Source organism: Chryseobacterium daeguense DSM 19388, assembly GCF_000430825.1.
Classification (GTDB): Bacteria; Bacteroidota; Bacteroidia; order Flavobacteriales; family Weeksellaceae; genus Chryseobacterium; species Chryseobacterium daeguense.
This window is the reverse complement of sequence record NZ_AUMT01000014.1, coordinates 57,672-110,981: the sequence shown is the minus strand read 5'-3', so window position 1 is coordinate 110,981 and position 53,310 is coordinate 57,672. Positions and strand designations below refer to the sequence as shown.

Below are 53,310 nucleotides of genomic sequence, written 5' to 3'. Positions count from 1 at the left end.
CAGACAGAGGGATACAGTATGCGTGCACAGAATTTACGTCAATAGTCGGGAAAAATATTACCCGAAGTATGAGTGGAAAGGGAAATTGCTATGATAATGCTGTAGCGGAGAGTTTTTTCAAAACTCTGAAAACCGAACTTGTCTATCAAAATAAATATGAAACTAGAGACCACGCCAAAAACTCTGTGTTTGAATATATAGAAACATTTTACAACACCCAGAGAAGGCATTCAGCTTTAGGAAATTTAACCATAAGAGAGTATCAAAATTTAATGTCTAATCAATCTAAAAATGTAGCATAAAGAGTATATAAATTTTGTCTCAAAAATAGTTGCAAGTTCAGACTGTTATGGTTACAGGAAATGGAACACCAATTAATTCAGGTACATTTAATTATACCTTTACATTAGGGAGCAGCACATGTTCAAGAGATGTTTATTATAATGCGCAGGATCCAGCAATTGACCCTTGTCAGACAGTTTGGTTAGGAAGATCAAACTTCCCAAATACATATTTAATTAATGGTCAGTCAGTTGCGGTAAATGTTACTACTACAGGATATGTAACAGCAGGATCACAAATGGATTCCTGTGGTGGACATTCAACATCAAATTCTTGGAAAATAGGAACTTATAATTCTCCAGGGTCTATAACATTTACATTCAGCAAGCCTGTATCTAATGTGAAAATCAATGCAAATGGTTGGTATTCAGGATCAAATAATGTTGCGACTGTTACTGCTAAAAATGGAGCGACCACCATATCCAATCCTACATTATTAACATCACAGTCATGTAACCAGGTACCAACAGTTACCGGAAACACAATAACACAGCCAGGAACATTTGCTGTGCAAAATACAGTGACATCTATAACAGTATCTTACAATGGGGTATCAAACGGATCTCCGTTCCCTGCTGGAGGTCTTTTACATATTTCTTTCTGTGATTCGGCACAATAAAAAATATTATTAATTTTAGGTAAATCAGGCTGTCTCTTTTAGAAGCAGCCTGTTTATTTTTCCATTTGTAAGAGTGTGTTGATTCCATTTGCATGACTCAGTAAGTCCGGAAAAAAATCATCATAGCATTGTTGGAGTATATCTTTATTTTTTAAAAAAGCCTCAAAAACAGGAATATTAATATCAAGGTATTTCGCTTTGTGTAAAACATTTCTCATACTGAATTGTATTCCCTGGTCATTGCGGTAATTGTAAAGCCAATCGTCATGTTCCATTTTCACGAGCATTCTTTTTAAGCTTTCAGGCAAAAATTCATGATATTTATTCAAAACACGATAGACATTTAATGAATGCTCTTTCCAGCCCTGAAGCGAATGCAGGCTCAAATCATTTGCCACAAAATAATCCATGGAAACATCCACAAATGCTCCGGAATACAATCTTACCAACGGTGCAAAAACCTTTTTCGCTTCATGAATAGCAGGATGCGAATCGGTGAAAGTGTCAATGGCGCGATGCATTGTAATCCCGTCCTGAATATCTTTCGGAAATGAAAATCGGTCCCTGTTTCGGATAAAATCTTCCAGAAACTGACCAACAATTTGGCCTTCGGTAAAGGTGAGGAAAGAATGAGCCAGGTAATTCATGTATTAAAGTTATGAATTATGAGCTATAAATTATAAGTTGATTGAAATAATTAATATAACTATCGTGAGCAAAATCAAAAATCAAAATTTATCATTCATAACTCTAAAAAAGCCTTTCGTGAAAATCTTCAATTTTACTCACTTCCTCAATTTTAATTCCGAATTTTTTCTTTGGAAGTTTATTTAAATTAGATATAAAAATTTTTTCGTAGCCTAATTTTTCTGCTTCGGTAATTCGCTGTTCGGCCTGTGCAATCGGGCGGATTTCTCCACTTAAGCCAATTTCTCCGGCAAAACAATAATGTTCCGAAATCGCAATATCTTCATTAGATGAAAGAATGGAAGCTACAACCGCCAGATCCAGAGCCGGATCATCCGTTTTTATTCCGCCTGTGATATTTAAAAAAACATCTTTTGCGCCCAGTTGAAAACCAGCACGCTTTTCTAAAACAGCAAGAAGCATATTCAATCTTTTGGCATCAAAGCCGGTGGAACTTCTCTGTGGTGTTCCATAAACGGCCGTACTCACCAATGCCTGGATTTCCAACAGCATCGGGCGGTTTCCTTCCAAAGTCACGGCAACGGAGTTTCCGGAAAGCTCTTCGAATTTTTTTGTAATTAAAATTTCAGAAGGGTTTTTTATTTCCTTTAAACCTTGGGAAACCATTTCATAAATTCCAATTTCGGAAGTAGATCCGAAACGGTTTTTGTTGGCTCTGAGCAGTCTGAAAAGGTGATTTCTGTCACCATCAAAATTGAGGACAACATCTACCATATGTTCCAGGACTTTCGGGCCTGCAATCTGTCCGTCTTTTGTGATGTGACCGACTAAAAAAACAGGAATATTGTTTTCTTTTGCATATTTAATTATCTCGTTGGAACATTCTCTGATCTGGGAAACGGTTCCCGGAGAACTTTCAATCAGCTGAGACTGCAAAGTCTGAATGGAATCAATAATAACGAAATCAGGTTCTAATTTTTTGGCTTCATGAAGGATTTTTTCCAGATTGGTTTCTGTAAAAAGAAAACAGTTCGGATTTTGGATATCTGTTAACCTATCCGCCCTCATTTTGATTTGGGAAGCACTTTCTTCACCCGAAACATAAAAGATTTTTTTCTTCATTTTCAGGGCAAGTTGGAGAAGAAGAGTAGATTTACCGATTCCGGGTTCCCCGCCGATCAATGTTACGGAGCCCAGGACAATTCCGCCACCCAAAACACGGTTGAGTTCTTCGGAAGGGGTTTTAATCCTCGGTTCTTCATTGGTTTCTACTTCAACGATATTAATAACATGCTGTTTCGATTTTGAAAAAGGTGGTGTTTTTGAAGAGGTTTTTTCCACAACTTCCTCCACCAAAGTATTCCACTGCCCACAGTTTTTGCATTGTCCCATCCATTGAGAATACTGGGTTCCGCAGTTTTGACAGAAATATGCTGTTTTTAATTTTGCCATACTGCGAAGTTCAAAATTTTTTTTGAATTTTTCTTCCGAATTTTAGTTAATTTTCGGGTATGAAAAATATTTTGCTGAAAAGTGTTGAGATTTTTGTGCTGATGTCAATTATAAACTTTGTATTGAGTGTATTAATTTTATATATCATGAAATTACCTGGAGGAAATTTTGGAATGCACCCTTTCTTAATACTTATAGAATGCGGATTTGTTTCTGTTGTGGCATTTATTACAGTTATAATATTTAAAAAGAATTACCACTCTATTTTAAGGATGGCACTTCTGTTTGAAATTATTTATGTTATTGGTTTAGTCTTATCCGGTTTCAATCCTTATGGAACAAAAGATCAGAATATACTCAGCTTATTAACTTATTTAAATTCATTAATTACATTTTTTATAATCTATCTTTTTAATTTTCTCTATTCAAAAATAATTATATCAAAATCAAAAAAAATAACATAGATCAATGTCTTGTCGTTATAGTTAACGTAGCTTCGCTTTAAGATTAATCTAAAAAAATAGATATATTATGAAAAAGGTATTTTTTACTTTCGTATTTACACTTCTAAGTATCCTGAGTTTCGCTCAGACAGACTGGATGTTGGACTCAATGCATTCTTCAGTTAATTTCAATATAAAGCATATGGGAATCAGCTTTGTACAGGGCAGATTCGATAAGTTTGACGGAAAAGCGGCAACTAAAGGCAATACTATTGATAAAGGGGATTTGAGCGTGACTGTTGATGTTAATACGATCAATACAGGAGTTGAAATGAGAGATAAGCATTTGAAAAGTGCAGACTTTTTCGACGCTGAAAAATATCCAACCATGAATTTTGTAACGACTTCTATTACAAAAGATAAAAATAATACATATATATTAAAAGGAAAACTGACAATTAAAGATATAACGAAAGAGATCAGTGTTCCGCTAACTTTCGGTGGTGTTACAAAAAACCAGCAGGGAAAGGAGATTATGGGATTGCAGACAACATTTAAAGTAAACCGTTTGGATTATAATATTAAATATGATCCTACGGGAGCAGGTGTGGCTAAAGACGTTGACGTTAACTTATATTTTGAGTTAATTAAGCAATAGTTTTCATATATATAATTTGGTTTAGGAAAGGTTTTCATTTTTTGGAAACCTTTTTTGCATTGGTGACTTAGAGCCTCAGCCACCAAGTGTACGGTAAGAGCCGTTAATTAATTTAAAATTATAATCTAAAATTGCTTTGTATTTCTTTTTCCCCTAACTTTGCACAAACCTAATCTAATGAGTAAAAAGAATACAAAGTACATCTTTGTGACAGGAGGTGTAACTTCATCTTTGGGAAAGGGAATCGTTTCTGCTTCTCTGGGACTTCTACTAAAATCACGCGGCTTTAATGTAACGATCCAAAAACTAGATCCTTACATCAATATAGACCCAGGAACACTGAATCCTTATGAACACGGAGAATGCTATGTAACCGAAGATGGCGCGGAGACGGATCTGGATTTAGGCCACTATGAGCGTTATCTTGATGCTCCTACTTCCCAAAATAACAACGTTACGACAGGAAAAATCTACCAGACTGTAATTGAAAAAGAAAGAAAAGGAGACTTCCTTGGAAAAACAGTTCAGGTAATTCCTCATATTACGAACGAAATCAAACGCAGAATTAAAATTTTATCTAAACAGAACTACGATATCATAATTACTGAGATCGGTGGAACTGTAGGAGATATCGAATCTTTACCTTACATAGAAACTGTTCGCCAGTTGAAGTGGGAATTGGGTGAGAAAAATTCTATGGTGATTCACCTTACTTTATTGCCTTATCTGGCTTCAAGTGGTGAATTAAAAACTAAACCTTCCCAGCACTCTGTTCGCCAGTTGATGGAAAGCGGAATTATGGCAGATGTTTTAGTTTGCAGAACGGAGCATAAAATTCCGAAGGATCAGAGAGCAAAGCTGGCTCAGTTTTGTAATGTTCCTTTAGATAACGTAATTGAATGTAAAGATCTGGAAACGATCTATGAAGTTCCGATGTACCTTCAAAAACAAAATTTTGATGATGTGGTTCTTAAAGAACTGGATCTTAAGAATGATAAAGAAGCAGATCTTAAAGACTGGAAAACATTCCTTAAAAAATTCCAGAACCCTAAAAAATCTGTAGAAATTGCATTGGTAGGTAAATACGTTTCTCTTCAGGATTCTTATATTTCCATAGCCGAAGCTTTCAAGCATGCAGGTGCAGGCCTTGAGACTGAAGTGAAGATCAGATGGGTATACAGTGGAGATATTACACCGGAAAATATTAAAGATACTTTAAAAGATGTAGACGGAATCCTTGTTGCTCCAGGTTTTGGCGACAGGGGAATAGAAGGGAAAGTTCTTACTGCACAATATGCAAGGGAAAATAAAGTTCCGATGCTGGGTATTTGTCTGGGAATGCAGATCATGACGATAGAATTTGCAAGAAATATTCTTGGACATGCAAAAGCAAACTCAATGGAATTTGATACTTCTACGGAACATCCAGTGATATCATTAATGGAAGAGCAGAAAAATGTAGTGGATAAAGGAGGAACAATGCGTCTTGGAGCTTGGAAGTGTGCATTGAAAAATGGTTCTAAATTAAATGACATCTACGGAACAAAACATATTTCTGAAAGACACCGTCATAGATATGAATTCAACAGTGATTATATAAGTGAATTTGAGAAAAACGGTTTCCTTGCAACAGGTACAAACCCGGAAACAGGATTGGTGGAAGCATTAGAAATGCCGGACCACCCGTTCTATGTAGGGGTACAATACCATCCGGAATATAAAAGTACGGTCGCTACACCGCATCCGTTATTCAGAGCTTTCATTAAGGCTTGTGAAACGAAATAATATAAATTATTAAGCCTTCAGGGTTTTTAAAACCTTGAAGGTTTGAATGAATAAAGTAATTCTTTAATTACAAACGTCATAAATAAACTCAGACTGATTATTCTCAGCCTGAGTTTATTATATAGTAATATATTATAGGATAGAGTTTTGATAAAAAAACAGTATTTTTGTCGACTCGAAAATATATAACATTTGTTATACATATAAAATTAAAAATTTAACCACAAAAGAAACAAAAGCAGCCTTTGGACTTTAAGTTTTATACTTTGAAATTAAAATAGCTTACAAAAGCTGAAAAATCAGATATTTCAAAAAGCCTAAGTGTTAAACAAAACTTTGTGCCTTTTGTGGTAAAAAATAAAATAAATAGGTAAAAATTTTAATTAAAATAAAATGCAACAGAACAACGGACTCGATAAAAGTCAAATGATTAGTTTTGCGGTTTTATGTTTGGTTCTTTTTGGTTTCATGTTTTATTTCCAAAACAAGCAGTCAAAAGAAGAAGAGGTAAAAGCTCAGCAACAAAAGACCGAACAGGTAAAAAATGCCATAAAACAAACTCAGGCAAGCAATATCAATCCAAATGTAACTCCCAACGCAATTCAGACAGCGAATCTTTCTAACAAAGAATTAAAAATAGAATTTGCAAGCTTAGGAGGCCAGGTTTCTAAAGTGGAACTTGCAGAATACAAAGCTTATGATCATAAAACGGATAAGGCAGACCTTCCGCTATACCTGATCACTAAAAATAATTCCAACTACGGTTTCCAATTCAAAGATAAAACTGGAAAAGTAATTAATACTAAAGATTTAGTTTTTGCACCTACTGTTAATGGAAATGCTGTAACCATGACGGCTAACTATAATGGTGCGGTTATTCAGTTTATTTATACTTTACTTCCTAAATATACACTAGACTTTAAAGTAAGAACTCAGGGCCTTTCAAAGATCACTGCAGATAATAAAGCAGATTTTATCTGGGATTATAGTGTGAGGAATCTGGAGAAGGGTAGAGCTCAGGAGCAGTCGCATTCAGAATTCTCGTATGCTTTCAATAATTATAAAGATTATGATTATGACGGAAGAACAACCATGGAGGAGGAAAAAGAAACCCTTAACTGGATTGGTGTAAAACAGCAGTTTTTCACTTCTGTGATTGAGTCTAAAATCGGATTTACACAAAGCAAAGGAAATCAGGAAATAGTAGAAGAAGGTGAGTATTTGAAAAAGCTAAACTATGAAGGTTTTGTTCAAATGACAGGCAGCGAATTGAATCAGGATTTCACATGGTACTTTATGCCTTTGGATTTACCATTATTAAAATCTTACGATAAAAACTTCGACGAAATTCTTCCTTTGGGATGGTCTTTCATCGGATGGATGAACAGGGGATTCTTTATCCCTATTTATAACTTTATTTCTTCCTGGGGGTTAACAGCAGGCTGGGCAATTTTTGTTCTGACCATACTTGTTAAGCTAATCTTATCCCCGATTATGTACAAACAGCATAAGCTGAGTGCAATGATGAGGGTAATCCGTCCGGAAATTGATGAAGTAAATGCTAAATTGAAGGATGCAGACCCAATGAAAAAGCAGCAGGCAACGATGGAAGTCTACCGAAAAGCCGGTGTCAACCAGATGGCGGGATGTTTACCGGCGCTGGTACAGATTCCGATCTTCTATGCCTTATTCCGCTTTTTCCCGAACTTTATTGACTTAAGAGGACAGGGATTCTGGTTTGCAAAAGATTTGACGGCTTATGATGATTTAATTAAATTACCATTTAAAATTCCTTTCCTTGGGGATCACTTAAGTATTTTTGCATTAGCGTGTACTGTTGTGATTTTAATCTATACTGTAATGACTTCCGGAAATATGCAGCAGCCGCAACAGGAGGGAATGCCAAACATGAAAGTATTAATGTACATTTTCCCAATTACATTCTTATTCTTCCTGAATACTTCGGCATCTGGTCTTTCATGGTACTACTTCGTATCGAATGCTATTAATATTTTGATTATCCTTGTCATTAAATACCTGATTTTGGATGAAAAGAAAATTCATGCGCAGATTCAGGCCAACAAAGAAAAACCAAAAGCAGAAGGTAAGTTCCAGAAGCGTATGAGAGAGATGATGGAAAAAGCTCAGGAACAGCAAAAATATCAGGAGCAAAAAAATAAAAAGAAATAATATTCACATAAAAAGAGAAGCAAAACGCTTCTCTTTTTTATATTCTTAATTTTCGTTAAAATTTCACAAATTATAGAAATGTTTTCCTAGTCATATTTTAATCTGAAGGAACGGCGATGATATTTCGTCGGTCCAAATTTTATTAATGCATCCTGATGTTTTTTAGTTGCATACCCGAAGTTGGTATCCCATCCATATTCAGGATGCTCGTCATGAAGGTTGATCATTAACTGATCTCTGTAATTTTTTGCTAAAATAGACGCTGCCGCTATTGACAATACTTTTGCATCTCCCTGAACAATACATTGATGCGGAATAAAATTATAAGGATGGAATCTGTTTCCATCTACCAAAATCAGTTCCGGGCGTATTTTTAATTTATCAAGGGCCTGATGCATTGCATGAATGCTTGCATTGAGGATATTGTGCTGATCTATAAACTCTGCAGGAAGCTCTGCAATAGCATAATCCTTAACATTGTCTTTTATATAGCTGTCAAGATCCATTCTGGTCTTGAAATTTAATTTTTTTGAATCATTAACTAAATTTTGGTTAAAATTTTCATCCAAAATAACCGCTGCCGCTACTACAGGACCACATAAACAGCCTCTTCCTACCTCATCACACCCTGCTTCAATGTAAAAAACCGACCATTTTTTTAGTAAATCCATAATTTTTTTGGCTTTAAAAATATAAAACGATCCAAATTTAAAGATTTTTAACAAAATACTTGGTCGCCTTTAGAAAGTTTTTCATATTTGCACCAATAAAAAAAATAATCAATTTAAATATGAAGAAATTAACTACAAGTGTCTTAGCTGTAGTCCTGACATCGTCATTTGTGATGTTAAGTGCACAGCAGACGTCTAATGATTCTGTGAAAACTACAGACATCCGTGAGGTTGTTGTTACAGGAGCCTTAGGTTTGAAAAAGAGACAGGATGCAATCACTTCTACCAATCAGGTAGTAAATAATGCCGAAATCACTCAAGCTAATAACCCGAACGCAGTTCAAGCCTTAACTGGAAAAGTTTCTGGCTTACAGATTAATACTACGAATAACTCTGTAAATTCATCAACGAGAGTTGTATTAAGAGGACCAAGATCTATTTCCGGAAATAATCAGGCTCTGGTTGTGATTGACGGAGTAATTTCAACATTAGATATTTTACAAAATATACCACCAGAAATTATTGATAATATGAACATTATCAAAGGTATGCAAGGTGCTGCCTTATATGGTGAAAGAGGAAGTAATGGTGTTATTGTAGTAACGACAAAAAGAGGAACGAAATCTGAAAAACTGCAATTCAACCTTACAAGCTCAATTGATTTTTCAAATGTTTTTAAACTGCCAATCAGACAAAAACTTTATGGTCAGGGTTATCCGGGTGATACCTTTGATACTACTGATTATGGTGGTGCAAACTGGACACCGTATGAAAACACTAACTGGGGACCTGCTTACTCCTCTGTTTTAGGTGGGCAATCATTGCTTGTAGGAATGCCTCAGGCCGACAACTCATGGTTCAGAGAAACTTTTGATTATAAAAAAGACGGAATATCTAACTTCTTTAAGACAGGAGTTTTAATTCAAAATGGATTATCCGTAACAGCTGGAGGATCTGATTCTTATGTTTTCTTATCAGTAAACAGGGCAGAAAATGACTTTGTAGTTGATAAAGATAATTTAAAGAGAAACAACTTTATATTAAAAGCAGGAAAGCAATTAGGTAAGTTTAGAATTGATGGAAACGTAAACTTTTTAGACAGAAGAACATCAACTACAAATTCTAATCTATATGGACAATTACTTCAAACGCCTACAAACGTTGATATAAGACAATTCAGATATTCTCTTCCGGATGCCAGTTATAGCATTTATACTGTTAACCCTTACTGGACTATTGATAATGATAGAACAGATGTTAAAGACAGAACGTTTACTGGATTACTTAATTTGGAATATAAGCTAAGTGATCATATTTCATTTACTTATGCAGGAACTGTAGTTTCTGGCTCTACTGTAGAAGAAAGTCATCTAAATGCCTTTGCTTTTGATAGAGAATATACAGGTACCGATACTCCCATTGATGATACGCACCCAACAGATTATGGTCTAGATCCAATTGTATCGAATTATTATAAAACTGTGGGTACTAGCTTTAGATATTATGGAGATTTAATGGCAAATTTTGATTATAATTTGACAGACGATATTGGTCTTAAGTTTAATGTAGGGCACAATATTCAGGATGCTTCCACTTCTGTTGCACAGGTGGGTGGTGAGAATCTGAAAATACCGGGATGGTATCACATCAATAATGTATTGCAGCCTGACCAGTTCTATAATCTTAATAATAATAATACAAGACAAAGATCTTTTGCTTGGTTTGCGAATTTAGATTTAAGTTATAAAGATTACTTATTCTTTAACTCCACCTTCAGATATGAGAAAAGTTCACTTACAAGTGTTAACCCAGTAACTATTCAAGGTGTACAGCTGCCATTTAGTAATAAAGGATATCCGTATTACTCCTTTGGAGCTTCATTCGTTCCTACAAAAGCATTCGCAAGTATTAAAGGAAACGTATTAAACTATGCAAAAGTAAGCTTGAACTATAGTAGAGTTGGAAATAGCTCTACAATTGATTTGTATGGATTAGACAGAGTGGGAGCATTTCCTGTAGGTTATCCTTTTGGTTCGCTTTCATCTTATTTGCCTACTACTACTGTGTTTGCACAAGATATTGAACCGGAATTCTATCAATCAAAAGAAGCTTCTCTACAATTAGGATTCTTTAAAGACAGAATTACTGTAGATGCATCAGTATTTAGAAATGATAACAAGAACTTTATTACCACTATATCTACTTCTTCTGCTTCGGGTATCACTAACTTCCAGGATAATATCGGAAATAGCCGAAACCAAGGGTACGAAATTGATTTAGGTCTTACACCTATCAAGACAAAAGACTTTGAATGGAAGGTAAGAGGTTCATATTCAACTTATGATACGGAAATCCTGTCACTTGCGGAAGGTGCCGACGAGGTAGCTTTGTATAACTCTACTACTACAAATATCGGAATATTTGCCGTTAAGGGTGAAAATTTCCCCGTTATTAAAGGGACTAAGTATCAAAGAGACCCAAATGGAAATATCATTGTAAACGCAAATGGTAATCCATTGTCTACAACAAATTTTGAAGTTCTTGGAAAAGTAAATCCTGATTATATCTTAGGATTTAGTACTTCATTCAAATTTAAAGGAATTACTTTGAGTGCAACTGCAGATTACAGAACTGGAAATAGTTTTGTGTCATTGGCAAAAGCAAGTTTAGGTTCTACAGGATCTACTGAAAAAACTGCTGATTTTGACAGATCTCAGGGATATGTAGTTCCTAATTCGGTTCAATTAATCAATGGCCAGTATGTAGCTAATAATACACCGGTAGGAAATGATCCAAGTTATTTTGGAGTTATGAATTACTTTACAACTGCTGCTTATTCATCTGTAGGAGAGGAGTTTGTTGTAGATGGTACAGCATTAAAAGTGAGGGAAATTGCTTTAAGCTATGATTTACCAAAATCAATCTTAAGAAACACATTTGTTAATTCATTAGCAATTGGTGTTTATGCAAGAAATCCATTCTTCATTTATGCTAAAGATAATAGAAACTATAATGACCCGGAAACAGCCAATACTACTGGAAATGCAGCAGGTGTTGCTGTTACAGGGCAATATCCTAGTATGAGAACTTTTGGTTTTAACCTTAATGTAACTTTTTAATTAACAAAATGAAAAACAATAAATTTTTAATAACAATTCTAGCTGCCGCTTTAAGTTTCAACGCAGTATCTTGTAGTAATGAATATTTGGATGTAAATGACAATCCAAATGCAATCCAGGCAGAAAATATTACCCCTGAACTTATGCTTCCAGGTGCTGTTACTACAGCTTACAGAACGCAGGCGGGAACTATGATGCAGTTTGGAAATCTTATGATGAACAGCTGGGCGGGAAATTCTTATACAATTGCGGGACCTTATTCCAGAGAATTCAGCTTATCAAGTGTAGATAATACTTTCTATAGAGGAATTTGGGAAGGACTGTATCCAAGAATTGCAAATTTCGACCAGATGGAGAAGTTTACCAATAACAACCATGAGCAAGATTACTATATTGCTATTGCTAAGATCATGAAAGCATATTATATGCAATATATTGTGGATCTTTATGGAGATTCTCCTTACAGCGAAGCGTTCATGGGGCAGCAAAATACTACCCCAAAATACGATAATGACACGGATATTTATAAAAATTTAATATCTAAATTAGAAGAAGCTAATGCTTTAATCGATGCACCAGCTTCATCACCGGATATACATCCTTTAGAACCAGTTTCTGATATTGTCTTTGCTGGAGATATGGATAAATGGAAGGCGCTTTCCAATACCATTAAACTTAGATTACTACTTAGAATGTCTAAAGTAACTGGTGACTTGGCAACCTATAGAGATTCTAAACTTCAGACTTTATCTGGTGCAACATTTATTGATGAAGAGGTAACAGTGAACCCTGGATATTCTTCATCTACTGATGCTAAGATGAATCCTTTTATCTTAAACTGGGCTAGAAATGCATCAGGCCAGCAAGTGTCAAACTATGCGGTAGTAGTAGTTTCTGAGCACATGGCAAATTCATTGGAGGGTAATGTTATATTGAATGATGCCAATTACAGTAAATTTACAGGTCTTAAAGATCCAAGAAGAACAAGATTATTTACCAATGTATCTTCTGTAGATTATACAGGAGCTCCATTTACAGGACTAAAAGGTGTAAGACAAGGAAATGTACCAGGTCAGCCTGGTGTACCTGTAAATAATGTTAATACTTCAAAATTGGCTACAGGCAATTTCTCAGGAGGAGCAGCTGTTGCTACATGGGGAGACGTTATTGAGGAGAATAATTCAAGAGGTGGAGTGCTTTTTTCAAGAGCTGAAAGTAATTTGTTACAAGCAGAAGCTGCGCTTAGATGGCCTTCAATTTTTACTTTCTCTCCTGCTGCTAAATTTAATGCTGCTATAGTTGCTAATGCAACTTGGCTTGGAACAAATATGACTAATGCAGCTTGGACAAACTATATCAATGGTATTGCCACAAGACCAGGTTTAGGATGGACCGGAACTGATGCTCAAAAAATTGAAACAATAATGACTCAGAAATGGATCGCATTGACAAATATTAATCCAACAGAAATGTTTATTGAATACAATAGAACAGGTTATCCATTTACTCCAATGGCTACCACGGCTCAGTATCCTAATAAACCATACAGATTAGTATATCCAAACTCTGAATATGCTGCTAACTCTGCCAATGTTCCAAATATTTCAAGTGCACAAGTATTTGTTAAAAATCAATTTACTCCATTCTGGAATCAAAATTAAATTGATTACATTTTATTAATATTAAACCGCCACTAGTGGCGGTTTTTTTGTTAATGATCAAAAATTAACTATGTTCAACATAATTAATTTTCCTGTTATATCTTCGCGTGATGAAATAATTATAGTTATAAAATATTGATTATCAGGGATTATCGGTGGGTTTTTGGTCGCCTTTCTATATTGTTATTTTTTATTTTAGTTTAATTGATTTTGTTTTTTATTTATTTGAAATTGTTTAGTTGTTGTTTTTTTTTTGTTAAAATTGATATTATTAACATGTTTTTTTAACTTTTTAATCGTTTTTAATTAATTATTTTGAATAATTGTTAATTTTTCTATATTTTCTTTTGTTATTTTAAGAAAGTTTTACACCTTTGTGTTAAGCAAAATTTAATTTGATATGAAGAAACTAACAATGGGAGTACTTTCTATAGTACTTTCCTCTTCCCTAGCTGTTGCTCATGCGCAGGAAAAAAAGGATACCATCAAAACACAGGATATTGAGGGAGTTGTAGTAACAGCACTCGGTATTAAGCGAGAGAAGAAATCTTTAGGTTATTCTTCTCAAGAAGTAAAGGGAGATGATATTAATAAAGCTCCTACAGCAAACTTCTTAAATAACTTATCTGGTAAAGTTGCAGGTCTTGATATAAAGCAAGGTACCAACTTTGGTGGATCTACAAATGTAGTTTTAAGAGGTTTTAAGTCTTTAGATGGAAACAATCAAGCGCTGTTTGTTGTTGATGGTGTGCCTATCATTAATAGCAATATAAACTCAACTGATCAAAAAACAGCGCGAGGTGGTTATGATTATGGTAATACAGCTTCTGATATTAATCCGAATGATATTGAAAGTATAAATGTACTAAAAGGAGCTGCGGCGACAGCATTATATGGCTCTAGAGCACAAAATGGTGCTATAATTATTACTACAAAAAAAGGAAGTAAGAGGACTAAAGGAGTTGGTATAGAATATAGTTCATCATATACGGTATCATTCATAGATAAATCTACATTTCCAGAGTATCAAACAGAGTATGGCCAGGGCTACTTAGGTCAAGGGTTTGGTAGTTATTTAGGTGAGCCAAGAGTTTCATTTGGTCATGATGCATCTTATGGCCCAAGGTATGATGGAAGCCAAGTTTGGCAGTATGATGCTTTTATTCCAGGTTCATCAACTTTTGGACAAAAGACGAAATGGGAAATGGCTAAAAATGGACCAATTTCCTTCTTTAATGTAGGCACAAATGCTGTAAATAATATCTCTTTAAATGGGGGGAATGATGTTGCTACATATAGATTTTCATATGGAAATACATATGCAACTGATATAGTACCTAATAGTAAGCTAAATAAAAATAATTTTGCTGGTAATGCAAGCTACAAATTTACAGATAAGTTGACGGCTAATTTATTTGCAAACTTTGTTACACAGAGAACAAGAGGTAGAAGTAGTACAGGATATGGAGATAATATTATGTCCAACTTCAGACAATGGTGGGCGACGAATGTAGATTTGAAAGAGCAAGAAGCATTATATAATATGTCGCAACAAAATGCTACTTGGAATATTAGAAGTGTTTCAGATGTTAGACCACAATATTGGGATAATCCATATTTTAAAGTATATGAAAATTATCAAACAGATGCTAGAGACAGATTAGCCATAAATGCTAGTTTAAACTACGATCTCACTCCAGATATTAATCTAATGGGTAGAGTAGGTAGAGATGGTTATACAATGAAAGTAGAAGAAAGAAGAGCTGTGGGATCTGTGGCAGCTCCATTTGGACTGAATACTGTAGATCAACCGTCGGGTTATGCTTTATCTCATTATAATGCATCTGAAACTAACTATGATTTCATTGCAACCTATAAAAAGACATTTAACGATTTTAATATAAACGGCTTAGTGGGGACCAATTTAAATGTTCAAACATTTGAATCAGATCAACAATCAACGTCTGGGGGATTAATAATTCCGGGTTTATATACAATAAGTAATTCTGCATCAGCACCTGCCTTACCAGTGTCAGTGTCAAACGAGAAACGAATTTTTGGGATATTTGCTCAAGCATCACTTGGATACAAAGGTACTTATTACATTGAAGGAACGATTAGAAGGGATCAATCAACTGCTTTACCGAAAAACAACAATGTTTATTGGTATCCATCAGTAACAGGAAGTTTAGTTTTTTCAAATCTAATTAAACAAAACTGGTTATCCTTTGGTAAAATAAGAGCGGCTTATGCGCAAGTAGGATCAGATACCGGAGCTGATAATCTTTTAAATAGATATGCTGCTCAATATCCATTTGAATCCCCGATGTATGCCTATAGTACATTAGCAAGAAACCAAAACATTAGACCACAAAGGTTAAATAATATTGAATTTGGAGTTAATATGGAGTTCTTTAAGAACAGAATAGGATTTGATGTTTCATGGTTTAAAAATAGTGCCTTCGACCAAATTGTAAATTTACCTGTTACTACGAGTAGTGGTTTTATAAACAGAGTAGTAAATGCAGGAACATTAGAAACTAAAGGGTTTGAGATTTCAGGACATTTAACACCTATAAAATCAACAGATTTTGCATGGAATGTAGATGTCAATTGGTCAAATCCTAACACGAAGGTTGTAAAATTAGCAGAAGGCATCGAAAACTTTCAGTTAGGATCATTACAAGGAGGAGTTTCAATTAACGCACCATTGAATCAAGACTATGGAACAATATGGGGAGCTGACTTTGTTTACTCTCCAGACGGGCAGAAAGTTGTAGGTGATAATGGAGCTTATCTTACAACGAACTCTTCAGATCATAATTTGGGATCATTCCAACCGAAATGGATGGGCGGATTAAGGAATAGTTTCACCTATAAAAACTTATCAATGAGCTTTTTGATTGATGTCAAACAAGGTGGGAAAGTATTTTCGTTAGATCAATATTATGGTTACGGAACAGGGCTTTATCCAGATTCAGTTGGATTAAATGATTTAGGTAATCCTATCAGAAATACAATTGCAAATGGGGGTGGTGTTATTCTTCCTGGAGTAATGGTTGATCCTACCAACCCAAATAATTATATTCCTAATACAATTAGACTCGATAAATCACAATCAAGTCAAGTTTTAGGTACAGATCCACCACCTGCTGCGTTTGTATATGATGCTAGTTTTGTGAAACTTAGAGAAGTTGCTATTACCTATAGATTACCTAATTCTTTACTTGCATCAACTTTCCTAAGAGATTTAACTTTAGGTTTGGTGGGAACAAATTTATGGATCATTCATAAAAATTTACCATATTCAGACCCGGAAGCAGGGCTTTCATCTGGAAATATTCAAGGATACCAGTCAGGCCCAATGCCGGCAACCCGTAATTTTGCATTTACCTTAAAAGCTAATTTTTAAAAAAGAAAAAATGAAAAAAATAATAATAGGAGGATTATTTTCCATATTGGTACTGAATAGTTGTAATATGGATGAAAGTTTGAATACTGATCCAAATGTAGCATATACAACAACTGCAGAAACTGTAGTATCATACGCACAAAAATCTCTGGCAGATTATGTTAATACTCCGAGTGTTAATGAAAATAATTTCAGATTAACTATGCAGTATTGGCAAGAGACGACTTATGTTAACGAAAGTAATTATGATTTTGTTAATAGAAATGTTTCTAATAATATTTGGTCTGATAATTATGTACAGGTTCTTAGTAATTTAAATCAAGCAAAAAGTTTAGTTGAAAACTATACGCCTACTACCGCAGAAGTACCAACTTGGCCGGTGACAAAGAAAAATAAACTAGCTATTATTGATCTTATGATGGTATATACTTACCAGAATTTGGTTGATACTTTTGGCAATATCCCTTACACCCAGGCTTTGCAACTTGAAGCTTATCCTCTTCCTGCCTATGATGATGCCGCAACTATATACAGTTCTCTGATACAAAGGGCAAAAGCTGATGTCCAATCTTTAGCAAATGGAAATTCTTTTGGGTCTGCAGATTATTTCTATCATGGAGATGTTGCAAAATGGAAAAAATTTGGAAATTCTTTAATATTAAAACTAGGTATTGCAATAGCAGACTCTAATCCTTCTCTTGCTCAAGCTACAGTTACAGATGCAATTGCGGGAGGTGTTATGACGTCATCAGCTGATAACTGTCAATTACCATATCAAAGTACATCACCTAATTATAATCCCCTTTATGATGCCTTAGTGGCAAGCGGAAGGGATGATTATATCGCTGCAGCACCTTTTGTAGACTTTTTAAAAACAAATTCTGATCCGAGAATATCCTCATATTATCAATTAAATGAAGATGATGAGTATGTAGGACAAACTGTAGGAGCGCCTGGTGAGGTAGATGTATATTCTAGAATTGGAGAATTTGCTCATGATCCTACTCATCCGGGTACAATTTTGAACTATACAGAAGTTGCATTTTATCTTGCTGAAGCTGCTGCTAGATGGGGGACATCAAATCCTGGCACGGCTTATATAACTGCTGTACAAGCATCAATGGATGAATGGGGAGTTAATAATGCTGAAGCAACTGCATATCTGTCAAGTCACCCTTATAATGCTTCTAATTGGAAGAAGTCGATTGGGGAACAAGCTTGGGCTGCATTTTTTAACCAAGGGCAAACTTCATGGAATTTCTATAGAAGATTAGATTATCCATTATTACAAGCTCCGTCAACTGCTGTTCCTGAAGCAGGAGGTAAGGTTCCGGTAAGAATGACTTACCCAGTTAGGGAGCAATCAGTAAATGGTACGAATTGGTCTGCGGCATCTGCAGCAATCGGAGGAGACAAACTAACTACAAAACTCTTCTGGGATAAATTCTAACACTCAGTTAACACATTCATATTTAAAAACCGCCCGCCTTCGGGCGGTTTTTTTATTTCCGTATATTTGTATTTCAAAATTTGATGAGGAAGCTTTTAATAAAGGCCTAGAAATTAATTACAGACAATGAATATTAAAAATACTATAGAAGAAAAACTTTCAGAAGTTATTTTGAATGTTTATCAGTTAAAGGATATTAACCTTGAAATTCAGGAAAATAAAACTGAGTTTGAAGGGGATTTTACTATTGTAACATTCCCGCTGGTGAAGCAATTGAAGAAAAACCCGGAAAGCATCGGCGTGGAATTGGGAGAGGCTTTGACAGAGCAGACCGATTTACTGGAAAGCTTCAATGTGGTGAAAGGCTTCCTAAACGTTAAAATTAAAAATCAGTTTTTTATAGATAATTTTAAATCAATAACAGATAATTTTGATTTAATTGAAAAAAAGAATTCTACCGTGATGGTAGAATATTCTTCCCCAAATACGAATAAACCTCTTCATTTAGGACATATCAGAAATAATCTATTAGGATTTTCTGTGGCTCAGATTTTGGAAGAGGCTGGATATGATGTTATTAAAAGCCAGATTATCAATGACAGAGGGATTCATATCTGCAAATCCATGCTGGCTTGGGAAAAGTATGGAAAAGGGGAAACGCCGGATGCTTTAGATGTAAAAGGGGATAAGTTTGTAGGGAATTATTATGTGAAATTTGACCAGGAATATAAGAAAGAAATGGCTGAGCTCGTTGCGCAGGGTATGGAAGAGGAGCAGGCAAAAAAAGAGGCCCCTTTGATGAAAGAAGCTCAAAAAATGCTGCTGGATTGGGAAAATGGAGATGAGAATGTAAGAACCTTTTGGAATGAAATGAATTCTTGGGTTTATAAAGGTTTCAATGAGACGTATAGCAGACTGGGAGTTAGTTTTGATCAGATTCAATATGAAAGCAATACCTACATTTTAGGAAAAGATCTTATTCAGGAAGGTCTGGATAAAGGTGTTTTATACCAAAAAGAAGATGGTTCGGTTTGGTGCGACCTCACAGATGAAGGTTTGGATCAAAAATTATTATTACGTTCAGACGGAACTTCAGTGTATATGACACAGGATCTGGGGACTGCGGTAGAACGTTTTAAACAAAACGACATTCAAAAGCTAATTTATACAGTTGGAAACGAGCAGGATTATCATTTCCAGGTTTTATTTAAAATCTTAGGGAAATTAGGATACTCTTGGGCAGATCAATTGTATCATTTATCTTATGGAATGGTGGAGCTTCCAAACGGAAAAATGAAATCCCGCGAGGGAACGGTGGTAGATGCAGACGATCTGATGCAGGAAATGTATGAAACGGCAAAAAAAATCACCATAGAATTAGGCAAACTGGAAGGGCTTTCGGAAGTGGAAAAAGAAGTTTCTTATGAAATTATCGGGCAGGCGGCATTGAAATATTTCATGCTGAAAGTTGATCCTAAGAAAAAGATGTTGTTTAACCCTGATGAAAGTGTAGAATTTTCAGGAAATACCGGACCGTTTATTTTATATACCTATGCCAGAATTCAGTCATTGCTTACAAAAGCCGGAACTGAATATAAAAAAGCAGAAGGTTCTGAATTGAGTTTGAATGAGTTTGAAAAAAATCTGATCATGCTATTGGAAAACTACAAAGCAATTGTTGAGAAAGCTGCGGAGGCTTTGAGCCCTGCATTGATCGCCAATTATGTTTATGATTTAGTTAAAGCTTATAACTCATTTTACCAGAGTAATCAAATCTTAAAGCTGGAAGATGAAAATTTAAAACAATTCCGTTTAAATTTATCCGAAATAACAGCAAAAACCATAAAAAAATCATTGCATTTGCTCGGTATAGGAACCGTAAACAGGATGTAAAAAGTAAAACCTTCAGAATAAGTCTGAAGGTTTTTTATAAAAATAAAATTGATGTAAAATTAAATTCACTTACCCTTCTTTCGTATTCAGGACGTAGGGCTAGTCTGAAGGAATGAAATAAACAACGTTTACATTATAAGGGTAATTGGATTCATAAATGCCTAATGTAGTTTTAGCATTAATCTGGGTTTTTGATAATTCTGAAGCTGTTTCACTCTGAAAAACTTCTTCTCTACAGTTGGATAGCAATAGCAGTAATAATACCCCCAGGGTGTATAAATAATTTTTTAGCATATGTTTATTATTAGGTAGCGAAAATACATTTGATTTAATTTTATTTAAAATTATTGAATTTGATAAACATAAGTGAATTAAAATTTCAAAAAATCAAAACCTTCAGAAATTCCAAAGGTTATTGATAAATATATATGGAAATGTGTTTAATTATTTTAAAACAGGATTACCATTAACAAATGTAAATAATGGAAAAGTCTGCCAGGATGATCCTCCATCCGCAAACTGACCCTGCACTACAAGAGAATATTCTTTATTTGTAAAATAAAGATCAGCAACATCTACATAGGTGTAATAAGTATTATTAGCCCCTCGAATAGCAATTCCCGATATCGCATGATAAGGAGAGTCTTTCGGGATGAAGTAAATATTCAAAGAGGTAATGGGTGATCCTACCGAAAAATTTCCCCAAACCTGTATTCTGCCGTTAGAGATAGAACGACTGGTAATACTTGCCTGGAAATTGTGATTCTGTTTATAGAAATATCCTGCAGGCTTGGCAACCGGAGAGAATACCTGGCAATTATTAAGTATAGCTGCAGAAGCTTTGGTAAGAATGGTGGAGGAGTGGCCGTAAGTCTGGTTTCCCCAACCCATGAGGGAAGTCCCGTAGCCGGCAACATTTTGTAGTTTTTTTGAAAGAGCGTCATGCGGAAGGTTTAATGCATGTCCAAGTTCATGAAGAAGTCCTCCCATATAGGCTTTGGCCTGATTTCCCTGTGCTGTGTTCTGATTAAAATATTGATAGTCATTGTTCTCATGATCGCCTACAAAGCACGTTTTTCCTAAACCATAATAAGGAATATTGGTGCCAGGAGCAGGCACCGCCGTGAAAATAATGGTGTGTTCACTTGTCTTCGCAGAAGGATGTGCTGCAAACCACGTATTTACTTCTTGAAGTATCTGTCCGCCAGCGGAGTATGGGTAAGACGAAATTGGTTTTGCCCCATGTACAATATTTATTTTAATTCTATTGGTCGAAGGGTTTTTTAAGAGGCCAAAAGTACGGTTTCCATACCCCCAATTATACATATTTTGGCGGTAATATTCCTGTGCTGCCAGCATAGATTGGCTTATCCTTCTTTCATATTCAGGACGTGCGGGTACATCAGAAGGAATGAAATAAACTACATTTACATTATAAGGCAAAGCAGAGGTGTATTGGCCGATAGTAACCTTACTTTGTACAGCGTTTTCAGTCCCGGATCCGTAGTCTTCCTGCAAAGTCTCATCCCTACAGCTGTTGAGAAGTAAAATAAAAATAAGCATTCCTAGATTTAAAAACTTTGATTTCATAATTTTTTATTTGCGATTAGTTCACAAATATTTTACTTATAAAACCAAATTAAGTAATCAAAACAGTTAATCACCATTAATATTCCAGCTAATGAAATGGAGAATGTGTTAAGTCTTAAGTTTTAAATATTTGAAAATTAAAATTTTAAGATATCGCAGCTGTTAATGCAAAAAAAATCAGCTATTAACAGCTGAAATTTCTTTTTTTAGTTTATAAAATAAATAAAATCATGTGTTCTGGTTTTTCAGACTTTCTTCGTACAGCTTGGCATCGCTCCATTTTGCGTGCTTGGAAGGGCTTACCTTATATCCTTTTCTATAGGCGTAGACTTTAGTATATTCTGCCCCGAAGAAAATCAGCATGCATGAATAATTGATCCACATCATAATTAAAATCACTGTTCCTGCCGCTCCGAATGTGGAAGTAGGTTTTGCGGTCCCGAAATATAAGCTTAATAAAAATTTACCTAAAGTAAATAAAACCGCTGTGAGAAATGCACCTTTCCAGACCGGTCTCCAGCTCACTTTTACATCCGGAAGCACTTTAAACATTAATGCAAAAAGCATCATTACAAACCCGAAGCCTACCGCAAAATTCACAAGCTCTACCAGCATATAAGTTTCATATCCGAAATAATCTGTAATAATTTTATTAAAAACACTTATTAGTGAAGATAAAATCATGGTAATCATCAATAAAAACCCGAGAATCAGAATCATTCCCAATGAATTGGCCCTGTCTAAAAGAAACTTTACCAATGCCTTTTTGGGCGCAGACTTTACATCCCAAAGGCTGTTCAGAGAATGCTGAAGCTGGAAAAATAGGGTAGTAGAACCAAAAACCAGCGATCCGATTCCTACGGCCTTCATTACAATGTTTTGCTTGTCGATAAGTGCGCCGGCAATCATATTTTCTATACTTTTTGATACATCAGGCCCCATTATACCGCTGATCTGCTTACTTATCTCTCCCCGGATCGCCTCCTCACCGAAGAAGTAGCCGGCAATCCAGATAATAATAATCAATAACCCGGGAATGGAAAAAATGGCGTAGTAAGCCAGGCTCGCAGAATCTTTTGATGCTGAGGAATTATTCCATTCGTTAAAAGTTTCCTTTAAGGTTTCCCAAAGAAATTTAGCATGCTTTATCATTTGTAGTGTTTTTTTAGAACGGATACCCAATAGCGATGTTCAGGATAAGATTATCCTTTCTCCAGCTGGAATCTCCGAAATTTATTTTATCAAATGTCCATCTGTCATTTTTTTCATAATATGGAACACGCAGTGGCATTGCAAGATCAAGTCTCAAGATTAATATTGAAAAATCGAGTCTCAGACCAACTCCGGCTCCTACGGCAATTTCGCTTAAAAATTCTTTTGAAAACTTTGCTCCCGGCCGTTGTGGATCTTCGTTTACAAGCCAGATATTTCCGGCATCGGCAAACACGGCTACATTTAAAAATTTATATAAATTAGCTCTGTATTCTGCATTTAATTCAAGCTTTACATCACCCGACTGGTCGAAGTAATATCCTTCTTCAATTGTTCTCGGATCAAAACTTCCCGGCCCTAAAGTTCTCGCCCTGAATGCTCTCACACTGTTGCTGCCCCCAGAGAAAAACTGCCTGGAGAAAGGTATGTGCTCAGAATTTCCGTACGGATAAGCAGCTCCTGCAATAAACCTTGTGGCAATAGAAGTTTTCTCATTGAATTTATGATAAAATCTGAAGTCATTTTCGATTTTTGCAAACTGGCTGAAAGGAACTCCGAAAATAGATTTTTCTTTGTCTTTTTTCACATTTGCTCCGGTTATAAGTCCGGTTAAGTTTCCGGCAAGGTCCAAGGTTCCCTTATAATAAAAAGTACTTGGTTTCTGGAGCATTGTATTGGTGTAGGTGTAAGAATAGATAGGGCCAAAGATCAACTGGGGCTGGATTACCCTTTTCATTGCATCATTATTTGCTGATATGCTTTCATAAAGAGGAGTCACATTCGCAGGTGAAACATACGTAATATCAATAATTTTCAGATCATGTTCTTTTCTTGCATTTTCTTTCCAGACGTAGCCAAATGATCCTGTAAATGTATTTAAAGAATAATATTCTGTACGGTTCTGGAATTCGTAGCCCAAAGAAATGTTCGTCCTCGGAACAAAAGCACTCGAAGAATTAAACCTGAACGGTGCCACAATTCTTGGTATTGAAAGCTGTGCATTGGCTCCGGCTCTGAAAATATTTTTAGCATTTTCCGGTCCGCCGATCTGTACGTCAAAAGCCCCGAAAACTGATGCTTTAAACTGCTCTGCACCCCGGAAAAAATTTCGGTGTGTCCAGTTTAAGTTTAATTCACTTCCGGCGTAGTTCGCAGAATTGGTTCTTCCTAAAGCTTCCAGACGAAGGGACTGGATCTGTCTTGGGGTTAATAAATAGTAAGCATCAAACTTATGCTGCAAAGAATCTGAAACTACAAATTCATTTTTTACAAATTTAAAAACACCCAGGCTGATCAGCCTGTTTAGGGTAAGGTTATATTTGGTTCTGTTATAAACGTCTCCTTTTTTAAAGTATAAAGCCCGGTCAAAAATTTTCGGTTTGAATTTATGCTGAGGATCAATTACATAAATATCATTGTAAGCATATTTAGCAAGAGAATCTGCATTCATAGGAACATTATATTTTCCGTTTTTTACATCCTGAATGTTGTAATTAGGGAAAACCACCACTTTATCAATGCTGAACTGCTGTGTAGAGAGATCAGGCGTGTTTTCTTTAAGCTTTACATTAAGCTCAACCTTGTGGTTTTTGCTCACGGTGCTGTCCGCCTGAACGATAATATTATCCGGATGGAAGTAATAAAAACCTCTTTCCTTCAGGCTGTTATCAATTCTTTCTCTTTCAGATTTTATGACATCAAGGTCAAAAGGATTTCCGTTTTTAAGGAATGTTTTGTCCTTAATGCTTTGAATTTCACGGTTTACCAACGTGGAATCTTCCTGGAATTTCACATTGCTGATAAGATATCTTGCACCAGGTCTTACGTTGTATATAACTTTTGCCCTTTTGTTTTTCGAAACCGTATCGTAGGTTGCTCTTGCATTAAAATATCCTTTGTTTTCGGAATAATTTTCAATAATATCTTTATTGAACTCACGGTCTACATCACCCAGCAGCACAGGCTTTTCACCTACTTTATATTTCAGCCAGTAATTGAATCCTTTTTCTTTTTTAGGCTCTTTGGCAATGTTGTAGAAAAACAATTTTGGCCTTAGACCTAAAAACGTAGAATTAGGTTTGGGAGTAAGATTGGCTTCCAGAGCAGATTTCAGGTCGTTTTTTTCTTTCTTTGAAATCGTATCATTTTCAATATTGATTTCTGCACCTGTGTACAGCATCTGTCCTTCTTTCAGGTATTTCGTATTGCTGCATGAAAGCGTTACCGAAGCCATTCCGGAAGCAAATAAATATTTACAATATGTTTGGAAATTTTTTTTCATTATTTAAATTCTACGACTTGGTTTTGCTTATTTTTTCTCGATTCTTTCTGTTTTTTGTTCTTGGATTTCTGGAAAATCTCACGGAATTTATCATAATCCAGTGTGATGATAAATCCGAGACCTGTTTCCACGATCTGCCCCTGCAGTGCTACCTGATATTCATTTTTACGGTAGGCACGGAGCATATACCTTCCGTCTTTTGAAAGGCTGTAGTCCACCGTAACATCTCCTGCGATATTGGTCATGTTTTCATTCTGGCGGGCGTCTCCTTCCAAGGCAAAATTACTTCCCACCGAAACTTTTAGTCGGTCATTCAGCAGCTTTTTGCTTAATCCTACATTCAGGTCTGTTCTTGTATTTTTTGCTCCGCTGGAGTAATCTTCGGATGATTCAAGGTCAAAATTAAGATCAACGCCTTTTATTAAATCAGAAGCTAAATTATTCAGCTGTTGAGAAAGAATTTTACTTACACTTTGTCTCGCCAGCATCTCGCCGGAAACTCCTGCTCCGGACTGGAAAGGATTTTCACCAATGAACCTGTTCAGCAATAATAAAGCAAAAACCTGCTTGTTCATTTCTGATTCCTGAGTTCTAAGCTGTGTAAGTTTTTGATCCACAATATCTGTAACGGTAGAAGAAACGGCGTTGTTTTTCTCGTCCGTAGTAATATCGAAGGTGATAACGGGCTTCAGCAATTCACCATTCATTTTCAATAAAGTATTGAAAGGAATTCTTTGTTTAAACTGATTGATTTCACCCGGTGAATCTGTGTTTAACTGCTGCTCTACCAAGTCTATTGGTGCAGCTTCTGTTTTATAGATAGCGGTAATATCAAGGTTAGCTGTTGTAGGTTCACCTGTCCAGGTTATGGTGCTTCCTTTCTGAATGTCAAACTTACGTTTCAGAACGCTTACTGACATTTCATAGCTTCCGGATTCTACCTCGTAAACACCTACCAGTGTGGTTTTACCAGACGGATCAATTCCTCCGGTAAGATCGGCTTCACCCTGCAGCTTTACGAAGTCTCCGTTAGCTTTATCAATCAATAAAGATAATTTGGCTTCTTTACTAAGTTCAATATTTACACTTACATCCATTCCCTTGATACGGCTTTGGGCATTTAGAGAATCTGCTTTTATTGTTTTGTTTAAAACTACCTGGTCCTGATCAATAAATTCCACAATACCTTCTCTTTCCTGCAGGGTAGGTGTAGACTGAGGAAGCACAAAAGTGAAATCCGTATTGTCTGCAACAGCCAGCCTTCCGTCCACCTTCGGCAGATCCAGGTTTCCTCTTACGTGCAGTGCAGCATCAATTGCGAGGATTCCGTACATGATGGCATCGTTTGATTTTTCAGAATTTACCACCTTGAAGTCTTTGGCATTTACATCAAGATTGAAAGCAAAATCCCTGTATGTCTGCGTTAGAACCTGGCCGTCTATTTTCAGGGAGTTTCCGTCTTTGTCATTGATTTTAAAGTTATCAAATTCAATTCCCCTGCTTGTAAAGGCAATTTCGTCATTCAGCTTTCTGAAATCACTTCCTGTTTTTGCAATTTCAAGTCCGGCATCATTGAATTTCACCTTACCTAAAATATTCGGTTGCTTGGTGGTACCGGTAATTTTCAGGTTTCCGGAAATGTATCCTTCCGTATTGGTGATTGCGTTCATCGAGAATCCCTGCAGTGACTTCATCTGTAGCTGATTGATGGCCATATTCAAATCAAACGAGCTTGAGGATGTATTGTAATCTCCCAAAATTCTCACATCATTATTATTTCCCGAAAGAGCAACGTCAGCATTTAAAACATTCGGTGAAGTATTATTTACTTTCGCGGTGAGGTTCCCGACCGGGCTTCCGTAAACAATTAAATCCGTAATATTCAGATCAGACGTAAACGTCATATTTTTCGTAAGATTTCGCAGCTGTGCGGTTCCGTTGATAGTTCCTTTTGCTAAAACAGTATCTTTTTTAATAAGCTCGGTAATGGTTTCGATTTTAAAATCTTTCAACGAAACATTTAAAGGAGCGTTTGGAGATTGCGACTCAGACTGCAAAAGAATTTCACTTCCCGCATTGGAAAGCCTGAAATTATCTGCAAGGATTCCATTATTGCCGATCTGGATTTTATTTCCTTCTGCAACAGTCCAGTCGGTATAATTTAATTTTAAGCCGTTTGGATTTAATGAAATTTCAGTAATGTCATTCAAAGATTTTGCATTTCCTGCAATCAGGAATTGGGTGGCATCTTTTTCGTCTTTCGTAGTTATATTGTAATTGATGATGTTATTGGCAACATCACCGTTGATATTTACTTTATTTAAAGCAAAACTTGAGCTTTTCAGGGCGGCAACATTGAGGGTGTATTGTAACGCCTGATTTTCATTAGTAATCCGTATCGAAGCATTTTCAATGGAATTTTCACCATACAGAAGCTGCGGAATCTGCCCGTCAATCTCTATTTTTTGAGAATCTGCATCGTAATTCCCAGCTAAATTGATGGTTTCAAAGCTTTTAAGATCCGGGACAAATTTTCTGATCAGATCATCATTTTTAATTTTTGCATTAAAGGTAAAAAACTGTCCGTCCTGTATTTTCTGGGCATTTGCGGGCTTTTGGAACTGGTAATACTGATTGATAGTATTGCTGAGCGCACCGAAAATCTGAGTCAATTTATATTTTCCTCTCAATTCCACATCAGCAATCTGGGAATTGAAAACAATATTGGTGGAATCATTGGTTGATGAGGCTTTAAGATTCACTTCCTGAACGGGATATACTTCCTTTGTATCAGAAAATGCAAAGTCTTTCAGATTTAGGTAGCCGTTAAGATTATCAGGATCCAGATTGGTAAAGTTACCGTCTATTTTTCCTGCGATGATCATTGGCTTTTGATAGAAACCAAGCTTGTTGATGTCTAATTTTATAATTTGTCCGTTTACTTTGATGGTCGGATTTTTCTCATTATAAACTCCGGAAGCGGTTAATGATAAATTGGCATTCGGATCTTTTGAGTTTAAAAGGATGTTGTAATTTCCGCGTCTTATTTTTCCTGTAAGATCCATATTCTGGTAACGGTAACCCTTGTAAACTGCTGAAGAAACGTGGCCTTTCAGGTCTGCATTGGCATTTTTGAAGTCGAAGCTTTCTCCTTTTGCTGCAATTTGTGCGGAAACAGGCCCAATATCTTTGTTCTGGATAATCTTACCGATTTGTAAAGCCTGAAGATTGGCTTTTACATTATATAATTCATGATTTTTTCTCCTCATATCTACTTGCGCTGTCACCGCTGCATTTCCGGCAGTGGAGTAGAGGTTAAGGTCGGCATTGACTACTTTTGTTGTTCCTTTTGCTGTTCCTTTTATGCTAAAGTGGCTTGGTAAAGCGATGTTTGAAGGAATTGTATTTTTAGGAACAAGATTAAAGATCGTCTGTCCGGTCGCAGCAAGTTCGCCTATTCGTAAATCGTAGTACAGCTGATCAGGATTCATGGCATTTTTGATTCTTCCTGAGGCAGCCACCCGAAGCTGGTCCAGTCCCGAAACTTTGAGATTGTTGATCAGCAGGTCATTTACACTTCCTTTTACGTTGGCATTTACATTTAAAATAGCATTTGGATATTTATTAAACGGAATGGTATTTCTTAAAGTAGGAACAATATTCAGAATATCAGCGAAACCGATTCTTGAATTTTCAATATTAGCTGAAACTTTTACTGCACCCGGATTTGAGCTCAGTTGCTCGATTGAATTATAATTTAAAATCACCTCATCACGCAAAACCGTTTTCGGAGTCTGGAGGTATAGATCTTTTAAATAGGCTTCTTTTTCTGCATATACAAAATCTGTATTGAATTTCTGGATATTGAGACCTCTTCTTTCCTGGATTTCTGCGGAATTCACGGTTCCGGCAAAGGTGTAGTTCTCCATTTTGAAATTTCTTACCTCAAGATTCATTTTGGAGAAATTCAGGTGGTTGAAATCCATTCCCTGTCGGGTAGGAGCGATGGCGGTGTTATTGTACGCTACTTTTACATCATTTAAAACCAATTTTCCTAAGAGAAGATTTAGTGCTTTCTGCCGGCCTGCGGCTTTTGAAACTTCAGCTTCTTTCTGATCTTTCGGATTGGCATTCTGAGCCGGAAGATAAAGATTTGCATTGATGTCTGCACCAGACAGGAAAACATTGGAAACATTGTACGCGTTGTTTTCGAGATCAAGTTTATTGACTCTTGTGCTTAACTCTTTAAATAGAACTTTTGCAAAGGTTTTGGTATTATCATCCCCGTAATCAATATCAAAATTAGTAAGCTTGATGCCTCTTAAACCAATCTGCATGGGCTTTTTATCATTAAGTGAGTCTACTTTTTTCTCAACTTTTTTGGAGACTTCTTCTACGAGATCCTGTTTTAATTTAAGCTTTAATCCGTCTAAATTAATATCGTTGACGGCGTATTTATTATTGGTTAAATCAAATGTTTTTACCCTTGTATCAAAGGATTTGAAGTAAAGTTTTATATCATTTCTGGATTGCTGGTCATTAAAGGTAATGCCGATGTCTTTTAATTTAATTTTATCTAAAGAAATAATGAACGGCTTAGAAGGGCTCTCCTCCTTATCGCTCGTGGCAAAGGCATCGATAATATAATCGAAATTGAATTTCCCGTCCGGTTTTCTTACAACATTCGCACGAACCCCTTCCATGTCAACAGAGGTGATATCTGCGGTAGAATTGATGAGTTTCAGCATGTGTAATCCTACATCGAGCTTTTTTACGGCCAACAGCGTATCAATATCCTGACCTTTGAGGTAAAGATTTTCCATGATAAGACTGTTGGGAAATCCTATGTAGACCCTTTCCAGGCTTACCTTTGTTTTTATTTTTTTTTCAAGGTAGACGACGAGCTTGTCTTTTACAAAATTCTGAACGACCGGAAGTCTCAGACTAAGAATAAGAAGAACAAGAAAAACCACTATGGAAATAATGGTAATAACAAAACGTCTTAAGAGTTTTCTTTTATTGATTTTCAGCTTCAAGAGTGTTTGGGTTTTAGAACAAATATAATAATACTATTTTTATTATAAATCTGTTTTGGTACCCATTGCGAATACAAAAACCCTGCCTTGACTGCCAATTTATGGAATTTAGTTTAGTAATTGTCAAGTGAATAGTTGATGAAACAGCCAAAGCGAGGATTTAATTCTTAAAAAAGCCCCCCTTTTCTATCATTTTTTTAATGTTGAAAAGGTTTAGAAAAAATGAAATCAAATGTTAGTTCAAATTAAAAAGGGGGCTTGGCATGGTTATGTTGAGATAAAAAATTCTACTGATTTCCAGTTTCCCATCGGGCTTCCCGGCCCTGTGGTGCAGCACCTCCCTGAGCCGTAGTGATGGGTGCTGTCTCCTGATTGATATGATAGACATACGCCGCAATTTTTTCGGCATCTCTTCCTGTAATAGTTCCTTCTTTGATGAAAGGCCTCATGGTAGGGTTGTTCGGGGATCCGTTTTCAAGCATCCAGAATACATTTTTGAATAAACTTTTTTCTTTAATATTAATCCAGTGTCTATCTGTAAGGTTTGGGCCGATGCCTCCCTTTCCGCCTTCTCCGTGGCAGGTTACGCAGTTTGTTTTGAATAATTCCTGACCTTCCGCAATGTTGTCTGCGCTGTATTTTGCAGATTCCAGATTGATCTGGGGTGCATTTTTTTCATATTCTGCTATTGAAGCAAGCATTGTTTTTGTTTCTGCATTCAGTTCTGCTTCCGGATGGGCATAATCTGTGAATGCAAAAGCCAGCATATATACTCCACAGAAAATAAATCCGAAATAAAATAAGCCGATCCACCATTTAGGAAGTGAATTGTCGAGCTCTGTAATCCCGTCAAAGCCATGATCAATAAGAATATCTTTTTCTTCTGTAGCCGACTGTTTTTTGAAAGCCGAATTCCAAAGTTTCTGAAAATAAGGTGTGTTTTTTTCTTTTATATATTGTGCTTTTTCTTCATCGGATAATTTGCTGAACGTCTGATTTTCGATAAGATCTCCAATAGAATTCATAATAAGAAGGAGAATAACGGCAATCAGCATCAACCCCCAGAAAAAAGGTGAAGAAAAATATCCTGAATCGTGTGCGAACATCTCGAACGCCATGATCGTCAAACCTACTGTGAGAAGGATGTATACTGATATCGGGGTTCTTGTTTTCATTTTAATTTTAGCTTTAATTATTCTGCACTTGCAGTTTTGATCTGCGTGGTTTTAATGTCGGTTCCCAATCTTTGCAGATAGGCGATCATTGCTACGATTTCTCTCTGTTCCAGCGGGACAAATGACGCTCCTTTGGCTGCACGGTCTTTTTCTACCTGGTCTTTTACATCTTTAGCCTCAGAATAAATTCTTTTTACAATACCTTTGGCCTGATTATCTGCCCATTGGTTTGCAGAATCTATTTCAGCTTTTGTATAAGGAACATCGAAATAATTTTTCATTAATTTCATTTTATCCACCATTTGTGTTTTATCTAACTGATTGGTAATCAACCAAGGGAAACGAGGCATAATGGAACCTGCAGATGTGATTCTTGGGTTATACATATGCTTAAAGTGCCAGGAATCCGGATTTCTGCCGCCTTCTCTGTGAAGATCCGGGCCTGTTCTTTTTGACCCCCAAAGAAACGGCCTGTCGTAGATGAATTCGCCTGCTTTGGAATACTGTCCGTTTTTACCTTCAAACCTTACAATTTCGTCACGGAAAGGTCTTATCATCTGTGAATGGCAGGAGTTACAGCCTTCTCTGATGTAAAGGTCTCTTCCTTCAAGCTCCAGTGGAGAATAGGGTTTTACCGCTGTGATGGTAGGAACACTTTGCTTTAATGTTAAGGTAGGAATTATCTCAACCAAACCTCCGACAGCAACCGTAATGAATGCTAAAATGGCCAATAATTTGGGAGTTCTTTCCAGCCATAGGTGGAATCCTTCGCCTTCTTTTCTTGCCGTTCCGATGTTCGCTAAAGCTGGTGCCTGTGCAGGAACGTCTTTCTGAAAAGATCCGGCTCTAACGGTTTTGATAACATTCACCACCATTAATACAGCTCCTGAAAGATAAAATACACCGCCTAAAAATCTCATTTTAAAATAAGGAATGATTGCAGTTACGGTATCCAGCCAGTTTTTCCAAACCAAAGTCCCGTCCGGATTGAATTGCTTCCACATTAATCCCTGAGTGAATCCTGAAATATACATAGGAACAGCATAGAAAATAATTCCTAAAGTTCCCAGCCAGAAGTGCCAGTTGGCCAGTTTTTTAGACCAAAGCGGGGTTCTCCACATGATCGGGATGAGGTAATACACAATTCCGAAAGCCATAAAGCCGTTCCAACCTAGTGCCCCGATGTGTACGTGGCCTATTACCCAGTCTGTATAATGTCCTATTTTGTTTAATGATTTTGTAGCTAAAAGCGGACCTTCAAAAGTTGCCATTCCGTAGCAGGTTACTGCCACTACGAAGAACTTCAGGATTGGATTTTCCCTTACTTTGTCCCAGGCGCCTCTCAGGGTTAAAAGTCCGTTCAGCATTCCTCCCCATGACGGTGCAATCAGCATGATGGAGAAACCTGTACCCACTGCCTGAGCCCAAGCGGGAAGCGCAGTATACTGCAAGTGATGCGGCCCGGCCCAAAGGTAAACGAAGATCAGCGACCAGAAGTGAATAATGGATAATTTATAGGAAAATACAGGTCTGTCTGCCGCTTTTGGAAGGAAATAATACATTAATCCAAGAACGGGCGTTGTAAGAACGAATGCTACCGCATTGTGACCGTACCACCACTGAACCAAAGCATCTTTTGCTCCTGCATAAACAGAATAGGATTTCCAGCTTGTGAAAGATAACGGAACCTCAAGGTTATTAAAAATGTGAAGCATTGCCACAGCCAGCCAGGTTCCTACATAAAACCAGATGGCAACATACAAATGCCTTACTCTCCGTTTTGCAATGGTTCCAAACATATTGATCCCGAAAACCACCCACGAAATGGTAATTAAAATATCAATAGGCCACTCGTGCTCTGCATATTCTTTTGAGGTATTGATTCCCATTAAGAAAGTGATGACAACGCTGATGATCATGATCTGCCAGGTCCAGAAATGAATCCATGAAAGGGTATCGCTGTACATTCTTGTTTTCAGAAGTCTCTGCATGCTGTAATAAGCCCCGCAGAAAAAAGAATTACATACAAAAGCGAAAATCACCGCACTGGTATGAAGCATTCTGATTCTCCCGAATCCCAAGGCTCCCTGTGTATTAATCAGTCCCTGGATGTTTCCCGAAGCAAGACTTTTTATGGTGGTATCGTCTGTCCCGAATAAGAATTCCGGAAGCTCAGGATAAAAAAGCATTAATGCAGCAGTAAGCCCTAGTAAAAAGCCTACTAAACCAAATGCAATCGTAGCATAGAGGAATGCCCTGACAATATTATTGTCATAATTAAATTGTTGCGTCTCCATAATTCCAATAGTGTTGTACTGAGGTGAATTATTTTCTTTTAAAATCAAGATTTAAGCTCGTTTTTAAACTTAATTTTAATAAAAAATAAATATCATGTAGCGTGTATAATGTTTTGCCAAAGGTATTCACTAACTTTGTGTAAGTCTAATAGATATACTTCTAAAGTATACCGAAAACTACTAAAACGGAATACGATGAAAATATGCGGTCAAAACATCAGGAAAATAAGGAGAAGTAAGGATTTTACTCAGGAATATATGGCTTTTGAAATGGGTATTTCACAGAAAGCATATTCTGATATTGAGAATTCTAAAGTAAAAATAAATCTGGATATCCTTACCAGGATTTCGGATATTTTAGAAATAAAACCTTCTGATATCTGCAGCATCTCGCACAAATGCGATACCGGTGATTATGAAGAAAAATATCATGATCTTCTGGAATACATGAAGCAGAACAATATTTCTGTTCCCAAAGAGTATTTATAATAATCATAAAACAGGCTTTGTAGTAATATGGGTACAAAGTTGTAGTGTTTTTATGACAGCCCCTACTACGATCGTCAAAAAGTAATTTATACTTTTGACTATAAATACAAATCGATGAAAAATATCTCTTTCCGCCTTTTGCTGCGGGCAAAGCTGAAATCTTCAGCAAAGTTTAAATTACAACATTTATTCTTTAAATACTAAAATATTGAGACTTAACCTGTAACAAGCACTTGTTACATATTGTTTTTCTTACAATCGCTTAACGGTAAAATGTAATGAAAATTTGATATACTGTAGAATTTTTTACGCAAAATGTCAATATCTTTGTGTTAAAACTAACAACTAACTCGATATTAATGAAGTTCTGTTACTTTATTTTTATATTTTTTCCGCTACTTTTTCATGCCCAGCGCTACACTTCCCGGTGGTACGGCATGGACCAGGGACTGCCCCAAAACAGTGTAAAAGATATCACCAAAGATAATTATGGTTTTATCTGGCTGGCAACAGACAGCGGTATTTTAAGATATGACGGAGTACAGTTTCTTCAGTACGATAATAAGCTTAAAAATGTAAGTTTTAAGGACTTTTTAGGATACGGAAAAGACGGCATCATTATTTTTAACAATTGGGAAGAGGAGTGTATTTTAATTAAAGACAGAACAATACAATTACCTCATACAAAAGTATCCAGAACGTATTTTATACAAAACGGGAAGCAATACAAAAGATTTTACAAAAACAGTTTTATCAATAATTTCTTTCCGGATATAGATTCTTATTACATTAAAACGAATTCGGAAACCTATTTTTTTGATGGTAAAAAAGTAAAGTATGCCGTTGGAAAAGGAGCAAAAAAAAAAATTGCGGAAAATTTTCCTTTGAAACTACTCGGAAATGCATTTGAGTTCAATGATATAGTTTACATAGGGGACCCTGAGAACAGGAGAACCATTATTTTTAATAAAGGGAAAGTCTCTTATGACAACCAGCCTTCATTATACAATGACCCTAAAACAAAAATTTACTGGCATCAGGGTACTAAGCAAACCTTTATAATCAATAAAGGAAATATTTATATAAGTAAAATAAAAAACGGGAAACCGGCGCTTTCTTTTTTGATAGAATATAAAAATATCGAAAAAGAATTATTGTACTGTATGTTTTATGATGATGAATCTAACAAGCTGTATCTCGGAAATGTAGTTAAAGGATTGAATATCGTAAGCCTATCCAATTTTTATACTCCTCAGAAAAATATTCCGTTTACAGGTGAAGTGGTATATGAAGCGCAACCGTTTACTCAAAGCTCCATTATTACCAAACAAGGATTTGAGTTTTCCAGAGATAAAGTAAATAAAATATTTTCTTCAGATGCTAAAGCAGATAAGCGCTGCCTTATTTATGATGACTCTAACAACCTTTTATATACGCAGTTTTATAAAATTAAGAAACTGTATAAATCTACAGGATATGCTACCAGTGATTCTATAAGCTTTACTGAAAGAAAAGTTCAGGATATTTTTAAGGCGGGTAAATATTACGCTATAAGTATGGCAGATACTAAATTTAATTACTATTATCTGTATATCTATCCTAATGACAAGCTTAAGCATCCTAAAAATACTTTCAGATTTAAAGATTATATTTTTAGCATAACGGCTGCTGATAATGATCAATTATATATAGCTACTGGAAACGGCCTTTTTGTTGTTTCTCTTTCTGAACGTAAAATCTTAAAACACCTTGCCAAAGGATGGGTAGTAAAACAAGTCCAGAGAACTAAAGACGGGAATCTTTGGGTACTGACCTATGGAAAAGGTATTCATCTTTTAAAAGGCGAAAGGCTGATTGCATTGCCCTATGATAAAGACGGATATATTGCCGATGCGCACCATATTCTTGAAGATCAGAAAGGCTTTTTCTGGATCTCTTCCAATAACGGATTATTCAAAGTATCTAAAAAAATTCTGTTGGATTATGTGGCAAATAAGAATACAAAAGTCACCTGGTACCGCTATACGAAAGAAAACGGTTTTCTGAATAATGAATTCAACGGGCGGTCTAATCCCAGCGGAAATGTCCTTGATAACGGGGAGTTCGTATTTCCGTCCATGGAAGGTTTTGTATTTTTTAAACCTGGTGAAATTAAAACCCATTACCCTAAAAAAAATCAGCTTTTTATAGAAAGAGCCAGGCTTGGGAAGAAAATAATCTATTTTAAGGATACACTCCGCCTAAAAAGCGATTATAAAACGGCTGATATTTTCCTGGATATTCCCTATTATCAGAATATAGAAAATGTTTATGTGGAAAGCAGGCTGCTTCATAACAGAAATGAAAACTGGGAAGAAATAAAGCAGGACAGGAAATTCATTTTAAATAATGTTGGCCCGGGAAATTACAGCCTTCTGGTTCGTTTTTTAATCTCCGAAAATGGTGAGTTTGCCTATAAAAAAATTCATATTGAAATCGTTCCGTTTTTTTATGAAACTTTATGGTTCAAAGGTCTTATTGCATTATTGGGAATCGTCTGCATTATAATCATTATACAGATGCGTACCAATTTCCTGAGCAGTAAAAACAAAAAACTGAAAAGTAACCTGCGCAACAAGAATATGGAGCTTCGGGAGACCAGCGAAAACCTTGAAAAAACAAGAATCCAGCTTAAAAATGAATCCGAATATCAGCAGAAAATCATGGAAAGCATCAGCCATGATATAACCACTCCGGTACGCTTTATTTCCCTGCTTTCCCAGAAGCTGAGCGAAGCCGAAGATGCCAATGTTCAGAAAAAATATTTTGACAGCATTTATAAAACCTCGGAACAGCTTTTTAAATTTACTTTAGGCCTTAAAGAATACACCGAATTGTATAAAGAAGAAAAAGTAATGGATGATGAGGCATTTTCTGTCTGGAGCATTGTGGAGGATAAAAAGCTTCTGTTTGAAGAAATGGCATTTTCCCATCATACAATGATTACAAATCTTTGTGATCCGGGCCTTATGATAAGATCGAATAAAAACATTCTCTCCGCCATTGTTCACAACCTCATCGATAATGCCGTGAAAAATACGGGAGAAGGTGAAATACAGATAAAAACAGCCGAAAAAAATAATCAAGTTGAAATTGGTATCTTTGACACAGGAAAAGGGATGTCACAAAGCCAGATAAAGTATTACTCTCAGGTTTTTGAGAGTGTGGGGACAGAAAATTTTATATTCAAAAACTACGGGCTGGGTCTGCATATGGTTATTCAGCTGAGTAAAAAAATAGATGCAGTCATAAGCTTCCAGGAAAATATCCCGAAAGGTACTATCGTAAAAATTCTTCTAAAAAAATGACACTATGGATAAAAAAATACTGATTGCTGACGATCACTCTGTCGTAAGGCTGGGCACTGCAATGGTACTGGAAAGCCATATGCCCAATACTTTTTTTGATTATGCAGAAAATTATGATGAGGTAAAGCAAAAGCTTCAGGAAGAAAAATTTAATCTTTTGATTCTGGATATTGAAATGGAGGGTAGTGTCTTCAAATACATGATCAAAGAGCTGAAAGCCATTCAGGAAGATCTTCTGATAATGGTTTTTACTTCATATAAAGAAAATGCAGTTGTAGAATATATTCAGGAAGGGGCAGAAGGTTACCTTAATAAAATGAGCAGCGAAAAAACACTCATTCGGGCAGTAGAATCTATTCTTGAAGACGGATACTACTATACTCCCCGCCTAATGGAGCTGGTAGCTACGCAACAACAGAAAAAAGATCTCCATGAGCTTTTATCCGAAAGAGAACTTCAGGTTTTAAAGCTTCTGGTAGAAGGAAACGGCAACCTTGAAGTAGCCAATATTCTGGATATACAAATGACCACGGCGAGCACCTATAAAAGGCGAATTTATGCAAAGCTGGGCGTAAGCAACCTTGTGGATCTTTTGAAAGTCTGCAGCAGCTATAATTTTCCTAAAATCTAAAACTATTTATTTTTAAATTCAATTTAATTAATTCCAAGTTCTCTTAATCATATTTTCTTTTGGATAAACTGTTAGCCTTTTAGGGTTAAACAATCTCTTTTGTAGTATTTTTAGTACAATATTGTAGTGTAATTGGTACAAGAACCATTATGTCCACCATTACAAATCCTATATTTTTGAATAAAAAAAATAGGGATGAAAAAAATAACTGATCACCACTATCTACAATACATATTAAGCAAAAAGCACTGATCCATTATTAAAATTCTGATTAGGGTTTTAAAATATCTGTGACATTCTCAAAACGAATTTTCAACTTCAAAAATTATCTCTAATCCGGGACATCTTCCGGAAACAGCTGAAAATGAATTGACTATCATATAAATTTTTCTATATGGTTACTATTTCTACGCATTTCATACTTAATTTAAAACTAACATACAATGAAAAAATTATTTTTACTAGGTTCGATATTACTTTCAATAAGCTTTTTTGCTCAGGTGGGAGTGAATACACCAGCTCCGGCTGCTACTTTAGATATCACAGCTAAAGCTCCTACAGGCACATCCAATACAGTAGATGGTGTGCTGGTACCACGTGTAAACAGGCAGCGTGCTCAGAGCATGACCGCGGTTCCTGCTTCTACCATGATCTACGTGAGTGATGTTTCTACGGGAACGCAGACAGGAACGGCTGTGAATATAAATACTGTCGGCTTTTATTATTTCGACGGAGCGGCCTGGGTGAAGATGGCAACTGGTGACGGAATTAATATTTACAATGCTGACGGAACATTAGCAGGGGTAAGGAATGTAAGTCTTAATGGAAATAATTTAGGATTCACAGGTACAGGGAATGTAGGAATCGGAATTGCGGCACCTACTGCAAAACTGGAAATTGCATCGGGTACAACAGGAACCTCAGGATTGAAATTTTCTAATATAAACAATGCTACACCTGCAACAGCGGATGCTTCCGCTTTAGGAATAGATGCTGCCGGAAATGTGGTAGTCCAGAGTGCTGCACCAATACAAACAAGATTTGTTTCATACCCTGTTAATGCAACAGTTACAGAAAGCCCAACACTTCAGATAGGAACAATGCAATTTAAAGTAATACCTGGGCAATGTTCTTCGCCAGGAACAGGGCCCTTTACAACAATACAAGCAAGATCAATTACCGGAGCTAATAATATCGGAATTGTTCATGGGCAGTATGGCACATCACAAGCTAATGGTCAAGGTGGCTTCCAACTTAATTATCCTATTACAGTAGGAACTTCTTTCTCAACTATTCCGGCAACATATATTGACTGTTTCAATGATGGACATAGCCAATTCATGTATTTTTCCTATACCGACCAGACGTATTATAGAGTCAATTATCATATAGCTGACGGAGATTCTTTAGGCTTCGGAGGGCAAGGCTATATTTTTGTAGAATATCAGAAATAATTACAATTATAAAAATAAAAATTTATTACCTTTCTTAATAAGTTACTTAATCATAGAATTAAATGATGACGTACTTAACTATCATTCCCATATCGCAGGCCACCCACCTGCGATATTTTTTTCCAGTTTCATTAAAATTATACTTCATCATTCTAATTCCTCTTTTCTATTCTTCATAGTCAGGGTTGAATAATTAGCATACGATGTTTGTAGTGTAATTCGTACGCCAATGTAGTATTATTAGTACAATGTTTTCGATTTAAATTATTGGTAATCAGCTATTTTTGATTATTGAAACGAATGAAAAAAATGAAAAAAATTATAACCCTACTGAGTGTGGTAAGCTTTTTTACTATACTTAATGCTCAAGCGGGCAATGTTGGCATCAATACACCAGCTCCTACTAATACTTTAACAGTGAACGGGAGGCAGTCAATAGGTGCAGGCTATACAGGTGCTGCGGCTCCTACAAACGGACTGATTATCCAGGGAAGGACTGCAATCGGAACTTCAACGCCTTTTTTCGGAAGTGTACTGGAACTCAGCGGTACCGGTGGGAAAGGATTGCGACTGCCGCAAATTCCGTTGACCGTAACTACATTTTGGGCCCCCATGTCCGGAAACTATTTGGATGCTGCGTCTCATGGGATTACAGTATATAATACTAATCCGGATTTGGTGACGGGTTCGGAAGCTTATCCTGCCAAAGGTGTCGGAGAATATTATTGGGACGGAACAGGCTGGGTAAGCAAAAATTCCACTGTTGGTGCTCAGAATGCCGAAGTTTATTTTTCTGTTAAGAGAGATACTTATCAGGCAATACCTACCGGAGTCTGGACAAAACTTGATTTTACCACTAAGACAATTGGAAAGATAACCAATGATTTCGATCTTACTACGGATAGCTTTACCATACCTACCAATGGAATGGGACTTTATCAGATTAATGCATCATATATTACAGAGCTTTTACCTTCAACCGGTCAGTCGGGTAAAATTGGAATTTTTGTTAATGGTTCACTTAAGCGGACAGTGGCACCAGGACGTACAACAGGCCCGCCAATTGAAGCTGATGGAAGTGTTGTAATCTATGTTTCTCCAGGAGATATTGTCGATTTCAGATATCTTGGGATCGCGGATCAAACGGTAATGCCTACTGTAGATTTTTATCAGATATCAAGATAATAATTAAAACTAATCATCCCTCAAATAACATTTGATTCTAAAAACACACTATCCCAGACTTACAAAGCCAAAGCACAACATCTTTGGCTTTTTATCTGGTATCTGAGCGGGTAAAAGTTATCATTATTGAATGAAAAAATATCTATTAGTATTTAAAAACTGAAAATTTAATATTCAAAACAAATGTTATTGTTAATATTTTTCATAGAAAAGAATAAATCACTTATTTTTGATAATATAATAGTGCGACAAATTATTAAGTCAGATTTCAACATATAGAATATCTGTTAATATTAAAAAAATGAAAATTTCTGTAATAATTCCGGTTTATAATGCTGAAAAGTATGTGACTGCTGCTGTAGAATCTGCCTTGCAGTTTGATGAGGTTTGCGAGGTAATCTTAATAGAAGATAAATCACCGGATAATGCTCTTGAAATTTGCAGAAAGCTTTCAGAAAAATATGAAAAGGTAAAACTCTTTCAGCATCATGATAAAAAAAATCACGGACCTTCCGATAGCAGGAATCTTGGAATAAATAATTCTACAGGAGATTTTGTTGCTTTTCTGGATGCTGATGATTATTTTCTTCCCAATCGTTTTGATGCTGAAAAAGAATTGTTCAAAGATCCCAATGTAGAAGGTGTTTACGGAGCTTTGGGTGTGCAATATTACTCAGATAAAGCCAGGGAGCAGTATTACAGCGTGTTTGGAGACCGCCTCACAACTGTTTATAAAAGGCATGATCCAAAAAATGTATTTCCGGGGCAGCTGAATATGCGGGGAAGCTTCGGGCTTTTTAGTCTTGATACTTTAACGGTCAGGAAAGAATCGTTAAAAAAAATGGATACTCTTTTTAAATCCAACTTAAGATTTCATGAAGACACGGAATTCCTTTTCCGCTTATCTTTCTATTCAGATCTTTATCCGGGTATTTTGGACGAGGCTGTTGCTGTAAGGGGAGTGCACGAAAATAATAGAATTACTAAAGTGGATACCGGCAAAATAAGCTCAGCTTCCACCAGGATATTGCTTTGGAAAGAAATTGATGAGTGGGCGAGGCACGAAACCGGAATTTCTGAAAATATCAGGCTTCATATCAAAAGAATGTACCGGAGTTTTAAAATAGCTAATGCCTCAGGCTTTCACAAATGGAAAATGATTATCGAGTATATATTTAAAGATTTCATAAGTATCCGCTCCGGGCTTTATAATATCAATTTCCGCTCTGAAATATTTAATAAATACAAGCTGCAAAATAAATAATTATGGGAATTTATTATAAGTTCCCTTTTTATTTTAAATAATACATAAAAAACCATCCTTAAGAGGATGGTTTTTCGTAGACCCACAGGGATTCGAACCCCAGATGACTGAACCAAAATCAGTAGTGTTACCGCTACACCATGGGTCTTTGTTTATTTTAGTGGTGCAAATTTACAGCTTTTTTAATTATTTGCAAGAACTTTTTAAAGTTTTTTTTAAATTTACTTCACTTTTTATTTGCGGTAATTATGGTGATAGATTTCAAGAATCTCAATATTAATCAATTATATTTTCAAACAGAATTTGATGAAAAAATAAAACAATTTCTGGAAGAATGGTTTTCAGGATCAGAGACGGTAAAGGTGCAAACTTCGGGCTCCACAGGTATTCCTAAAATATTTGATATTGAGAAAAAAAAAATGGTAAACTCTGCCGTAATGACCTGTAATTTCCTTGGTTTAAAAGAAGGAGATTCTGCTTTGATTTGTCTGCCGGTAGAATATATCTCAGGGAAAATGATGATTGTCCGATCCTTGGTAAAAAATCTAAAACTTATCACTTCCGATCCTTCTTTAAAGCCTTTAAATGATCTTAATGAAAAAATAAATTTTTGCGCCATGACACCGCTTCAGGTTGAAAATTCCCTGGATAAATTATATTTAATTAAAAATTTAATCATTGGCGGGGCGGCAGTTTCGGAAAATTTAAAAAAGAAGATTGCACAAACCCTCAAAAGTTCTGATGCACAGATTTTCGAAACCTACGGAATGTCTGAAACACTCTCTCATATTGGTTTAAAGCAAATTTTTCCGCATCCTGAAGATTTTTTTACTGTTTTTGAGAATGTCGAAATTTCTACTGACAGCAGGGGCTGTCTGAAGATTTTTGCTCCGGATTTAAATTCGGAAATTTTACAAACTAATGATTTAGTTGAGATTATAAATAAGAAGCAATTTAAGTTCTTAGGTCGAATTGATAATGTAATCAATTCCGGAGGCGCGAAAATTTTCCCGGAGCAGCTGGAAGCACTTGTAAAAAGAATAATTCCGAATGAAGCTGTATTTTTAGGAGTAGATGATGAAAGTTTGGGACAGAAATTGATGCTTATTATTGAAGGAAAGCAATCTGATGATTTGATTGAAAAAATTTCACATATTCCGTTTGAGAAAAGTTTTCACAGGCCGAAAGAAATTATTTTCATCGAAGAAATTCCAAGAACTCCCAATGGAAAAGTAAATAGAATTAAATTAAAAAACATCATTTAAGTCTTTATCTTTACGCTGTACATACTATAGTCTGATTAAAAAATGAAAGATTTCTCAAAAGAACTAAGTTTCAAAACTTCCCGCAGTAGTGGGGCAGGAGGACAGAATGTGAATAAAGTGGAAACTGCCGTTACTGTGCTCTGGAATGTAAACGAATCTGAACTTTTTAATGATGATCAAAAGATTTTAATTCAAAATAAATTAAAAAACAGAATAAATGCCGAAGGATTTTTATTTCTGACGGTTTCGGAAAGCAGAACCCAATTAATGAATAAGAATAAGGCGATTGAAAAAATTCTTGAAATAGTAGATAAAGCGCTTATTATTCCTAAAAAACGTGTCGCTACAAAACCTTCAAAATCCCAAAAGCAAAAAAGACTGGATACCAAGAAAAAGCTTTCCGAAAAAAAGGAGAACAGAAAGTTTAAATTTTAAGTTTATTTAAGTCCTGTAAATTAATGTAAAGCATTGATTTTTAAATCTAAAAAGAAATTCTTATCTTAGCAAACATTCAATATATAAATGATTTTGACAACAAAAATTTCTCTTTCCGAAAAACTTTGCCAGCCGAAGCTGTTGTTGTCATTATTGTATTTACATACAGACTCATTCCTTAAATGTTCTAAGGAGTTTATCAATTAAGCCCTGTCAGGATCCAAGGCAGGGGATTTTCCGATTATTTCAAAATTTTGATGTGTTTTTCATAGGAAACAGAAGCTTATATTCTGTATTCCTACGTTGGATCATTGGAAGACCATCTTATCTAGTTTAAATTAAAAAAATGTCAGAAAATATTATTGTAACAACCGGAATTTATGATGCCATCAAGGATACATTAAGAAGAAAAAAAGTAACCATGGCTGAAGAAAAAAGATTAGCGGAAGAATTGAGAAAAGCAAAACAGGTTCTGAGAAGGGATCTTCCATCGGATATTGTGACGGTCGACAGAAAAGTTACCATCAAAGATCATACGCGGGACTTTGAGCACGAATATATTTTTGTAGCATCTGTTAAAGCAAAACCTGCAAAAAATAAGTACTCTATTTTGTCAGATATTGCTCTTGCAACGGTAGGATACAGAGTAGGTGATGTCATCAAATGGCCTTTTAAAGATGGAGAAAGAAAAATAGAAATCATGAAGGTAGAACCTTGGAAGGGATAATGCAATTGTAAGATGAAAGTACAGTTCTCGATAAGCTGTACTTTTAAAATAATAAAATCAATAAGACAGAACGGGAATGACTAGGCTAAATTGGATAATAAAAACTTCTTTTGTCTAGAGTTTTTCTTTAAGTGCAGCCATTACATTCCGTTTTTAAGTTTTATCTTTGCAAAAATCAAAAAAATGAGCAAACCGATAACTGAATTTATAGAAAAATATTATCTGCACTTTAATGCAGCTGCATTGGTGGACGCTTCTAAAGGATATGTTGCCCATCTTAAGGATGGCGGAAAAATGATGATTACCCTTGCCGGAGCTATGTCTACTGCGGAGTTGGGGAAAATTCTTGCGGAGATGATCCGTCAGGATAAAGTAGATTTTATTTCTTGTACGGGAGCTAATCTTGAAGAAGATTTAATGAATCTGGTAGCACATTCTCACTACGAAAGGGTTCCTCATTACAGAGACCTTACCCCGCAGGAAGAATGGGATCTTCTGGAAAGAGGGCTAAACAGGGTTACGGATACGTGTATTCCTGAAGAAGAAGCTTTCAGGAGATTGCAGAAGCATATTTTCCAGATCTGGAAAGATGCAGATGATAAAGGAGAAAGATACTTCCCGCATGAATATATGTACAAAATGATCCTTTCCGGAGTTTTGGAGCAGTATTATGAAATTCCCAGAGAAAATTCCTGGATGATTGCTGCAGCTGAGAAAAACCTGCCGATCGTGGTTCCGGGATGGGAAGATTCTACCATGGGTAACATCTTCGCTTCTTACTGTATCAAAGGAGAGTTGAAATTCTCTACAATGAAGTCAGGGATCGAGTATATGGCATATCTAGCAGACTGGTATACAAAATACTCAGCCGGAAAAGGAGTAGGATTTTTCCAGATTGGAGGTGGTATTGCGGGTGATTTCCCGATCTGTGTTGTACCCATGCTGTATCAGGATATGGAAATGCATGACATTCCTTTCTGGTCATATTTCTGTCAGATTTCAGATTCTACGACGTCTTACGGTTCTTATTCCGGAGCGGTTCCTAATGAGAAAATTACCTGGGGTAAGCTAGATATCACGACACCGAAATTTATCGTTGAAAGTGATGCAACTATTTGTGCACCATTAATGTTTTCTTATATTTTAGAAAATTCATAAGAATACGATTGTCATCTTAACATAAAAACGCTTCAATTTTTGGAGCGTTTTTTTAGTTTATTGACCACAGATTTACTCAGATTTACACAGATGATTGTAATTGTTTAGTGAATATTTCCTCTCACTAATTGAGCATGGGTAGATTTTAATATTTAAGCAAACATCCGTGTAAATCTGAGTAAATCTGTGGTTAATTATTATAAATTGAGGCGTGCCCCTGCCAAAGCAAATCCACGCTCGGGTCGGGCTTCTCCGGGCTCCACTTCGTTTCGGTCTCGTCACGCGAAGCGTGACGAGACTGCTCCCTCCGGTCGCACCCTCCATATCCCTCACGCGGCTGTCAGTCCAGAGAATTCACCAGCACGAAATACCGGTAAGCCAGAATTCCTTTTTGAAGTTTGGTCAGCTTATTAGGATCTTTATTGCTCAGCTTTGGTAAAATCGCTTTATTGACTTTATTCAAGAATCTAAAAACGGATTTTTTCATGATCAATCTTTTTTAAGTATACTATTCAAAAATTATGCGAGTAAAAAAACAATTTAAAAATAATCCAGTAAAAAAATTGCCCGCCGTTTCCGACAGACAATCTCCACTAACATAATTAAATTTATTTTTCACTAATCTGATCAGGATTTCCTTATTTTAAAACTAAGTATATCTAAATGTACAAATCATAAAATTTCTTAATCTTGATCTATGATAAGAAATCCTAATAAAATTGAATTAGCTTTAATACTAAATTTTGCAATCATAAATTATTGTTTAACTTTATTCCATTCAGATTTTTTATGAACGAAATATTCAAACAGCAGGTCTGGGAAATTACGAAATTAGTTCCCAAAGGAAGAGTAACGAGTTATGGGGCGATTGCGAAAGCTGTGGGCTACCCGAATCATTCCCGCCACGTTGGAAAAGCGATGGGAGGCTGCCCTGAAGATGTGCCGGCACACCGCGTGATTTCCAGCTCGGGAACTTTATCTGTGCCTGAATTTCAAAAAAGATTGGAGGCAGAGGGTATTGTTGTGGAAAATTTTAGGATTAAAAATTTTAAGAATCTGTTTTGGGATCCTTTGAATGAATTATGATATCAATAAAATATAGCCTTAAGGCTTCGAAAGCCTCAGCCTGACATTGCTAATACTTAGATATAAAACTGTTGGACTGTCTGTCAGGCTAAAGTTCTCGAGATCCAGTCCAAACAAAAATGTTTCGGCGGTGCCAAAGGCACCGCCGAAACATTTTTCCAAATAAATTGAAAGAAAAATTTCTCAACGATTTTCAACTTTCAAACTATTAAATAATTCTAACGAAAGAGATATGTTACTGTCTCAAGGGCGAAAAATGTCGAATAAATTAGTCTAAAAAATTAAAAAATTCATCTGTTCTGCATTCATAAACACTTTATAATAAGGGGTTTCTTTAAATATTCATAATAATCTGATTTACAAAGTAATTTTTATTTATTTTTAGCATAACTACTAATCATAAAAACAATACTATGAAAACAACCATTTCAGATCAGGAATTCTATGCCGGTTTGCAAGAACTTCCGAAACCTCAATATCCTTTTCCGGATTTTATACATCCAGATTTTCAACAGCAACGAGAAGAATATTATAGCTGGATAGATAGAGAGTATACTTTTCACAGTAAAGAAGCCCGTGAAAAACATAAAAAACACAACCTTACTGATATTGCATCAAGAGGATGTCCCTTTTTGAAAACACTTGCCGAATTGCGGCCTCTGGCAAACTACGCCGCCAATGGAGCGATGATGGATGATTATTGGGATCTTTGCAGCCACAGCGAAATGATCGATATAAGTAACAAAATTATGTCATTGCTTAAGGGAGAATCTGCTGAACCTGCTGAAAATGGCATATTCCATCAATTCTGGATACTGAGACAGGATGCTGTCAAATGTGAAATGCCTGAAAGATTATACAATAAATTCATAAAATCGTTACATGATGTCCTGATAGGCTATGCAGACGAAAGAGCTTATTACAGAACTAATACTATTCCTCCATTGGCTGTCTACCTGCTTATTCGTGAAGCTACCAGCGGAGTCCAGCCTTTTTGTAAATATGTAGCAATGCAGAAAGAATACCGCCAGCTGCCTGATGAAGTACTTGAGCACTCACATATTCTGCGCCTCCATACGCTTTGCGCTTTGATGATAGGTATACACAATGACATCATTTCCTTACCCAAAGAGCTTCATCGGGAAGGGGATACCATGAATCTTGTAAAAGTCATGCAGCAGGAGCATAACGTATCAATAAAAGATGCTTATAACATGACAATGGAGCTTCATGATAATTATTTAAATGAGTTTTTAGTATTGCAGAAAAATTTACCGGTATTCGGCAAATGGCAGGAAATGGTTTCTGATTATGTGCAGGATCTCGGTATCATGATCTCGGGAGTTTACGCATGGCACACGAATGATACAACCCGTTATGTAAACGGAGGGTATGTGGATGGAGAATATATCAGTCAGGATTAGTTTGTAATCTTTGACTAAATATAATTAACATACAGGTTTCGGGGGCGACTTCGTCGCCCCCGAAACCTAACAAAACCGGCGAAGCAAAGCTCCGCCGGTTTTCAATATAAAATAGTCAAATTATTTATTCAGATTCTGATAACTTCTTTGGATAAAGTCTGTCAGATCTTTTCCTTTTAATAAATTCTGGGAAAGTTTAGCCAGATCCAATGCGTATTTAATCAGACCTTCTTTTTCTTCTGTATCTTCAGCTTTCAAAATCTGGCTCGCAAATTCACTGTTGGAGTTCACCACCAGGTTATACATTTCCGGGAAGCCACCCATTCCAAACATGCCGCCACCGCCGGTTGCCTGCATATCCTTCATTCTTCTCATAAACTCAGGCTGAGTGATTGTGAAAGGAGCATCATTACTGTCTAAATCTTCCAGCTGAACGGTAAATTTCTTGTCATTAATAGCCTCTTCTACATTTTTCTTTAAAGATTCTTTTTCAGTTTCATTTAATTTAGAAATAATAGGCTCGTCCTTTTTAATTAAATTATTGATGTGATCCGCATCCACTCGTACAAAAGAAACTTTCTCTTTTGAAGTCTCCAGCTTTTGAATAACGTGAGGAATAATCGGGGAGTCCAGAAGCAGAACTTCGTATCCTTTATCTTTTGCAGATTGAATATAGCTGTGCTGCTCATCCGCATTTGAAGTATAAAGAACAATTAAATTACCATCTTTATCTGTCTGGTTTAATTTAATTTTCTCTTCCAATTCATTCCACAAGAAATATGTTCCGTCTGTTGTAGGATAAAGCGTGAATTTATCTGCCTTTTCAGCAAATTTCTCTTCTGTTACAATTCCATATTCGATAACAACTTTAATGTCGTTCCATTTTTTCTCGTAATCTTCGCGGTTTTCATTGATTAGCGAAGCCATTTTGTCGGCTACTTTTTTCGTGATGTAAGATGAAATTTTCTTCACTGCACCATCAGCCTGTAAATAAGAACGGGATACATTCAGCGGGATATCCGGAGAATCAATAACTCCACGAAGAAGCATTAAGAAATCCGGAACAATACCTTTCACTTCATCCGTTACAAAAACCTGGTTTTGGTAGAGCTGAATTTTATCTTTTTCAATATTTAAATTATTGTTCAGTTTCGGGAAGAATAAAATCCCCGTCATATTGAACGGATAATCTACATTCAAATGGATATTAAATAAAGGCTCCTCAAACTGCATCGGGTACAGTTCGTGATAGAATTTCATATAATCTTCATTCGTCAGTTCGCTCGGAGCGATGGTCCAAGCCGGAGTGGGGTTGTTGATGATATTATCAACCTCTTCTGTTTCCGCAACGGCATCTTCAGGAGCGTCTTCCGGTAGAGGCAGCGTATGTGTTCTTGTCCCGAATTTAATAGGAACTGGCATGAATTTGTTATATTTTAACAGCAATTCACGGATTTTTCCTTCCTCTAGAAATTCTGTTGAATCTTCTGCAATGTGGAGAACAATTTCTGTTCCTCTGTCGGTTTTATCGGTTGTTTCCTCTAAAGTAAATTCAGGGCTTCCGTCGCAGATCCATCGAACAGCAGGTTCATCCTTGTAAGATTTTGTTAAGATCTCAACTTTCTCCGCCACCATGAACGCAGAATAAAACCCAAGTCCGAAATGACCGATAATCCCCGAATCTTTTGCGGTATCTTTATACTTTTCCAAAAACTCTTCAGCTCCTGAAAAAGCAACCTGATTAATATATTTTTCAACTTCCTCACCCGTCATCCCGATTCCCTGGTCAATAATACGAAGCGTTTTATTTTCTTTGTCTACCTTAACCTCAATCTTCGGGTTTCCGTACTCAACTTTTGCCTCGCCAATGCTTGTAAGATGTTTTAATTTTAAAGTAGCGTCCGTTGCATTGGAGATCAATTCTCTCAGGAATATTTCGTGGTCACTGTAAAGAAATTTTTTGATAAGCGGGAAAATATTTTCCACAGATACATTAATATTTCCTTTAGTCATAATATTTATAGTTTTAATTTTCTTTCAATTCTTTCTCAAAAAAAATACCGTTTGACTAAAAGTGACATTTTGACATTTTTTTAATGATGCTCTATCATTAGGTTTTGATTATATTTATCGCATTAATTAATAATATGGGAATTTTTGATATTTTTAAAAAGAAAAATAAGCAACAGGAAACGAAAGTTGTTCAGGCTCAAACTGAAGAAAAAACAGAAGTAAAACCAATTGAAATTTTGGAAAGCAAACCGATGGAAACTTCTTTACAAAAGAATGAGGAAGTGAAATCTTCCGATTTGTACCAAAAAACTAAAATCTATAATGACTATATTGTTTATTCAATCTCTTTGCAACTAAAAGGCGATTATGCTCCAATTGCAGCGTACGAAAAGCAAAACGGGGAAATACAAGGTTTTCTATACTTAATTACCGATGAATCCTATTCTCCTTCTTCAAAAGAAGTAATTGAAAGAATGGAGGGGAAATTTGAAAACGAGCTTAGAGAAGACAAAATAAAATCATACATTATTCTGTATCATTCGCAGTTTGAAAATAACGGAAATCATAGTTTAGCAACAAGACAAGAGGAGTTAAAGGCAATCACCATGGCTTATCATTTTAAAGATTCTGAGGCTTCGAAAATAGGACTGCCTTACGTTTTTGAAAATGACGAAATCAGCTACAGGGGATTTTCAGAGTTTTCTAATAACGAAAATAATGAGATTATGTTGACTCAGCTTGTGGAAGGAAAAGATTATTTTGTAGACAGAGAAGAGATTGCGGTTCCTGAAACGATCAATGAAATTGGAATTAAAATTAAAAAATCAAATTCAAATACACTTGGGAATACATGGGGCGGAATTTTTGGATTTGAACATTTTCAAAACAGCGATATTTCCGATTATCTGGTTCAAACGATGGCTTTGTGTAAAATGGATTCGCCGGAATATGATAATGATAAAATTAGGCTTACAGATTTTAAAGACGTTCAATTTAAAACTGTTCTCACAGAAGATTTCAGTACCATCTATCCTGAAGTGAAAACCGACTTTTCATTGGATCTTGAAATGAGAGAAATTAATGAATGGGAAAATGCACAGAATCTGGAAGCAGTTGTTTGTGGAAAGGGTAGAGATACATTTGGAGTTTGGTTTTTTGCGACAGATTATGCAGAAAATAAAAATGTTTATCAGTTTCAAAATAAATTAAACGTAAATATCAGCGGAATTATTTTCGTATTGGATATTCATCAAAAGTTTGACTTACCGGACGGAACGAAATTAAGCGATGACTTTACAACTTATATGCCTAATAATGATATTCCTAATTATGCTCTTTTCGACTTTATCGCTCAGTTGATCGATTTTAGAGAAACAGAATTGCTGGAAGATGGAAGTATCAAAGGATATATGTTGAAATTAAGATTGATCACCAATTCTGAAATGGAAGATTTCTTTACCATTGATGCTTTTGTAAACAAAGATAATATGAGATTTGAAACGCTTACAAAAGGAATGAAAGTTACGGGAGCTATTCAGCTGCAGGGCAAGATTTCACAATAATACAAGTAAAGAAAGGTCTGAAATTTTCAGACCTTTTTTATTATTTATTTTTTAATTCTTCTTTTATTTTGTTTTCCAATTCCTCAGCGAGCTCAGGGTTGTCCTTCAATACGTCTTTCACAGCATCACGGCCTTGTCCTAATTTTGTTTCCTCATAGCTGAACCAAGAGCCGCTTTTCTTCACGATTCCCTGCTCTACGGCCTGGTCAAGAATTTCTCCTGTCTTGGAAACCCCTTCACCGTACATGATGTCAAATTCTGCCTGCTTGAAAGGTGGAGCTACTTTGTTTTTCACAATTTTCACCTTCACACGGCTTCCGATTGCCTCATCTCCATTTTTAATCGGTGCACTTGCTTTTCTGATATCAACTCTTACGGAAGCGTAAAATTTCAGTGCGTTACCACCCGTTGTAGTTTCCGGATTTCCAAACATTACCCCGATTTTCTCTCTCAACTGGTTGATGAAGATAACCGTACATTTTGTTCTTGAAATCGTAGCCGTTAATTTTCTTAAAGCCTGAGACATCAATCTTGCATGAAGACCCATTTTAGAATCTCCCATTTCTCCTTCAATCTCCGCTTTTGGAGTCAGTGCAGCTACAGAGTCAATGACAACAATGTCGATTGCTCCTGAACGGATCAGGTTATCAGCAATTTCCAGTGCCTGTTCACCGTTATCGGGTTGAGAAATAATTAAGTTTTCAAGATCAATTCCCAGTTTTCCTGCATAACCTCTGTCAAAAGCGTGCTCCGCATCAATGAAGGCTGCAATACCTCCTGCTTTCTGAGCTTCTGCAATAGCATGAAGGGTTAAAGTAGTTTTACCTGAAGATTCCGGACCGTAGATTTCAATGATTCTTCCTCTTGGATATCCACCAACACCTAAAGCAATGTCTAATCCCAGAGATCCTGAAGGAATTACTTCAATGGTATTATCCACAGAGCTGTCTCCCAACGTCATTACAGTCCCTTTTCCGTATGTTTTATCTAGTTTGTCAAGCACCAGCGCGAGTGCTTTTTTCTTATCGTCTATGTTACTCATCTGTTGTTTAAATAATTGATCAAAATTACGAAATTTTATGGTCAAAAACTAATATTATTTGCTCTTAAAGGCTGTTTTTATAGTTAAAAAATGATAAAATTTTGTGTCTTTGTTTTGAAAAGAAAAAGCAGTAAAATTTTTAATGAAAATTGGAATTTTGGGTAATTTTCAGGTAATCGCTGAGAACTTTCATCTGGTCTTTATTACCCTTCTGTATTCTTGTTTCACGGCTTACTGTTTTATCATAAATCTTGTTAATGATCCATTTGCTTAAGGGGAATGCTTTTTTATTGG

General features: G+C 36.0%; 38 protein-coding genes and 1 tRNA gene (1 of these 39 cut by a window edge). 24 read left to right on the top strand and 15 right to left on the bottom strand.

Going from position 1 to position 53,310, the window contains the following annotated elements:
- Positions 1–302: IS3 family transposase (locus H560_RS23420; protein ID WP_027378952.1), on the top strand; the 302-nt coding region annotated here is incomplete at its 5' end.
- A gap of 47 nt (positions 303–349) precedes the next feature.
- The gene (locus H560_RS0116310) at positions 350–961 is read left to right on the top strand and encodes a hypothetical protein (protein ID WP_027381015.1); all 612 of its coding nucleotides are present in this window, start codon (positions 350–352) and stop codon (positions 959–961) included.
- A 53-nt stretch (positions 962–1,014) separates the two neighbouring features.
- Here H560_RS0116310 and H560_RS0116305 read toward each other — a convergent pair whose 3' ends face one another.
- Positions 1,015–1,608 (bottom strand): acyl carrier protein phosphodiesterase, encoded by a 594-nt coding sequence (locus H560_RS0116305; protein WP_027381014.1) that lies wholly within the window; start codon positions 1,606–1,608, stop codon positions 1,015–1,017.
- 103 nt (positions 1,609–1,711) lie between these two features.
- Positions 1,712–3,061, bottom strand: a complete 1,350-nt coding sequence (gene radA / locus H560_RS0116300) for a DNA repair protein RadA (protein ID WP_027381013.1) — start codon at positions 3,059–3,061, stop codon at positions 1,712–1,714.
- A gap of 146 nt (positions 3,062–3,207) precedes the next feature.
- Here radA and H560_RS0116295 point away from each other — a divergent pair, with 146 nt between their 5' ends.
- The 4 genes from H560_RS0116295 (at position 3,208) to yidC (ending at position 8,137) form a co-directional block, all read left to right on the top strand.
- Complete coding sequence (locus tag H560_RS0116295; RefSeq protein WP_155845033.1) at positions 3,208–3,525, top strand: hypothetical protein; 318 nt, start codon at positions 3,208–3,210, stop codon at positions 3,523–3,525.
- Positions 3,526–3,592: 67 nt separating this feature from the next.
- Complete coding sequence (locus H560_RS0116290; RefSeq protein ID WP_027381011.1) at positions 3,593–4,162, top strand: YceI family protein; 570 nt, start codon at positions 3,593–3,595, stop codon at positions 4,160–4,162.
- Between the two features lie 177 nt (positions 4,163–4,339).
- Positions 4,340–5,947, top strand: a complete 1,608-nt coding sequence (locus H560_RS0116285; protein WP_027381010.1) for a CTP synthase — start codon at positions 4,340–4,342, stop codon at positions 5,945–5,947.
- Positions 5,948–6,340: 393 nt separating this feature from the next.
- A complete protein-coding gene (gene yidC / locus H560_RS0116280) occupies positions 6,341–8,137 on the top strand; it encodes a membrane protein insertase YidC (RefSeq protein ID WP_027381009.1) in 1,797 nt (598 codons plus the stop codon).
- An 86-nt stretch (positions 8,138–8,223) separates the two neighbouring features.
- Here yidC and H560_RS0116275 read toward each other — a convergent pair whose 3' ends face one another.
- The gene (locus H560_RS0116275; protein WP_027381008.1) at positions 8,224–8,808 is read right to left on the bottom strand and encodes a ribonuclease HII; all 585 of its coding nucleotides are present in this window, start codon (positions 8,806–8,808) and stop codon (positions 8,224–8,226) included.
- A gap of 119 nt (positions 8,809–8,927) precedes the next feature.
- Here H560_RS0116275 and H560_RS0116270 point away from each other — a divergent pair, with 119 nt between their 5' ends.
- From H560_RS0116270 to argS, 5 genes are all read left to right on the top strand, one after another.
- Positions 8,928–11,927, top strand: coding sequence for a SusC/RagA family TonB-linked outer membrane protein (locus H560_RS0116270; protein ID WP_027381007.1), 3,000 nt, complete (start codon positions 8,928–8,930; stop codon positions 11,925–11,927).
- An 8-nt stretch (positions 11,928–11,935) separates the two neighbouring features.
- On the top strand, positions 11,936–13,588 hold the full coding sequence (locus H560_RS0116265) for a SusD/RagB family nutrient-binding outer membrane lipoprotein (protein ID WP_051289366.1): 1,653 nt from the start codon (positions 11,936–11,938) through the stop codon (positions 13,586–13,588).
- Positions 13,589–13,988: 400 nt separating this feature from the next.
- A complete protein-coding gene (locus H560_RS0116260) occupies positions 13,989–17,000 on the top strand; it encodes a SusC/RagA family TonB-linked outer membrane protein (protein ID WP_027381005.1) in 3,012 nt (1,003 codons plus the stop codon).
- Between the two features lie 10 nt (positions 17,001–17,010).
- Complete coding sequence (locus H560_RS0116255) at positions 17,011–18,450, top strand: SusD/RagB family nutrient-binding outer membrane lipoprotein (protein WP_027381004.1); 1,440 nt, start codon at positions 17,011–17,013, stop codon at positions 18,448–18,450.
- Positions 18,451–18,576: 126 nt separating this feature from the next.
- Complete coding sequence (gene argS, locus H560_RS0116250; protein ID WP_027381003.1) at positions 18,577–20,343, top strand: arginine--tRNA ligase; 1,767 nt, start codon at positions 18,577–18,579, stop codon at positions 20,341–20,343.
- Positions 20,344–20,442: 99 nt separating this feature from the next.
- Here argS and H560_RS0116245 read toward each other — a convergent pair whose 3' ends face one another.
- The 7 genes from H560_RS0116245 to ccoN form a co-directional block, all read right to left on the bottom strand.
- A complete protein-coding gene (locus H560_RS0116245; protein WP_027381002.1) occupies positions 20,443–20,637 on the bottom strand; it encodes a hypothetical protein in 195 nt (64 codons plus the stop codon).
- A 150-nt stretch (positions 20,638–20,787) separates the two neighbouring features.
- On the bottom strand, positions 20,788–21,933 hold the full coding sequence (locus H560_RS0116240; protein WP_027381001.1) for a hypothetical protein: 1,146 nt from the start codon (positions 21,931–21,933) through the stop codon (positions 20,788–20,790).
- Between the two features lie 228 nt (positions 21,934–22,161).
- Complete coding sequence (locus tag H560_RS0116235; protein WP_027381000.1) at positions 22,162–23,085, bottom strand: YihY/virulence factor BrkB family protein; 924 nt, start codon at positions 23,083–23,085, stop codon at positions 22,162–22,164.
- 13 nt (positions 23,086–23,098) lie between these two features.
- Complete coding sequence (gene tamL / locus H560_RS0116230; RefSeq protein WP_027380999.1) at positions 23,099–25,426, bottom strand: translocation and assembly module lipoprotein TamL; 2,328 nt, start codon at positions 25,424–25,426, stop codon at positions 23,099–23,101.
- A complete protein-coding gene (locus H560_RS0116225; protein ID WP_081413995.1) occupies positions 25,426–30,462 on the bottom strand; it encodes a translocation/assembly module TamB domain-containing protein in 5,037 nt (1,678 codons plus the stop codon). Before H560_RS0116225 ends, tamL begins: the two co-directional genes overlap by 1 nt.
- A gap of 287 nt (positions 30,463–30,749) precedes the next feature.
- Complete coding sequence (locus H560_RS0116220; RefSeq protein WP_027380997.1) at positions 30,750–31,637, bottom strand: cbb3-type cytochrome c oxidase N-terminal domain-containing protein; 888 nt, start codon at positions 31,635–31,637, stop codon at positions 30,750–30,752.
- A gap of 17 nt (positions 31,638–31,654) precedes the next feature.
- Complete coding sequence (gene ccoN, locus H560_RS0116215; RefSeq protein ID WP_027380996.1) at positions 31,655–33,934, bottom strand: cytochrome-c oxidase, cbb3-type subunit I; 2,280 nt, start codon at positions 33,932–33,934, stop codon at positions 31,655–31,657.
- A gap of 195 nt (positions 33,935–34,129) precedes the next feature.
- On the opposite strand from ccoN, the gene H560_RS0116210 reads away from it, so the two are divergent.
- The 6 genes from H560_RS0116210 (at position 34,130) to H560_RS0116185 (ending at position 42,304) form a co-directional block, all read left to right on the top strand.
- Entirely contained in the window at positions 34,130–34,423 is a 294-nt protein-coding gene (locus H560_RS0116210; RefSeq protein ID WP_027380995.1) for a helix-turn-helix domain-containing protein, read from the top strand.
- Between the two features lie 359 nt (positions 34,424–34,782).
- The gene (locus H560_RS0116205; RefSeq protein WP_081413994.1) at positions 34,783–37,770 is read left to right on the top strand and encodes a sensor histidine kinase; all 2,988 of its coding nucleotides are present in this window, start codon (positions 34,783–34,785) and stop codon (positions 37,768–37,770) included.
- 4 nt (positions 37,771–37,774) lie between these two features.
- Entirely contained in the window at positions 37,775–38,401 is a 627-nt protein-coding gene (locus H560_RS0116200) for a response regulator transcription factor (RefSeq protein WP_027380993.1), read from the top strand.
- A gap of 443 nt (positions 38,402–38,844) precedes the next feature.
- A complete protein-coding gene (locus H560_RS22540; protein ID WP_051289365.1) occupies positions 38,845–39,855 on the top strand; it encodes a hypothetical protein in 1,011 nt (336 codons plus the stop codon).
- A gap of 309 nt (positions 39,856–40,164) precedes the next feature.
- Positions 40,165–41,040, top strand: a complete 876-nt coding sequence (locus tag H560_RS0116190; RefSeq protein WP_155845032.1) for a hypothetical protein — start codon at positions 40,165–40,167, stop codon at positions 41,038–41,040.
- 301 nt (positions 41,041–41,341) lie between these two features.
- A complete protein-coding gene (locus H560_RS0116185) occupies positions 41,342–42,304 on the top strand; it encodes a glycosyltransferase family 2 protein (protein WP_027380991.1) in 963 nt (320 codons plus the stop codon).
- A 77-nt stretch (positions 42,305–42,381) separates the two neighbouring features.
- Here H560_RS0116185 and H560_RS0116180 read toward each other — a convergent pair.
- Positions 42,382–42,452 (bottom strand) — tRNA-Gln (locus H560_RS0116180).
- A 100-nt stretch (positions 42,453–42,552) separates the two neighbouring features.
- On the opposite strand from H560_RS0116180, the gene H560_RS0116175 reads away from it, so the two are divergent.
- From H560_RS0116175 to H560_RS0116160, 4 genes are all read left to right on the top strand, one after another.
- The gene (locus H560_RS0116175) at positions 42,553–43,569 is read left to right on the top strand and encodes an AMP-binding protein (protein WP_027380990.1); all 1,017 of its coding nucleotides are present in this window, start codon (positions 42,553–42,555) and stop codon (positions 43,567–43,569) included.
- A 42-nt stretch (positions 43,570–43,611) separates the two neighbouring features.
- Positions 43,612–44,004: an alternative ribosome rescue aminoacyl-tRNA hydrolase ArfB gene (gene arfB, locus H560_RS0116170; protein WP_027380989.1), complete on the top strand. Its 393-nt coding sequence runs from the start codon at positions 43,612–43,614 to the stop codon at positions 44,002–44,004.
- Between the two features lie 346 nt (positions 44,005–44,350).
- A complete protein-coding gene (locus H560_RS0116165) occupies positions 44,351–44,731 on the top strand; it encodes a GreA/GreB family elongation factor (protein WP_027380988.1) in 381 nt (126 codons plus the stop codon).
- A gap of 183 nt (positions 44,732–44,914) precedes the next feature.
- Positions 44,915–45,889: a deoxyhypusine synthase family protein gene (locus H560_RS0116160; RefSeq protein WP_027380987.1), complete on the top strand. Its 975-nt coding sequence runs from the start codon at positions 44,915–44,917 to the stop codon at positions 45,887–45,889.
- Between the two features lie 340 nt (positions 45,890–46,229).
- Here the strand turns inward: H560_RS0116160 and H560_RS23180 are convergent, their stop codons facing one another.
- Positions 46,230–46,376 (bottom strand): hypothetical protein, encoded by a 147-nt coding sequence (locus H560_RS23180; protein WP_169725967.1) that lies wholly within the window; start codon positions 46,374–46,376, stop codon positions 46,230–46,232.
- Positions 46,377–46,678: 302 nt separating this feature from the next.
- On the opposite strand from H560_RS23180, the gene H560_RS0116150 reads away from it, so the two are divergent.
- Positions 46,679–46,975 carry an MGMT family protein gene (locus H560_RS0116150; protein WP_027380986.1) on the top strand — a complete coding sequence of 99 codons (297 nt, stop codon included), beginning with the start codon at positions 46,679–46,681 and terminating at the stop codon, positions 46,973–46,975.
- A 413-nt stretch (positions 46,976–47,388) separates the two neighbouring features.
- Entirely contained in the window at positions 47,389–48,399 is a 1,011-nt protein-coding gene (locus H560_RS0116145) for a terpene synthase family protein (protein WP_027380985.1), read from the top strand.
- A gap of 120 nt (positions 48,400–48,519) precedes the next feature.
- Here H560_RS0116145 and htpG read toward each other — a convergent pair whose 3' ends face one another.
- Entirely contained in the window at positions 48,520–50,412 is a 1,893-nt protein-coding gene (htpG, locus tag H560_RS0116140; RefSeq protein WP_027380984.1) for a molecular chaperone HtpG, read from the bottom strand.
- A gap of 134 nt (positions 50,413–50,546) precedes the next feature.
- On the opposite strand from htpG, the gene H560_RS0116135 reads away from it, so the two are divergent.
- Positions 50,547–51,974, top strand: a complete 1,428-nt coding sequence (locus tag H560_RS0116135) for a hypothetical protein (RefSeq protein ID WP_027380983.1) — start codon at positions 50,547–50,549, stop codon at positions 51,972–51,974.
- A gap of 40 nt (positions 51,975–52,014) precedes the next feature.
- Here H560_RS0116135 and recA read toward each other — a convergent pair whose 3' ends face one another.
- Both recA and H560_RS0116125 read right to left on the bottom strand, forming a co-directional pair.
- Complete coding sequence (gene recA / locus H560_RS0116130) at positions 52,015–53,016, bottom strand: recombinase RecA (protein ID WP_027380982.1); 1,002 nt, start codon at positions 53,014–53,016, stop codon at positions 52,015–52,017.
- A 139-nt stretch (positions 53,017–53,155) separates the two neighbouring features.
- A protein-coding gene (locus H560_RS0116125; RefSeq protein ID WP_034753064.1) for an oxygenase MpaB family protein crosses the window boundary here: on the bottom strand, positions 53,156–53,310 show its 3' end. It continues 1,042 nt past the right edge of the window; only the last 155 of its 1,197 coding nucleotides appear in the window; its start codon lies beyond the right edge, outside the window; it ends in the stop codon at positions 53,156–53,158.

What these genes read in the sequence shown, in the direction of transcription:
- H560_RS0116270 (WP_027381007.1), top strand. Translation starts at nt 8,928, where the DNA reads ATGAAGAAATTAACTACAAGTGTCTTAGCTGTAGTCCTGACATCGTCA.
- H560_RS0116160 (WP_027380987.1), top strand. Translation starts at nt 44,915, where the DNA reads ATGAGCAAACCGATAACTGAATTTATAGAAAAATATTATCTGCACTTT.
- H560_RS0116175 (WP_027380990.1), top strand. Translation starts at nt 42,553, where the DNA reads ATGGTGATAGATTTCAAGAATCTCAATATTAATCAATTATATTTTCAA.
- H560_RS23180 (WP_169725967.1), bottom strand. Translation starts at nt 46,376, where the DNA reads ATGAAAAAATCCGTTTTTAGATTCTTGAATAAAGTCAATAAAGCGATT.
- radA (WP_027381013.1), bottom strand. Translation starts at nt 3,061, where the DNA reads ATGGCAAAATTAAAAACAGCATATTTCTGTCAAAACTGCGGAACCCAG.
- yidC (WP_027381009.1), top strand. Translation starts at nt 6,341, where the DNA reads ATGCAACAGAACAACGGACTCGATAAAAGTCAAATGATTAGTTTTGCG.
- H560_RS0116295 (WP_155845033.1), top strand. Translation starts at nt 3,208, where the DNA reads ATGAAATTACCTGGAGGAAATTTTGGAATGCACCCTTTCTTAATACTT.
- H560_RS0116210 (WP_027380995.1), top strand. Translation starts at nt 34,130, where the DNA reads ATGAAAATATGCGGTCAAAACATCAGGAAAATAAGGAGAAGTAAGGAT.
- H560_RS0116310 (WP_027381015.1), top strand. Translation starts at nt 350, where the DNA reads ATGGTTACAGGAAATGGAACACCAATTAATTCAGGTACATTTAATTAT.
- htpG (WP_027380984.1), bottom strand. Translation starts at nt 50,412, where the DNA reads ATGACTAAAGGAAATATTAATGTATCTGTGGAAAATATTTTCCCGCTT.
- H560_RS0116205 (WP_081413994.1), top strand. Translation starts at nt 34,783, where the DNA reads ATGAAGTTCTGTTACTTTATTTTTATATTTTTTCCGCTACTTTTTCAT.
- argS (WP_027381003.1), top strand. Translation starts at nt 18,577, where the DNA reads ATGAATATTAAAAATACTATAGAAGAAAAACTTTCAGAAGTTATTTTG.
- ccoN (WP_027380996.1), bottom strand. Translation starts at nt 33,934, where the DNA reads ATGGAGACGCAACAATTTAATTATGACAATAATATTGTCAGGGCATTC.
- tamL (WP_027380999.1), bottom strand. Translation starts at nt 25,426, where the DNA reads ATGAAAAAAAATTTCCAAACATATTGTAAATATTTATTTGCTTCCGGA.
- H560_RS0116285 (WP_027381010.1), top strand. Translation starts at nt 4,340, where the DNA reads ATGAGTAAAAAGAATACAAAGTACATCTTTGTGACAGGAGGTGTAACT.
- H560_RS0116190 (WP_155845032.1), top strand. Translation starts at nt 40,165, where the DNA reads ATGAAAAAAATTATAACCCTACTGAGTGTGGTAAGCTTTTTTACTATA.
- H560_RS0116260 (WP_027381005.1), top strand. Translation starts at nt 13,989, where the DNA reads ATGAAGAAACTAACAATGGGAGTACTTTCTATAGTACTTTCCTCTTCC.
- H560_RS0116135 (WP_027380983.1), top strand. Translation starts at nt 50,547, where the DNA reads ATGGGAATTTTTGATATTTTTAAAAAGAAAAATAAGCAACAGGAAACG.
- H560_RS0116240 (WP_027381001.1), bottom strand. Translation starts at nt 21,933, where the DNA reads ATGAAATCAAAGTTTTTAAATCTAGGAATGCTTATTTTTATTTTACTT.
- H560_RS0116150 (WP_027380986.1), top strand. Translation starts at nt 46,679, where the DNA reads ATGAACGAAATATTCAAACAGCAGGTCTGGGAAATTACGAAATTAGTT.
- H560_RS0116220 (WP_027380997.1), bottom strand. Translation starts at nt 31,637, where the DNA reads ATGAAAACAAGAACCCCGATATCAGTATACATCCTTCTCACAGTAGGT.
- H560_RS0116185 (WP_027380991.1), top strand. Translation starts at nt 41,342, where the DNA reads ATGAAAATTTCTGTAATAATTCCGGTTTATAATGCTGAAAAGTATGTG.
- arfB (WP_027380989.1), top strand. Translation starts at nt 43,612, where the DNA reads ATGAAAGATTTCTCAAAAGAACTAAGTTTCAAAACTTCCCGCAGTAGT.
- H560_RS0116145 (WP_027380985.1), top strand. Translation starts at nt 47,389, where the DNA reads ATGAAAACAACCATTTCAGATCAGGAATTCTATGCCGGTTTGCAAGAA.
- H560_RS0116290 (WP_027381011.1), top strand. Translation starts at nt 3,593, where the DNA reads ATGAAAAAGGTATTTTTTACTTTCGTATTTACACTTCTAAGTATCCTG.
- H560_RS0116200 (WP_027380993.1), top strand. Translation starts at nt 37,775, where the DNA reads ATGGATAAAAAAATACTGATTGCTGACGATCACTCTGTCGTAAGGCTG.
- H560_RS0116235 (WP_027381000.1), bottom strand. Translation starts at nt 23,085, where the DNA reads ATGATAAAGCATGCTAAATTTCTTTGGGAAACCTTAAAGGAAACTTTT.
- recA (WP_027380982.1), bottom strand. Translation starts at nt 53,016, where the DNA reads ATGAGTAACATAGACGATAAGAAAAAAGCACTCGCGCTGGTGCTTGAC.
- H560_RS0116255 (WP_027381004.1), top strand. Translation starts at nt 17,011, where the DNA reads ATGAAAAAAATAATAATAGGAGGATTATTTTCCATATTGGTACTGAAT.
- H560_RS0116245 (WP_027381002.1), bottom strand. Translation starts at nt 20,637, where the DNA reads ATGCTAAAAAATTATTTATACACCCTGGGGGTATTATTACTGCTATTG.
- H560_RS0116265 (WP_051289366.1), top strand. Translation starts at nt 11,936, where the DNA reads ATGAAAAACAATAAATTTTTAATAACAATTCTAGCTGCCGCTTTAAGT.
- H560_RS22540 (WP_051289365.1), top strand. Translation starts at nt 38,845, where the DNA reads ATGAAAAAATTATTTTTACTAGGTTCGATATTACTTTCAATAAGCTTT.
- H560_RS0116275 (WP_027381008.1), bottom strand. Translation starts at nt 8,808, where the DNA reads ATGGATTTACTAAAAAAATGGTCGGTTTTTTACATTGAAGCAGGGTGT.
- H560_RS0116165 (WP_027380988.1), top strand. Translation starts at nt 44,351, where the DNA reads ATGTCAGAAAATATTATTGTAACAACCGGAATTTATGATGCCATCAAG.
- H560_RS0116305 (WP_027381014.1), bottom strand. Translation starts at nt 1,608, where the DNA reads ATGAATTACCTGGCTCATTCTTTCCTCACCTTTACCGAAGGCCAAATT.